The 57,671-nt window shown below is 59.5% G+C and carries 50 protein-coding genes and 1 pseudogene (2 of these 51 cut by a window edge); 25 read left to right on the plus strand and 26 right to left on the minus strand.

The features are described 5' to 3' along the window. Both ACA059_RS04830 and ACA059_RS04835 read left to right on the plus strand, forming a co-directional pair. Positions 1–903, plus strand: the final stretch of a protein-coding gene (locus ACA059_RS04830; RefSeq protein WP_497632923.1) for a LuxR C-terminal-related transcriptional regulator. It extends 1,662 nt beyond the left edge of the window; only the last 903 of its 2,565 coding nucleotides appear in the window; the start codon falls outside the window, past its left edge; the stop codon is at positions 901–903. A gap of 189 nt (positions 904–1,092) precedes the next feature. Continuing rightward, positions 1,093–3,495 (plus strand): dermonecrotic toxin domain-containing protein, encoded by a 2,403-nt coding sequence (locus ACA059_RS04835; RefSeq protein ID WP_497632924.1) that lies wholly within the window; start codon positions 1,093–1,095, stop codon positions 3,493–3,495. Positions 3,496–3,581: 86 nt separating this feature from the next. On the opposite strand, the gene ACA059_RS04840 is transcribed toward ACA059_RS04835, so the two are convergent. Continuing rightward, complete coding sequence (locus ACA059_RS04840; protein ID WP_497632925.1) at positions 3,582–4,379, minus strand: IclR family transcriptional regulator; 798 nt, start codon at positions 4,377–4,379, stop codon at positions 3,582–3,584. A gap of 164 nt (positions 4,380–4,543) precedes the next feature. Here ACA059_RS04840 and hmgA point away from each other — a divergent pair, with 164 nt between their 5' ends. From hmgA to maiA, 3 genes are read left to right on the plus strand one after another with little or no spacing between them, the layout of a single operon-like run. Further along, the gene (gene hmgA / locus ACA059_RS04845; RefSeq protein WP_497632926.1) at positions 4,544–5,848 is read left to right on the plus strand and encodes a homogentisate 1,2-dioxygenase; all 1,305 of its coding nucleotides are present in this window, start codon (positions 4,544–4,546) and stop codon (positions 5,846–5,848) included. 3 nt (positions 5,849–5,851) lie between these two features. After that, complete coding sequence (fahA, locus tag ACA059_RS04850) at positions 5,852–7,156, plus strand: fumarylacetoacetase (protein ID WP_497632927.1); 1,305 nt, start codon at positions 5,852–5,854, stop codon at positions 7,154–7,156. Positions 7,157–7,168: 12 nt separating this feature from the next. Continuing rightward, the gene (gene maiA, locus ACA059_RS04855; protein WP_497632928.1) at positions 7,169–7,804 is read left to right on the plus strand and encodes a maleylacetoacetate isomerase; all 636 of its coding nucleotides are present in this window, start codon (positions 7,169–7,171) and stop codon (positions 7,802–7,804) included. 108 nt (positions 7,805–7,912) lie between these two features. On the opposite strand, the gene ACA059_RS04860 is transcribed toward maiA, so the two are convergent. Next, positions 7,913–8,716 carry a SirB1 family protein gene (locus tag ACA059_RS04860; RefSeq protein WP_497632929.1) on the minus strand — a complete coding sequence of 268 codons (804 nt, stop codon included), beginning with the start codon at positions 8,714–8,716 and terminating at the stop codon, positions 7,913–7,915. A gap of 183 nt (positions 8,717–8,899) precedes the next feature. On the opposite strand from ACA059_RS04860, the gene ACA059_RS04865 reads away from it, so the two are divergent. The 4 genes from ACA059_RS04865 to ACA059_RS04880 all read left to right on the plus strand — a co-directional run bounded on the left by ACA059_RS04865 (position 8,900) and on the right by ACA059_RS04880 (position 13,234). Next, positions 8,900–9,919, plus strand: a complete 1,020-nt coding sequence (locus tag ACA059_RS04865; RefSeq protein ID WP_497632930.1) for a Glu/Leu/Phe/Val dehydrogenase family protein — start codon at positions 8,900–8,902, stop codon at positions 9,917–9,919. A gap of 115 nt (positions 9,920–10,034) precedes the next feature. Then, positions 10,035–11,129: a pyruvate dehydrogenase (acetyl-transferring) E1 component subunit alpha gene (gene pdhA / locus ACA059_RS04870; RefSeq protein ID WP_497632931.1), complete on the plus strand. Its 1,095-nt coding sequence runs from the start codon at positions 10,035–10,037 to the stop codon at positions 11,127–11,129. Next, positions 11,122–12,108 carry an alpha-ketoacid dehydrogenase subunit beta gene (locus ACA059_RS04875; RefSeq protein ID WP_123365325.1) on the plus strand — a complete coding sequence of 329 codons (987 nt, stop codon included), beginning with the start codon at positions 11,122–11,124 and terminating at the stop codon, positions 12,106–12,108. The genes pdhA and ACA059_RS04875 overlap by 8 nt, the downstream gene beginning before the upstream one ends. A 16-nt stretch (positions 12,109–12,124) precedes the next feature. Beyond that, positions 12,125–13,234 (plus strand): dihydrolipoamide acetyltransferase family protein, encoded by a 1,110-nt coding sequence (locus ACA059_RS04880; RefSeq protein ID WP_497632932.1) that lies wholly within the window; start codon positions 12,125–12,127, stop codon positions 13,232–13,234. Between the two features lie 162 nt (positions 13,235–13,396). Here ACA059_RS04880 and ACA059_RS04885 read toward each other — a convergent pair. Then, positions 13,397–13,651 (minus strand): annotated as a pseudogene (locus ACA059_RS04885) (YebG family protein); the annotation flags it as partial. A 291-nt stretch (positions 13,652–13,942) separates the two neighbouring features. Here ACA059_RS04885 and ACA059_RS04890 point away from each other — a divergent pair. Then, the gene (locus ACA059_RS04890; protein ID WP_497632933.1) at positions 13,943–14,443 is read left to right on the plus strand and encodes a phosphate-starvation-inducible protein PsiE; all 501 of its coding nucleotides are present in this window, start codon (positions 13,943–13,945) and stop codon (positions 14,441–14,443) included. On the opposite strand, the gene ACA059_RS04895 is transcribed toward ACA059_RS04890, so the two are convergent. Next, positions 14,440–14,757, minus strand: coding sequence for a DUF3509 domain-containing protein (locus ACA059_RS04895; protein ID WP_497632934.1), 318 nt, complete (start codon positions 14,755–14,757; stop codon positions 14,440–14,442). The genes ACA059_RS04890 and ACA059_RS04895 overlap by 4 nt on opposite strands. Before the next feature lie 23 nt (positions 14,758–14,780). Between ACA059_RS04895 and ACA059_RS04900 the strand changes: the two genes are divergently transcribed. After that, positions 14,781–15,002 carry a hypothetical protein gene (locus ACA059_RS04900; RefSeq protein WP_497632935.1) on the plus strand — a complete coding sequence of 74 codons (222 nt, stop codon included), beginning with the start codon at positions 14,781–14,783 and terminating at the stop codon, positions 15,000–15,002. A gap of 54 nt (positions 15,003–15,056) precedes the next feature. On the opposite strand, the gene ACA059_RS04905 is transcribed toward ACA059_RS04900, so the two are convergent. After that, positions 15,057–16,358, minus strand: a complete 1,302-nt coding sequence (locus tag ACA059_RS04905; RefSeq protein ID WP_192410188.1) for a serine/threonine transporter — start codon at positions 16,356–16,358, stop codon at positions 15,057–15,059. A gap of 59 nt (positions 16,359–16,417) precedes the next feature. Then, positions 16,418–17,794, minus strand: a complete 1,377-nt coding sequence (locus ACA059_RS04910; RefSeq protein WP_497632936.1) for an L-serine ammonia-lyase — start codon at positions 17,792–17,794, stop codon at positions 16,418–16,420. Positions 17,795–17,929: 135 nt separating this feature from the next. Between ACA059_RS04910 and ACA059_RS04915 the strand changes: the two genes are divergently transcribed. From ACA059_RS04915 to ACA059_RS04950, 8 genes are all read left to right on the plus strand, one after another. Beyond that, positions 17,930–18,877, plus strand: coding sequence for a LysR substrate-binding domain-containing protein (locus ACA059_RS04915; protein ID WP_497632937.1), 948 nt, complete (start codon positions 17,930–17,932; stop codon positions 18,875–18,877). 213 nt (positions 18,878–19,090) lie between these two features. Next, positions 19,091–19,498, plus strand: a complete 408-nt coding sequence (locus ACA059_RS04920; RefSeq protein WP_008150614.1) for an HPF/RaiA family ribosome-associated protein — start codon at positions 19,091–19,093, stop codon at positions 19,496–19,498. Between the two features lie 209 nt (positions 19,499–19,707). Continuing rightward, a complete protein-coding gene (locus ACA059_RS04925; protein WP_095129394.1) occupies positions 19,708–20,013 on the plus strand; it encodes a DUF3649 domain-containing protein in 306 nt (101 codons plus the stop codon). Next, entirely contained in the window at positions 20,010–21,590 is a 1,581-nt protein-coding gene (locus tag ACA059_RS04930) for a PepSY-associated TM helix domain-containing protein (RefSeq protein WP_497632938.1), read from the plus strand. The genes ACA059_RS04925 and ACA059_RS04930 overlap by 4 nt, the downstream gene beginning before the upstream one ends. Then, a complete protein-coding gene (locus ACA059_RS04935; protein ID WP_497632939.1) occupies positions 21,591–21,917 on the plus strand; it encodes a DUF3325 domain-containing protein in 327 nt (108 codons plus the stop codon). Positions 21,918–21,921: 4 nt separating this feature from the next. Beyond that, positions 21,922–22,485, plus strand: coding sequence for an RNA polymerase sigma factor (locus ACA059_RS04940; protein ID WP_008150603.1), 564 nt, complete (start codon positions 21,922–21,924; stop codon positions 22,483–22,485). Continuing rightward, positions 22,482–23,471, plus strand: coding sequence for a FecR family protein (locus ACA059_RS04945; RefSeq protein ID WP_497632940.1), 990 nt, complete (start codon positions 22,482–22,484; stop codon positions 23,469–23,471). The genes ACA059_RS04940 and ACA059_RS04945 overlap by 4 nt, the downstream gene beginning before the upstream one ends. 197 nt (positions 23,472–23,668) lie before the next feature. Next, positions 23,669–26,098, plus strand: a complete 2,430-nt coding sequence (locus ACA059_RS04950) for a TonB-dependent siderophore receptor (protein ID WP_497632941.1) — start codon at positions 23,669–23,671, stop codon at positions 26,096–26,098. Between the two features lie 117 nt (positions 26,099–26,215). On the opposite strand, the gene ACA059_RS04955 is transcribed toward ACA059_RS04950, so the two are convergent. Further along, entirely contained in the window at positions 26,216–27,091 is an 876-nt protein-coding gene (locus tag ACA059_RS04955) for a helix-turn-helix domain-containing protein (protein WP_497632942.1), read from the minus strand. A gap of 138 nt (positions 27,092–27,229) precedes the next feature. Between ACA059_RS04955 and ACA059_RS04960 the strand changes: the two genes are divergently transcribed. Continuing rightward, positions 27,230–28,132, plus strand: coding sequence for a DMT family transporter (locus ACA059_RS04960; protein ID WP_497632943.1), 903 nt, complete (start codon positions 27,230–27,232; stop codon positions 28,130–28,132). A 27-nt stretch (positions 28,133–28,159) separates the two neighbouring features. Here ACA059_RS04960 and ACA059_RS04965 read toward each other — a convergent pair whose 3' ends face one another. The 3 genes from ACA059_RS04965 to ACA059_RS04975 form a co-directional block, all read right to left on the minus strand. Then, positions 28,160–28,669, minus strand: coding sequence for a DUF2165 family protein (locus ACA059_RS04965; protein WP_497632944.1), 510 nt, complete (start codon positions 28,667–28,669; stop codon positions 28,160–28,162). Positions 28,670–28,809: 140 nt separating this feature from the next. Beyond that, a complete protein-coding gene (locus ACA059_RS04970) occupies positions 28,810–29,784 on the minus strand; it encodes a 2-hydroxyacid dehydrogenase (RefSeq protein WP_497632945.1) in 975 nt (324 codons plus the stop codon). A 169-nt stretch (positions 29,785–29,953) separates the two neighbouring features. Continuing rightward, complete coding sequence (locus ACA059_RS04975) at positions 29,954–30,922, minus strand: LysR family transcriptional regulator (protein ID WP_497632946.1); 969 nt, start codon at positions 30,920–30,922, stop codon at positions 29,954–29,956. Positions 30,923–31,206: 284 nt separating this feature from the next. On the opposite strand from ACA059_RS04975, the gene ACA059_RS04980 reads away from it, so the two are divergent. The 4 genes from ACA059_RS04980 (at position 31,207) to ACA059_RS04995 (ending at position 36,220) form a co-directional block, all read left to right on the plus strand. Beyond that, entirely contained in the window at positions 31,207–32,718 is a 1,512-nt protein-coding gene (locus ACA059_RS04980) for an efflux transporter outer membrane subunit (protein ID WP_497632947.1), read from the plus strand. A gap of 219 nt (positions 32,719–32,937) precedes the next feature. Continuing rightward, on the plus strand, positions 32,938–35,142 hold the full coding sequence (locus ACA059_RS04985; protein ID WP_497632948.1) for an FUSC family protein: 2,205 nt from the start codon (positions 32,938–32,940) through the stop codon (positions 35,140–35,142). Next, positions 35,132–35,332 carry a DUF1656 domain-containing protein gene (locus tag ACA059_RS04990; protein WP_007896379.1) on the plus strand — a complete coding sequence of 67 codons (201 nt, stop codon included), beginning with the start codon at positions 35,132–35,134 and terminating at the stop codon, positions 35,330–35,332. The genes ACA059_RS04985 and ACA059_RS04990 overlap by 11 nt, the downstream gene beginning before the upstream one ends. A gap of 39 nt (positions 35,333–35,371) precedes the next feature. Further along, positions 35,372–36,220, plus strand: a complete 849-nt coding sequence (locus ACA059_RS04995; RefSeq protein ID WP_008153497.1) for an efflux RND transporter periplasmic adaptor subunit — start codon at positions 35,372–35,374, stop codon at positions 36,218–36,220. A 127-nt stretch (positions 36,221–36,347) separates the two neighbouring features. On the opposite strand, the gene ACA059_RS05000 is transcribed toward ACA059_RS04995, so the two are convergent. The 16 genes from ACA059_RS05000 to yaaA form a co-directional block, all read right to left on the minus strand. Further along, complete coding sequence (locus ACA059_RS05000; protein WP_497632949.1) at positions 36,348–36,746, minus strand: DUF4440 domain-containing protein; 399 nt, start codon at positions 36,744–36,746, stop codon at positions 36,348–36,350. After that, positions 36,743–37,570: an SDR family oxidoreductase gene (locus ACA059_RS05005; protein WP_497632950.1), complete on the minus strand. Its 828-nt coding sequence runs from the start codon at positions 37,568–37,570 to the stop codon at positions 36,743–36,745. The genes ACA059_RS05000 and ACA059_RS05005 overlap by 4 nt, the downstream gene beginning before the upstream one ends. 34 nt (positions 37,571–37,604) lie before the next feature. Next, a complete protein-coding gene (locus tag ACA059_RS05010) occupies positions 37,605–38,069 on the minus strand; it encodes a multidrug transporter (protein ID WP_497632951.1) in 465 nt (154 codons plus the stop codon). A gap of 168 nt (positions 38,070–38,237) precedes the next feature. After that, on the minus strand, positions 38,238–39,689 hold the full coding sequence (locus ACA059_RS05015; RefSeq protein WP_497632952.1) for a mannose-1-phosphate guanylyltransferase/mannose-6-phosphate isomerase: 1,452 nt from the start codon (positions 39,687–39,689) through the stop codon (positions 38,238–38,240). A 242-nt stretch (positions 39,690–39,931) separates the two neighbouring features. Beyond that, positions 39,932–40,585 (minus strand): alginate O-acetyltransferase AlgF, encoded by a 654-nt coding sequence (locus ACA059_RS05020; RefSeq protein ID WP_129438307.1) that lies wholly within the window; start codon positions 40,583–40,585, stop codon positions 39,932–39,934. A 17-nt stretch (positions 40,586–40,602) separates the two neighbouring features. Next, a complete protein-coding gene (locus ACA059_RS05025; RefSeq protein ID WP_497632953.1) occupies positions 40,603–41,778 on the minus strand; it encodes an alginate O-acetyltransferase in 1,176 nt (391 codons plus the stop codon). A gap of 11 nt (positions 41,779–41,789) precedes the next feature. Further along, on the minus strand, positions 41,790–43,355 hold the full coding sequence (locus ACA059_RS05030; protein WP_497632954.1) for an MBOAT family O-acyltransferase: 1,566 nt from the start codon (positions 43,353–43,355) through the stop codon (positions 41,790–41,792). 213 nt (positions 43,356–43,568) lie between these two features. Then, positions 43,569–44,702, minus strand: a complete 1,134-nt coding sequence (locus tag ACA059_RS05035; RefSeq protein WP_497632955.1) for a mannuronate-specific alginate lyase — start codon at positions 44,700–44,702, stop codon at positions 43,569–43,571. An 11-nt stretch (positions 44,703–44,713) separates the two neighbouring features. Next, positions 44,714–46,162, minus strand: a complete 1,449-nt coding sequence (locus ACA059_RS05040; RefSeq protein WP_497632956.1) for an alginate O-acetyltransferase — start codon at positions 46,160–46,162, stop codon at positions 44,714–44,716. Positions 46,163–46,172: 10 nt separating this feature from the next. Continuing rightward, positions 46,173–47,762 carry a mannuronan 5-epimerase AlgG gene (algG, locus tag ACA059_RS05045; protein WP_497632957.1) on the minus strand — a complete coding sequence of 530 codons (1,590 nt, stop codon included), beginning with the start codon at positions 47,760–47,762 and terminating at the stop codon, positions 46,173–46,175. 26 nt (positions 47,763–47,788) lie between these two features. After that, positions 47,789–49,276: an alginate export family protein gene (locus ACA059_RS05050; protein ID WP_497632958.1), complete on the minus strand. Its 1,488-nt coding sequence runs from the start codon at positions 49,274–49,276 to the stop codon at positions 47,789–47,791. Next, positions 49,273–50,679, minus strand: coding sequence for an alginate biosynthesis TPR repeat lipoprotein AlgK (gene algK / locus ACA059_RS05055; RefSeq protein WP_497632959.1), 1,407 nt, complete (start codon positions 50,677–50,679; stop codon positions 49,273–49,275). The genes ACA059_RS05050 and algK overlap by 4 nt, the downstream gene beginning before the upstream one ends. Positions 50,680–50,691: 12 nt before the next feature. Beyond that, positions 50,692–51,861 carry a PilZ domain-containing protein gene (locus tag ACA059_RS05060; RefSeq protein ID WP_497632960.1) on the minus strand — a complete coding sequence of 390 codons (1,170 nt, stop codon included), beginning with the start codon at positions 51,859–51,861 and terminating at the stop codon, positions 50,692–50,694. Positions 51,862–51,896: 35 nt separating this feature from the next. Further along, positions 51,897–53,378 carry a mannuronan synthase gene (alg8, locus tag ACA059_RS05065; RefSeq protein WP_497632961.1) on the minus strand — a complete coding sequence of 494 codons (1,482 nt, stop codon included), beginning with the start codon at positions 53,376–53,378 and terminating at the stop codon, positions 51,897–51,899. Positions 53,379–53,588: 210 nt separating this feature from the next. Further along, complete coding sequence (locus ACA059_RS05070) at positions 53,589–54,905, minus strand: nucleotide sugar dehydrogenase (protein WP_497632962.1); 1,317 nt, start codon at positions 54,903–54,905, stop codon at positions 53,589–53,591. Between the two features lie 807 nt (positions 54,906–55,712). Beyond that, a complete protein-coding gene (gene yaaA / locus ACA059_RS05075; RefSeq protein WP_497632963.1) occupies positions 55,713–56,492 on the minus strand; it encodes a peroxide stress protein YaaA in 780 nt (259 codons plus the stop codon). A 232-nt stretch (positions 56,493–56,724) separates the two neighbouring features. Between yaaA and ACA059_RS05080 the strand changes: the two genes are divergently transcribed. Then, positions 56,725–57,671: the 5' portion of a polysaccharide deacetylase family protein gene (locus tag ACA059_RS05080; protein WP_497632964.1), read on the plus strand. It continues 178 nt past the right edge of the window; the window shows 947 of its 1,125 coding nt (coding positions 1–947); its start codon is at positions 56,725–56,727; its stop codon lies beyond the right edge, outside the window.

Below are 57,671 nucleotides of genomic sequence, written 5' to 3' on the forward strand. Positions count from 1 at the left end.
CGACGTGGGCGACTGGCGTTAACCATGGGCCAGGATGAACACGCACGCGAGTGCTTTCAGCGCGGTCTCGAGTTGTGTCTGCGCAGTCACGACAAGCGTGTGTTATATGGATTTCTTGGTCTCGCGCAACTGGCGGCCAATCAGGGTGATTACACCCAGGCGTTTGTCCAATTGCGCGATGCTGAACGGCTGATGCAGCAGCGACAAATTCCGGATACCGTCTATCGTGGCGTCCTGTTGCAAGTCAGCAGTCAGTTCTGGTTGCAGCAGGGGCGACCGCAACTGGCCCATGAGGCACTGACGCGGGTACTGCGTCATTATTGTGGGCCGCAGGCTCGCCAGGCTCGCCAGGCTCCCCCGGCAACACTGGAGCTTATTCCGCGGATTGAGTATCTGTTGATTCTGGCCGAGGTTTATCTGCAACAGCTCAGCAACGCCGCAGCGTTGCTTCAAACTCTGATCGACAATGCGCACGCCAACGGTATGTACGCCCTCGAAGCGGAATTGCATCTGGCGCGGGCCGAAGTGATCTGGCTTCAGGGTGAATCGCATCTGGCCACTGCAACTTTGCAAGAAGGGGAGCAAATGATCAGCCGTTGCCAAGGGCGGCAAGCGTGGCGCGAGTTGCAATTGCGACAACCCCAGTGGCTGCGTACCTCTGCAGCGGAGGTGTCGATCACCGAACTGTCTGTTGAGGCTCACAGTTCCAGTCCCCTCAGTAAACGGGAACTTGAAGTTTTGCAGTTGATCGCACAGGGCAACTCCAATCAACAGATTGCCGATGTATTGTTCATCTCGTTACATACAGTAAAAACTCACGCCCGTAGAATTAATGGAAAGTTGGGGGTTGAACGCAGAACGCAAGCTGTGGCCAAGGCTAAGTTGTTAGGTATGTGCTCGTAAAGGTTCCTGTATTTGATTTTGTTTATATGTACTTGCTCTTGTTTGTTTTTGTTTCCGGTAATAAGTTGTTCGCGTTTATAATATTTTGTGTTTTTTGATCTGTGTTGTTTTGCATTGTTCTGGAGTAAGTTTTCGCTAAATGCTTTGACGCCAAGTCAGGCATAAACGTGGTAACTAAGGATGATGAATATGAACAGTTTATTTAATGCAAAGGCGTTGATTGCCAACGCAAGACCTTCGTGGCTGGACGGAATAACTCAGGATGATCGCGAGCGCTATTTAATGCAGGAAGCAAGGCTGGTTGCGAGAGAAAGTGAGTTGAAAGAACAGTTGGGGCACTTCAGCTCGCTCAAAGACTTTGCCCATAGTATTGCCAATCAGCTCATTAAACGGGACTTTGACCAGGACCTGGATGCCGATGAAATTGTGTGTAATGCCCGTTATACATTCCAGGTGGGAGGGCGGAAGATCGAGCAGGAAGATACTCGCACCCTGACCGAGCAGTTAATCTACGGCCTTTACGAGGAGGGGCAAAGGGCCAAACTCGTATTCAAGGGTGACGGACTTCCCGCCGAGCTGAATCAGCAATGGTTTGAAAAGATCATGACCTCCGATGCCCGGGCTGTTTACGGTGCCGAGTTTCGTTCTCTGTATCAGCGTCAAGAAGTCATGCAAGCCTTGAAGGAAGTCATGAGCCAGCGCTTGTTGCTGAGTGCGTTGGCTGCTCGTCATCAGGGGCACATCAACGACAAGAACTTCGCACGGATTGTCTCCGCCTTGAACGGCGACCAGCTATTCATCATTGATGGCGTGCGCCTCATCGACAACACGCGTGCGCTTCAGCAGTTGATTCTGGTCGCAAGACGCGATGGTCGGGACGGTTTCCTGCTGTATGCGCCTGGCTCGCCAGGTGGACAGGACTGGTACGAATGCCAGGATTTGCAGCGAGTAGGTATGCTGGTTGGCGGATGGACAAAAGACAGCAAAGGTCGGGACTACCTGACCTGGCAGGCCCACGCTTGGGATCGAGAAGCCATTGCCACCTATCTGAAACAGGTCGAACGTCTGCCGAGTACCTGGAAGGGAGTGAGCCCGGTTGGATGGAATTACAAAAGCGATGCAGTACTGAACGGCTTCATTGAAAACATTCGCACCTGGCGAGTGAACGAGGAAGAGTCCCGGACACCTTACGAATATCGCACGGCTTCTGACGCTCAACGCCAGAACTTTGCCCGCACTCGGTGCGAACTCAAGGCCTTGCAGGTCATTGCCACACGTGAGGGCGGATTCATTCCCTACGGCAAGTTCTGCTTCGATCTGATTAAACAGAGTATCGAACAAGTGCTGGCTGAAAGGGGGGAGCGGGCAACGGTCAATCCTGATCGCATCTTTGTATCCGTCAGTCCGCAATTGGGTATGACGCTGACCGAACTGATCAGCACCGAAACGCATTTTTACGCCGATGAAAAACAAACGCCTTGGAGCTATCCGCGATTTACCCTGGAACATGATCATCCGCCGATCAGCAAACTTGATATCCGGGATATTGCCGGCTGGTCGCGTACGCTGCGCCCGGGCGAAAAGTACATCGAAATGCTGCGTTCGAAGCATTTGAATAGAAGCCATCCCGAGGGTGCGCTTAAACGAATGGTTCACCTGGAAGTCCAGCGCCGCCAAATGAAAGTGGGGGTGATGCAGGAACGTTTTAACGGTCGTTTGACTTCCGAGCAGTATCGGCACCTGATGAATGTGATTGAAGCCCTGGAAAAAATTGACACACGACCGATTCTCATGGGTGAAAATCCGAGAGATCTTCGCTTCAGCGCAATGTTCAAGTTGCATTTGCGAGACAAACTGGTGGTCGGCGTATTCGTTTTCCGATTGGTCATTGGTGATCGGATTGAGGAGTTCCTGTATACGCCTGACGCACCTGACGGCCGACTGATTCGTCCGCATTCGGAATTTGTATCCGACGTCAAGAAACTCAAATTCGGCAACTATTTCTATGACCGGGTTCGTTATAAGGATCAGCGGGTGGTGGGTACGTACATCACCGATCTGGAACAGCTTGGCAACTTCAATGAGGCCCCGGTTCTGCCACGCAACAGTCGCGTCAGAGACTTGGGCAGCAGTTATGACGATCTGATTAATCGCACGATTTACGATGTCGATGAAAAGACCGAAAGCCTTGACGAAGTCATCTTCAAGCTGGTGTTCGGCGCGGTGCAGGCTGCGGCCGCCGTTGTCAGCGTGGTGATTCCGCCGGTGGGCATTGCAATGAGTGTGGTGTTGTTCACCAAAAGTGTGGCGGATGGTGCCGAAGCCTATAACGACGGGGATCGCGCCTCTGCGGCAACGCATTTTCTGGATGCACTGATCGAACTGGCGTCGCTGGGTAAAGCCGGTTACAGCAAGACCCAGCCAACCAAGTTGCAGCAGGACTTTATCGGATTGTTGGGCGATATGTATTCGGTTCAGAAGTTTTACACCCAGGCGACCGGGCACCAGAAATTGCCTTTACAGGCGCTCGAGGTCATTCAAGCTATTCTTGATGATCCACAAGCCCTCGACAGCAAAACTCGTCTGCTGTAACGGCTGAGACAAAAGGGATAAGTACCTTGTATTCATCGATCAGGAAATTGGCGTAATACGTTGAATTCCATTGTGCTGCACAAATCTCATGTCAATGAATCCGGGATCGGCTGATAGCCCATCCGCCAACTAACGGCCCGCGTCGCCGCCAGCAATCGCTGCGCCGCCGGGCCGTTTTCGTCGGCGTGAAACAACGACGCCGGGCCAACAATCGTCATCACCGCCGCAACATGCCCGACAGCATTGAACACCGGCGCCGACAACGCATCGACCCCCGGCATCAGCAAACCATGCACATGATGCAGACCGCGTTCGCGGATCTGTTCGCACAGCGCCGTATAGGCCTGATCATCCGCCAGCGCATGTGAAGCGCTGCCTTGCAGTTCCTGCTCGCGCAACTCCACGGTTTCACGCTTCGGCAGATAGGCACCGAACACAAGCCCTGTTGAAGAACTGAGCAACGGCAACACCGAACCCAATTGCGTCACCACCGTCACCGCGCGCACCGCCGGTTCGATATGCACCACGGTCGCGCCTTGATTGCCCCACACCGCCAGGAAGCAGGTTTCGTTCAACTCATCGCGCAATTCAGCCAGGGGCAGGGCGCCGACTTTCAGCACGTCCATACTGTTGAGTGCGGCGAGACCGACGCGCAAGGCCTCGCGGCCCAGACCGTAGTGGTTGGTAGCAGCATTCTGTTCAGCAAAACCGCTGGCAATCAGCGCCTGCAAATAGCGGTGAACCTTGCTCGCCGGCATCTGCACGTGTTCGGCCAAGCGTGACAACGAGGTGGATGGCGATAACTCGGCCAAGGCCTTGAGGATGTCGGTGCCGACCTCGGCCGAGCGGACTTTCTGTTTATCGTTGCTGCGCGGCGTTTCCATGGAGGCGGTCTGATCCCGGGACGAATGGGCGTCTTTATAGCTTGACGGTCAATACCAATCAAATTACGTTAAGCGTAATCGAATTACGATAAAAATAACCCGGGCGTGCCGAGACCTCTTGAATGGAGCGACGGGCCATGCCTACTCCCTGTTCAGGAGGCTCCATGAACCTCGATTCAACGGCGCCAGCGCTGGCTTATCAGTCCGGCTTCGGCAACGAGTTCAGCAGCGAAGCGTTGCCCGGCGCACTGCCCGTCGGCCAGAATTCCCCGCAAAAAGCCCCGTACGGTCTCTACACCGAATTGTTCTCCGGCACGGCGTTCACCATGTCTCGCAGCGAAGCGCGGCGCACCTGGATGTACCGCATTCAGCCGTCGGCCAATCACCCGGCGTTCGTCAAACTGGATCGGCAACTGGCCGGCGGCCCGTTGGGTGAAGTGACCCCGAATCGCCTGCGCTGGAACCCGTTGGACATCCCGACCGAGCCGACCGATTTCATCGACGGCCTGGTGAGCATGGCCGCCAACTCGGGCGCGGAAAAACCGGCCGGAATCAGCATCTACAGTTACCGCGCCAACCGCTCCATGGAGCGCGTGTTTTTCAACGCCGACGGCGAACTGTTGCTGGTGCCGGAACTGGGGCGTTTGCGCATCGCAACGGAATTGGGCGTGCTGGAACTGGAGCCGCTGGAAATCGCTGTGCTGCCGCGCGGTCTGAAATTTCGCGTTGAACTGCTCGACCCGCAAGCTCGCGGCTACATTGCCGAGAACCACGGCGCGCCGCTGCGTCTGCCCGACCTCGGGCCGATCGGCAGCAATGGTCTGGCCAACGCGCGGGACTTCCTGTCGCCGGTCGCGCATTACGAAAACCTCAAACAACCGACCACGCTGGTGCAGAAATTCCTCGGCCAGTTGTGGGGCTGCGAGCTCGATCATTCGCCGCTGAACGTGGTTGCCTGGCACGGCAATAACGTGCCGTACAAATATGACCTGCGTCGTTTCAACACCATCGGCACGGTCAGCTTCGATCACCCGGATCCGTCGATCTTCACCGTCCTGACGTCGCCAACCAGCGTCCACGGTCTGGCCAATCTCGACTTCGTGATCTTCCCACCGCGCTGGATGGTCGCCGAGAAAACCTTCCGTCCACCGTGGTTCCACCGCAACCTGATGAACGAATTCATGGGCCTGATCAAGGGCGAGTACGATGCCAAGGCCGAAGGCTTCGTGCCCGGCGGTGCGTCCTTGCACAGTTGCATGAGCGCCCACGGCCCGGATGGCGAAACCTGCACCAAGGCGATCAACGCCGAACTCGCGCCAGCGAAAATCGACAACACCATGGCCTTCATGTTCGAGACCAGCCAGGTGCTGCGTCCGAGCCGTTTCGCCCTGGATTGCCCGCAACTGCAAAACAACTACGATGCCTGCTGGGCCACGCTGCCCGCCACTTTCGACCCGACCCGGAGATAACCCATGACTCAGACTTCCATCACTCGTAGCTGGGTTGCCTCCGCCAACGGCCATGCTGATTTCCCATTGCAAAACCTGCCGCTGGGCGTGTTCAGCGTGAAGGGGTCGGCACCGCGCAGTGGCGTGGCCATTGGCGAACATATCTTTGATCTGGAAGCTGCACTGGACGCCGGCCTGTTCGATGGCGTCGCAAAAACTGCAGTCGAAGCCACCCGTGGCGGTCAGCTGAACGCGTTCTTCGAACTGGGTCGTGACGCTCGCGTTGCCCTGCGCGAACGCCTGCTGGAACTGTTCAAAGAAGGCAGCACCCTGCACGGCAAGATCGAAGCCCAAGGCGCAAAACTGCTGCCGCTGGCGGCGAATTGCGAGATGCACCTGCCAGCGAAAATCAACGACTACACCGACTTCTACGTCGGCATCGAGCACGCGCAGAACGTCGGCAAACTGTTCCGTCCGGACAACCCGTTGCTGCCGAACTACAAGTACGTACCGATCGGCTACCACGGCCGCGCCTCGACCATTCGCCCGTCGGGCACCGATGTTCGCCGTCCGAAAGGCCAGACACTGCCAGCCGGCCAAACCGAGCCGACGTTTGGCCCATGCGCACGTCTGGACTATGAGCTGGAGCTGGGCATTTGGATCGGTCAAGGCAACGAGATGGGCGACTCGATCGCCATCGGTGACGCTGCCGATCACATCGCCGGTTTCTGCCTGCTCAACGACTGGTCGGCGCGAGATATCCAGGCCTGGGAATACCAGCCGCTGGGGCCGTTCCTGTCGAAGAGTTTCATCACCAGCATCTCGCCGTGGGTGGTGACTGCCGAAGCGCTGGAGCCGTTCCGTCGTGCTCAGCCGGCACGTCCGGAAGGCGATCCACAGCCGCTGCCGTACCTGTTCGACAAGCGCGATCAAGCGGCGGGTGCCTTCGACATCGAACTGGAAGTGTTGCTGCTCACCGAAGGCCTGCGCGAGCAAAAACTGCCGGCCCACCGCCTGACTCTGAGCAATACCAAACACATGTACTGGACCGTGGCGCAAATGGTCGCGCACCACAGCGTCAACGGCTGCCAGTTGCAGGCCGGTGACCTGTTCGGTTCGGGCACGTTGTCGGGGCCTGAGAACGGTCAGTTCGGCAGCCTGCTGGAAATCACCGAGGGCGGTAAAAAGCCGATCGAACTCGCGTCCGGCGAGGTGCGCAAGTTCCTTGAGGACGGCGACGAAATCATCCTGCGCGCCCGTTGCAGCCGCGAGGGTTTTGCCTCCATCGGTTTCGGCGAATGCCGCGGCAAAGTGCTGTCGGCGCGCTAAGAGGATCGGGTCATGGAACTCTATACCTACTACCGTTCGACTTCGTCCTATCGGGTGCGCATTGCGTTGGCGCTTAAGGGGCTGGACTACCAGGCGCTGCCGATCAACCTGATCGCGCCGCCAGGTGGCGAACATCGACAGCCGCCGTATCTCGGCATCAACCCGCAAGGCCGGGTGCCGGCCTTGCGCACCGACGAAGGCGAACTGCTGATCCAGTCGCCGGCGATCATCGAATACCTGGAGGAACGTTATCCACAGGTGCCGCTGCTCTCCAAAGACTTCGCGGCTCGCGCCCATGAGCGTGGCGTGGCGGCAGTGATTGGTTGCGATGTGCATCCGCTGCACAACGTCAGCGTACTCAACAAGCTGCGGCAGTTGGGCCACGATGAACCGCAAGTGGTGGAGTGGATCGGGCACTGGATCAGCCAAGGGTTGGCGACGGTGGAACAGTTGATCGGCGATGAGGGTTATTGCTTTGGTCCGACGCCTGGGCTGGCGGATGTTTACCTGATTCCGCAGCTGTACGCGGCCGAGCGCTTCAGCCTTTCACTTGAGGTGTATCCGCGGATTCGCCGAGTGGCGGCGTTGGCGGCGCAGCATCCCGCCTTCATCAAGGCGCATCCGGCGGGCCAGCCAGATACCCCTTAAAAACATCAGATCAAAAGATCGCAGCCTCGTTTCACTCGACAGCTCCTACAGGAAATCGCGACCCCCTGTAGGAGCTGTCGAGTGAAACGAGGCTGCGATCCTTTGCTTTTAATGGACGATAGAGTTTGGCGGCAGGTGCCCTAATCGTTCAGTCAGGCGAATCCGCTGGATCGGGTCGTCACTGAGCAGCAGTGCATGCTCGAGGTCGAAGCGCTCGGCATTCGGGCAATCCAGCCGTTGATAGAGGCTGGCCCGGGCGAGGTAGTCGGAGGCGCTGGCGTTGCCCAGTTCCAGCACTCGTTCGGCGTCGATCAGAGCGCCGATGTAGTCATCGTTAGAAAGGTGTAACTGACGCAGGTTGCGCGACAGCCGCTGTAGCATTTGCACCGGCTCGGCGGTGAGCAAATGCTCGGCGCCAAGCTTCATGTTCGGGCCGTACTGGCGTTGCAGCAGTTCCCGGCAATCGTTGGGGTACAACCGACGTCCGCCGCATGGGTCGAGCAGGTGATCGGCGCCCGGTACCCGCAGCAGGAAATGCCCGGGGAAGTTGACTCCAACCATGGGAATTTCCAGCCCTTTGGCCAGTTCCAGGGCAATCAATCCCAGACTCAGCGGCTGCCCGCGTCTGCGTTCCAGCACTTTATTGACCAGCGCGACTTGCGGACGCAATGGCGTGGAGTCGTCCTGAGCGAATCCCAGGTCATTCATACGCCGTAACAACGGCTGGGCCAACTCGCTCACCGGCAACATCGGCAAGCCATAACTGACCCGTTGTTGCAGGTCCTTGAAATCTTGCAGCACCGCCTCCGGATTTACCTCAGTGTCGTGTTCGGCGGCAATCCACAGCGCCGCCTCGAACAGCGCGGGCGGTGAACGTTGCAGACAGTCGAAAAAACGTTGGCGGGGGGTCATCAAAATCTCCGGCTAATGCCTCGTTTTAGCCCCGTCTCCGCCATTCGTCCAGTGCCGGACATAGGCGGTTGCAGGTTATGTCCGAAAGTCTGCATGGTGGCGTCGCTTATTCCGGTGCGCTTCTGCAATTTTCGGGCGCAAGCCTATACTGGCGACTACAAGAAGTGATTCGGGAGCCCGACGATGTTCGCTCTCATGCAAAGCACTCGCCTTGAATCCCTGCATCTGAGCGTCGACTCGGTCACCGGGTTGAAGGCGGTCATTGCCATTCATAACAGCCGTCTGGGGCCTGCCCTGGGCGGGTGTCGTTACCTTGCCTATCCGAGCGACGAGTCCGCCGTCGAGGATGCGGTGCGCCTCGCCCAAGGCATGAGTTACAAGGCGGCGCTGGCCGGCCTGGCTCAGGGCGGCGGCGTGGCGGTGATTGTTCGCCCGGTCCATGTGGAAAACCGCGCCGCGCTATTCGAAGCCTTCGGGCGTTGCATCAATCAGCTCGACGGCCGCTACATCACCGCCATCGACAGTGGCACCTCCGTGGCGGACATGGATTGCATCGCCCAACAAACCCAACACGTCACCAGCACCACCTCGGCGGGCGACCCTGCACCGCACGCGGCGATGGGCGTGTTCACCGGTATTCGTGCGACCGCCATGGCCCGGCTGGGCAGCGATAACCTCGAAGGCCTGCGAGTGGCGATTCAAGGGCTCGGCAACGTTGGCTATGCCCTCGCCGAACAACTGCACGCCGCCGGTGCCGAGCTGCTGGTCAGTGACATCGATCACGGCAAGGTCCAACTGGCGATGGAGCAACTTGGCGCTCACCCGATCGCCAACGACGCGCTGCTCAGCACCCCTTGTGACATTCTCGCGCCCTGCGGCCTCGGTGGCGTGCTCAATAGCCACAGCGTGACGCAACTGCGTTGCGCGGCGGTGGCCGGCTCGGCGAACAACCAATTGACCCATCTGGAAGTCGCCGATCAACTGGAGCGGCGGGGCATTCTGTATGCGCCGGACTATGTGATCAATTCCGGCGGGCTGATCTACGTTTCGCTCAAGCACCGCGGCGAAGCGCTCACGACCATCACCGCACACCTGTCGAAAATCAGCTCCCGGCTGACCGAAGTCTTCGCCCATGCCCAAGCGGAAAAACGCTCGCCGGCCCGAGTGGCTGACGAGTTGGCGGAGAAAGTGCTGTATCGATGAGGTTGAACCGATGAAGGAGTGAGGGCCTATCCGGCAGACTTGCTCCCAAGGCCTGGTGCCACAAGCGTCAGGCTTGACTGACGCACGCTGACGCGGCGTGCCAGGAGCCCCTGTGATGCCTCACAAGGTTGAGCTGCCTTACACCCGATTTTTATCCCCTGACGGCCAATTGCTCGGCGAACTTCCTGCCTGGGCCGACGATTTCAATTTGCTGACGCGCCTTTATCGGCAGATGGTCCTGACCCGCCTTTTCGATCAGAAAGCCGTCGCCCTGCAACGCACAGGGCGCATCGGCACTTATGCGCCGACGTTGGGCCAGGAAGCCATTGGCGTCGCCGTTGGCAGCGTGATGCACGCCGAAGACGTGCTGATTCCGTATTACCGTGACACCGCCGTGCAGTTGGTGCGTGGGGTGCGAATGGAAGAAATCCTCCTGTACTGGGGTGGCGACGAGCGCGGCAGCGACTTTGCCGAACCGGCGGCGGCCCAGGACTTTCCGATCTGTGTGCCGATTGCCACCCAGGCCTTGCATGCCTGCGGCGTCGCCAGCGCGTTCAAAATCCGCGGTGAGCATCGGGTCGCCGTCACCACTTGCGGCGACGGCGCCACCAGCAAGGGCGATTTCCTCGAAGCCCTCAACGTCGCCGGTGCCTGGCAGTTGCCGGTGGTGTTCGTGGTCAATAACAACCAATGGGCGATTTCGGTGCCACGACGGATTCAGTGCGGCGCTCCGACCCTGGCACAGAAAGCGATCGGCGCAGGGTTCCACGGAGAGCAGGTCGACGGCAATGACATGCTCGCGGTTTACGACCGAGTACAAGTGGCCCTCGAAAGGGCGCGTCACGGTAAAGGCCCGGTGTTGCTGGAATGCCTGAGCTATCGCCTCGGCGACCACACCACCGCCGACGATGCCACGCGCTACCGGCCGGCAGACGAGGTCAAGCAAGCCTGGCTCGAAGAGCCGGTCAAACGCCTGCAACGTTTCATGGTCGGGCAGGGCGTGTGGGACGAAGGTCGCGAACAGGCGCTGATCAGCGAGTGTCAGGGGCTGGTGCAGCGCGCTGTGGATAACTTCGAGGCGGCGGGTATTCAGGCGCCCGAATCGGTCATGGATCACGTCTACGCCCATTGGCCGGCGTCCCTCGCCGGGCAGCGCGAAGAGTTGCTCGAAAGGGCGGCGCGCCGCGCGGGAGATTCGAGCCATGAGTAACGGCAAAGTCACGTTGCTGGAAGCGGTGAATCTCGCGCTGCATCGGGCGATGAGCGAAGACGAGAACGTCATCGTCCTCGGTGAGGATGTCGGAGTGAACGGCGGCGTGTTTCGCGCCACCCAAGGGCTGCGCGACAGCTTTGGCTTCAAGCGAGTCATCGACTCGCCGCTGGCCGAAACCATGCTTGGCGGACTGGTGGTCGGCATGGCCGCTCAGGGCCTGAAACCGGTGGTGGAAATCCAGTTCATGGGTTTCATCTACGCGGCCATGGAGCACCTGGTGTCCCACGCCAGTCGAATGCGTAATCGCACACGCGGGCGGATCACGTGCCCGATGGTGATGCGCACGCCGATGGGCGCCGGGATTCGCGCGCCGGAACATCACAGCGAAAGCACTGAAGCATTGTTCGCGCACATTCCAGGGCTGCGGGTGGTGATCCCGTCATCGCCCGCCCGGGCCTATGGCTTGTTGCTGGCGGCCATCGATGACCCGGACCCGGTGGTGTTTCTCGAACCGACCCGGCTCTATCGCATGAACCCGCAAACGCTGGTGGATGACGGTAAACGCCTGCCGCTGGACAGCTGTTTCACCCTGCGCGAAGGCAGCGACATCACGTTGATCAGCTGGGGCGCCAGCGTGATGGAAACCCTGCAAGCCGCCACCGCATTGGCCGAGCGGGGCGTCTCGGCGGAAGTGATCGATGTCGCGAGTATCAAGCCGCTGGACCTCGACACGATGGAAGCCTCGGTGCGCAAGACCGGTCGTTGTGTGATCGTTCATGAAGCGCCGCGTTCCTGTGGCGTCGGTGCGGAAATCGCCGCGAGCCTCTACGAACGGGTGTTGCTGGAATTGCAGGCACCGATTCAGCGAGTCACTGCGCCGGACATTCCGCCGCCGCTGTATCGACTGGAATCGCTGTACATGCCCAACGTCGAGGACATTCTTCACGCCTGTGACACGGTATTGAATTTCGCCTGAACCCAAGGAGGCTGCGATGAAATATTTCAAACTGCCGGATCTGGGCGAAGGTTTGCAGGAGGCGGAAATCGTCCGCTGGCACGTCGCGGTCGGCGATGCCGTCAAGGCCGATCAACTGCTGGTGTCGGTGGAAACCGCCAAAGCCTTGGTGGATATTCCCGCGCCATACGACGGCGTTGTGGCAAAACTCTACGGCGGCGAGGGTGACATCATTCACGTCGGTGAACCCCTGCTCGGTTACGAAGGCGAAGCCGATGCGGGCACCGTAGTGGGGCGACTCGAAGGTGGCGGCAGCAGTCAGGAGGACTCGTTTTTCATCGGGGCGGCCCCCTCGACCCGAGAGCACCTGGCGACTCGCGCCACGCCGGCCGTGCGGCAACTGGCCCGGCAACTCGGCGTGGAGTTGAGCGGGGTGACGGGCTCTGGCCACGGGGGGCTGATCACCCGTACGGATGTGGAAAACGCGGCTCACACTGAACGCGAGCGTTTCGGCGGTGAGAAGCTGCGCGGTGTGCGGCGCAGCATGGCGCTGAACATGGCCCGATCCCATGCCGAAGTCGTGCCAGTGACGATTTTCGGTGACGCCGACCTGCATCGCTGGGGGCAGGCCCGCGAACCGCTGATTCGTCTCGCCAAAGCGATGGCGGCTGCTTGCGCCGTGGAGCCGGTGCTCAATAGTGCCTTCGATGGCAAAAGCCTGTCGCTCAATCAACACGAACGGCTCGATCTGGGCATCGCCGTGGACACCCCGGACGGCTTGTTCGTGCCAGTGCTGCGCGATGTCGGTCATCGCACTTCGGCTGATTTGAAGGAAGGCGTCATGCGATTAAGGGCCGATGTGCAGGCGCGATCGATTCCGCCCAAGGAAATGATGGGCGCGACCCTGACGTTGTCGAATTTCGGCACCTTGTTCGGTCGCTACGCCAACCCGGTGGTGGTGCCGCCGCAAGTGGCGATCCTCGCCGCTGGCGCGATTCGTGATGAACCGGTGGCGGTTGAAGGCGCGGTGGTGGTGCATCCGGTCCTGCCGCTGTCCCTGACTTTCGATCATCGCGTGGTGACGGGAGGCGAGGCGGCACGTTTCTTCAAGGCGCTGGTCGAGGCGCTGGAACAACCCGAAGCTTAGGTTTTTCTCAGGCATGAAAAAGGCCCTGAGTCTTTTGACTCAGGGCCTATTCAATTCGGGCGTTGCTTACTTGGCAGCCTTGGGGGCTTTAGCTGGCTTGGTCGGCTCAGCGACTTCAACAGGTGCAGGCGCCTCAACGGGGGCAGCCTTTTCAACGACTTCAGCAGGCGCATTGAGCAATTCGGACAACGCGTCCGGCTGACTCTTGAACGCCTTGGCGAACACATCGCGGTTCTTCGCCATGTAGATCCCGGCTTCTTCCACTTGCTGCTCGGTCAGGGACGGAACGGCTTTTTGCAACACTTCAGCCAGCAATTCGGCCAGTTCGAGCATTTTGTCATGACGGTCAGCTTCGGCTTTATCCATGAACAAGCGCTCCAGATCTCGGCTGCTGCGGTATACCACTTCGACGGCCATTCACCACCTCACATGCCTTCACATTAAGTTGTCTTATTCGACTACTGTATTTATATACAGCGAAAAGGATAAGCGAATCCCTGCGCTTTGGGTAGTGGCTTTTTAATGTAGACCGAAATCAGGGTTTGTCAGCCCGATCAGCACCCACCGGGTGCGACCAAACGCCACGGAGCGCGTTTTAGAGCACCTCGCCATCATGTGGCAGGCGCCTCTGGCCTTTTTTCTGCATGCAGAACAACCGTCACGTCAAACCCGCATCATCCGCTCGAACCGAGCTAAGGAAGAATCATCGTGAAAATCAATTGGGCCGAGAACCTGCGGCAGAACGTGCACCAACTGGCCGAGTCTCTGGGCAACCTGTTCGTCGAGACCTTCCACTACCTGGCGCTGTTCGCCATTGGTGCCGTCACCGCGTGGGCGGCGGTGATGGAATTTCTGGGGATGATCGAAGCAGGGCACATCAAGATCGATGACATCTTGCTGCTGTTCATCTACCTGGAACTGGGGGCGATGGTCGGGATTTACTTCAAGACCAACCATATGCCGGTGCGTTTCCTGATCTACGTGGCGATCACAGCGTTGACGCGGCTGCTGATCTCCAACGTCTCGCACCACAATCCGCCGGATATCGGCATCATCTACCTGTGCGGCGGGATTCTGCTGCTGGCGTTTGCGATTCTGGTGGTGCGTTACGCTTCGTCGCAATTCCCTTCGGTGAAGATCGAACACCCGCAACGCAAGATTGGTGCGGGTTCCGGTGAGCATCCCGAAGTGGAGAAGGGCGAGATTTAAAGCCGCATGGCTGGCCGGCTGTGGCCCTTGACGCGGGGCGGCGGCAGGTTGCAATTGTCGCCGTCGGTCATGGCTTCGAGGATGGCCACGGCGCTGTGGCCCTGTTCGATGGCGATGCCGAATTGAATGCTTTGCACCAGGCGTTTGATGCGCTGGGGGTCATTGCGTTGTTCGGCGCTGATCATCCGTTTGGCGACCACGTGACCGCTGTTGGACAGGGTCAGCATGATGCTGCCATCCAGACCCTGAATGCTCAGGTTGATCTGATAATCCGGTGCAAAAGCATCGGTAATGAGCTGAAAAGGGTTGTCCATGATGCGCTACCGCCTGATTGAACGTGCAGTTGTTGACCCGCCATGATCGGGTTGGTTCGCAATACCGGACCATCGGCCATTCCATAGCCATATCGCCATCATCTGTTTTGGTAGGAGCTGCCGAAGGCTGCGATCTTTTGATTTTTGACGTAAGTGAAGGCGCTGAAGATCAAAAGATCGCAGCCTTCGGCAGCTCCTACGTAGAACTTAGCAAGGGGCATGCCGGAAAAATTGTCGAACAATAGACACGGCAAAAAAGAGGCGGGCTCTGTGGCCCGCCTTCTTTTTACCTGCCCGTTTCAGGGCATGAATGAGTAGATGATCGCAGACAGTGCAATCAAACCGATCAACACCACGAACACGTTCGAGGCCTGACCCGAATACTGGCGCAAGGCCGGCACGCGACGGATGGCGTACATCGGCATCAGGAACAGCAGGCACGCGATGATTGGCCCGCCGAGGGTTTCGATCATGCCGAGGATGCTCGGGTTGAACGTCGCCACGGCCCAGCAGCTGAGGATCATGAACAGCGCGGTCACGCGGTTCAGCCAACTGGCAGACATCACCCGGCCACGGCCGCGCAGGCTTTTCACGATCAGCCCCTGAAAGCCTTCGCTGGCGCCGATGTAATGGCCGAGGAAGGACTTGGTGATCGCCACCAGCGCAATCAGCGGCGCAGCGTAAGCGATGACCGGCGTCTGGAAGTGATTGGCCAGGTACGACAGGATCGAGATGTTCTGCGCCTTGGCAGCCGCCAAATCAGCCGGGGACAGGGCCAGCACGCAGCTGAAGCAGAAGAACATCACCGTCACCACCATCATCGCGTGGGCGATGGCGAGGATGCCGCTGCTTTTGCGTTCGGCCTGTTCGCCGTAACGCTGTTTCTGATCGACGGAGAAGGCGGAGATGATCGGCGAATGGTTGAACGAAAACACCATCACCGGGATCGCCAGCCACAACGTCTTGAAGAACAGTGGCATCGGCATGCCTTCACTGGCGGTGGCGAAGAATGCACCGTTCCAGTTCGGGATCAGGCTCAAACCGAGCAGCAGCAACGCCGCAACGAACGGATAAACCAGCACGCTCATGCATTTGACGATGACGCCCTGACCGCAACGGACGATCGCCATCAGACCGAGGATCAGCACCAGCGACAGAATTGCCCGCGGTGGCGGGGCGATGTGCAACTGATGCTCCATGAAGCTGCTCAAGGTGTTGGTCAGCGCCACGCTGTACACCAGCAGAATCGGGAAGATCGCAAAGAAATACAGCAGCGTGATCAGCTTGCCGGCACCGATGCCGAAGTGTTCTTCCACCACTTCGGTGATGTCCCCGGAGCGCCCGGACAACACGAAGCGGGTCAGGCCGCGGTGGGCGAAGAAGGTCATCGGGAAGGCTAGCACTGCCAGAATCAGCAGCGGCCAGAAACCGCCTACGCCGGCGTTGATCGGCAGGAACAGCGTGCCGGCGCCGATGGCCGTGCCATAAAGGCCAAGCATCCAGGTGGTGTCGTGTTTACTCCAGCCTTTGTGGGTTATTTCGCTATTGCGTGTCAGGTCTACAGCAGGATTATCGGCAGCAGGTGTACGTACATCGGTCATCGTTTGGCCTCGTTATTGTTCTTGCTCGGGCTCACGTGCGGACGGTCAAGGAATGCTCCTCAGCACTCCACCCAGCTAACAGCCAGGCCGCCCCGTGAAGTCTCTTTGTATTTGTCATGCATGTCGGCGCCGGTATCGCGCATGGTGCGGATCACCCGGTCCAGGGAAATGAAGTGTTTGCCGTCGCCGCGCAGGGCCATTTGCGTAGCGTTGATCGCCTTCACGGCGGCAATGGCGTTGCGCTCGATGCACGGCACTTGCACCAGGCCGCCGACCGGGTCGCAGGTCAGACCGAGGTTGTGTTCCAGGCCGATTTCGGCGGCGTTTTCCAGTTGCTCGGGTGTGGCGCCGAGCACGTCCGCCAGACCGGCGGCGGCCATGGCGCAGGCGGAGCCGACTTCGCCCTGGCAGCCAACTTCGGCGCCGGAGATAGAGGCGTTTTTCTTGCAGAGGATTCCTACGGCCGCAGCGCCCAAAAAGAACGCCACCACGTCATCGTCCGACGCGTCCGGGTTGAATTTCATGTAGTAATGCAGCACCGCCGGAATGATCCCCGCCGCGCCGTTGGTCGGCGCCGTGACCATGCGCCCGCCCGCTGCGTTTTCTTCGTTCACGGCGAGGGCAAATAGGTTGACCCACTCCATGGCCGACAGCGTGGAGGTGATGACATTCGGCTTGCCGATTTCCAGCAGGCTGCGGTGCAATTTCGCCGCGCGACGGGGAACATTCAGACCGCCGGGCAGGATGCCTTCATGGCGCAGCCCTTGCTCGACGCATTCGCGCATCACCGACCAGATTTGCAGTAGGCCCTGACGGATTTCGGCTTCGCTGCGCCAGGCCAATTCATTGGCCATCATCAATTCGGAAACGCGCAGACCGTGCAGGTTGCAGAGCTTGAGCAGTTCGGCGGCGCTGGAAAAATCGTACGGCAGCACCACATCGCTGGCTGGCGCGATGCCGGACTCGGCTTCGGCCGCTTCGATGATAAAACCGCCACCGATCGAGTAGTACGTTTGCTCCCACAACTCACCGGTTTCGCCGAAGGCTGTCAGGGACATCGCATTGGGGTGGTAGGGCAGGCTCTCGTCGAGCAGCAGGAGGTCGCGTTGCCAGTTGAAGGCGATGGTGGTTTTGCCTGCCAGAGACAGTTCGCCGGTTTCGCGCAGGGTCTGGATTCGGCTGTCGATGGACGTGGGATCGATGCTGTCCGGCCACTCGCCCATCAGGCCCATGACGCAGGCGCGGTCGGTGGCGTGACCGACGCCGGTCGCCGACAGCGAGCCATAAAGTCGGATTTCTACTCGCCGTACGTCGGCCAGCAATTGTTGGTCAATCAGGGCTTGGGCGAAGGTCGCGGCGGCGCGCATCGGGCCGACGGTGTGGGAACTGGACGGACCGATACCGACTTTGAAGAGATCGAAAACACTGATAGCCATGCTAAAGCCTATACAAGCAATGGAAGAGAAATCGCTGCCATTTTTGTAGGACAAGCGCAATGTCGGCGATACTGCCTACCTCGGTCCTACGTGACCAACGAAACTTCCTAAGAAAGCCTTTAGCAGGACTAAACAATGAGTCGCCAATTGCACGCCCAGACTTACGTCTGGCTGCACGTGTTTTCCTGTGCCGCGCGGCACTTGTCGTTCACCCGATGCGCCGAAGAACTGCACATCACGCCGGGTGCGGTCAGTCAGCAAATTCGACAGCTGGAAGAGCGACTGGGCTTTCGCCTGTTTCATCGTCGCGCTCGCGGCGTGGAATTGAGCGCTGAAGGCCAGCGACTGGCCATCACGGTCAACGAGGCTTACGGCAGCATCGATGCGGAATTGCGACGACTGGACGCCGGAATGATCAGCGGCATTCTGCGGGTGCGCTCGATTCCATCGTTCCTGAGCAAATGGCTGACCCCCCGTCTGCCGCGGTTGCAGCAGCGATTCCCGGACATTCAATTGCGCCTGGTGGCCGAGGACAGCAGCGTGCCATTACACGAAGGCGACTTCGATTTGGCCATCGACCTGAATGACGGCAGCTATCCCGGTTTGTTATCGACAACCTTGCTCGACGAGCAGATTTTCCCCGTCTGTGCCCCAAGCCTGCTGCGCGGCCGGCCGCCGCTGCATGGCCCGGCGGACCTGATGCATTTCCCGTTGCTGCACGACATTACCGCCTGGCGCGGCAGTTACGAGTACGCGGAATGGGAGTTCTACCTCAACGCCATCGGCTTCGAAGGCGCGGACGTGCGGCGCGGGCACACTTTCAATCGCAATCACCTGACCATAGAAGCGGCGATTGCCGGGATGGGCGTGGCGATTGCGCGACGAACCTTGCTGAACGATGAGTTGGAGCGGGGGACGTTGATCGTGCCGTTTGGCCTGGCGGTGCCCAATCACAAGCGTTACGTGCTGCTCTATGCGCCTGGGGCCCTGAGCCATCCGGGCGTGCGTGCGGTGCATGACTGGCTGGTGGAGGAGGCGGGGATATTTCGAAGCCTGCATCCGCTGACGGAGCGGCAGATGTGAGCAATTGTGACAAAAGAGTCAGGCGACCCAACTCCCGACCTTAACAGCGCTTTTGCTCCTTGTCCGGCTTTTTTTGCGTATGAAAAATTATCTTTTTTTAGGGGTTGAATTGTTCTGCGAGCAGACCGATTGTGTAAGTAAGAGGTCACGGTGATGACGCCCAAGGGCCAGCCGATGTGCCTCTCGCGAGCTAGCTGAAATAAGGGATGAACTATGCAAATCCAAGTCAACAGCGATAACCATATTCAAAGCAGCATCCGACTGGAGGAGTGGGTACGTACTACCATTGAGAGCACGCTCGAACGTTATGAAGAGGACCTGACACGCGTCGAGGTTCATCTGCGGGACGAGAACGGCGACAAGCCCGGTCCCCATGACATGCGCTGTCAGCTGGAAGCGCGGCCAAAAGGCCACCAACCGATTTCTGTCACCCACAAAGCCGCAAACCTGGAACTGGCGATCGACGGTGCGGCCGAAAAACTTGAACATGCGCTGGAACACCTGTTCGGCAAACTGCGGGGCAAACCACGTGCCGCTGTCGTGCCGTTCGAGAGAGTCGCAGCCGATGCGCTGCTGGAAGACGAATTTCTTGAGAACGAACAGGCTGCGCAAAACGGTTGAAGCCTGATTAATTTTTTACCTTTCCACTACTGAAAACGGGCCTGCTTATGCAGGCCCGTTCTTGTTTGTGCGCGTGGGAACGATCATTTGGGCTGCCGTAACAGCGATCCCATCGGATCTGTTTTGCGTATGAGAATATTTATCATTAGTATTGCGACCTTGTTGGCTCCGTGACATTCACGAGGCCTCACCCGTTTCAAGGTCGAAACATGAAAGGCAAAATCACCGCGCTCCCCGTTTCCTACCGCCTGGCCGTCACTTCCCGAGTGCTGGCCGCCGTATTGGGGGGGTACCTCGTCGCGGCATTGGCCAGTGTCAGCCTGACAATGTGGCTACCCATGGCTCGCGGCGAAGCGGTGGTCACCGGGATGATGACCTCGTTTCTGGTGTATCTGGTCGCCGTACTCTGGTGCTTTGCCTGTCGCAGTGCTTGGCAAGCCTGGTTCGGATTGATCGTGCCGAGCGTGGTTTTGGCGGCGGTGTCGGGGCTGGCGTACTGGATGGGCCACTCATGAAAGAGGGCTTTCGACAGGCCATGGCCTGGCTGCACACCTGGGCCGGGTTGATCTTCGGCTGGCTGCTGTTCGCGATTTTCCTGACCGGCACGCTCGCCTATTTCAAGGATGAGATCAGCCACTGGATGCAGCCGGAAATTCCCGCCCGTTCGGTGTCCTCCGAAGCCAGTCTGACCCTGGCCCAGCACTACCTTGAGCAGCACGCCGCTGGCGCCTCGCGATGGCTCATCGATTTACCGGATGCTCGCGAACCCGGGCTGTCGGTGAGGTGGCAGCAAGCACCGGCCAAGCCCGGCACGCGCGGTCAATTCACCGAAAAACGCCTCGATCCGCAAACCGGTGCAGAAGTGCAGGGCCGGGACACACGCGGTGGCGAGTTCTTTTACCGCTTCCACTTTCAGTTGCAAATGCCCTATCCGTGGGGTCGCTGGCTGTCGACCATCGCAGCGATGGTGATGTTCGTCGCGTTGATCAGCGGGATCATCACCCACAAGAAAATCTTCAAGGACTTCTTCACCTTCCGCCCGCGCAAGGGCCAGCGCTCCTGGCTCGACGGGCATAACGCGGTGGGCGTTCTGGTGTTGCCATTTCATTTGATGATCACCTACAGCAGCCTGGTGATTTTCATGTCAATGGTGATGCCGGCGAGCATCCTTGCCTCGTACAAAGGTGATGTCGAGGCGTTTTACGATGAGGTGTTTCCGGCGTCCAATACGCCTGAAATGGCAGGCAAACCGGGTCAGTTGGCACCGTTGGCACCGCTGCTGGAACGGGCCAGCGAGCTGTGGTCGGGCGGGCGAACCGGGTGGCTGACGGTGAACAATCCGGGCGATGCGAATGCCTCGGTCATTCTTGCGCGTGACGGCGCCGACCGAGTGGTCCACGACTTTGGCAGCGCGTTGACATTCAACGGCGTGACCGGGCAGCTACTCAGCGCAACTCCGAAGCAAGCACTGCCCATGGCGATTGCCGGCAGTTTCTACGGCTTGCACATGGGCCATTTCGCCGGTCCGGTGTTGCGCTGGCTGTACTTCATTTGCGGTTTGGCGGGCACCGCGATGATCGGTACCGGGCTGGTGATCTGGCTCGGTAAGCGTCAGCTCAAACATGCGAAGAGCGGTGTGATGCCGTTTGAGTTGCGACTGGTGGAAGTCCTGAACATCGCCAGCATGTCGGGATTGATGGTCGCGGTGGCGGCGTTCTTCTGGGCCAATCGATTGTTGCCGGTCGGAATGGCCGGGCGGGCGGATTGGGAAGTGAACGGCTTCTTCATCGTCTGGGGCTTGAGCGTGTTGCACGCCATGGTCCGCCGTGGTCGCGCCGCGTGGGTTGAACAGTTGGCGCTGGCGGCGTTGCTGTTCTGTGCGGTGCCGCTGCTGAACCCGCTGACCACGCCTTATCACTTGGGCGTCACCCTGGTGCAGGGTGATTGGGCCATGGCCGGTTTCGATCTGACGTGCCTGGGCAGTGGTCTGTTTTTCGCGTGGGCTGCGTGGATAATGCAGCGCGCGGGGCAGGCTGGAATCGTCACCCGACCGCGGGCGAAATCGATAATGCTTGAGCAAGAGGCGCACTGAATGTTCTTGGCCTTGTTGCTGTGCTACGGCGGTTTCACCGCGCTGTGTTTATCGATGGATCGGCATCACGCCGAACTGTTGGGGCGCAAGCCCTCGGCTCGTCGCCGCCAGGGGATGAAACTCAGTGGCTGGCTGTTGCTGGCGTTATCGCTGTGGGCTGCGGTGTCCTCGACGGGGTGGGGGCTTGGATTGGTGGAGTGGTTTGCGGTGTTGATGCTCAGCGCTCTGATGCTGGTGCTGTTGATGCCGTATCGCCCGCGCCTGGCCCTGGTGTTGGCCGGGTTGAGCGTGCTCGCCAGTCCCGTCGCCGTGTTTGCAAAGGGCTGACCTGATGATCACCAGCCCCCCGGAATCCCATGACGACGAACATCGCGGTGCGCGTGCGCATTTCCTGCAGGTGTTCCTTTCCCAGCGTTCGCAAATGGAAGCGCTGGTGAGTCGTCGTGTCGGGTGTCGGGCGACGGCTGCGGATCTGGTGCAGGACTTGTTCCTGCGTTTCTGGCGGAGGCCGCTGGTGCAGGTTGAAGAGCTCAGCACTTACCTGTTGCGCTGCGCCGGCAACATTGCCATCGACCATTTGCGCAGCGAAGGCACGCGGGTGCGGGTCAACGAGGGCTGGATGCCGGATCAACCCGACAGCCACGGCAGCGAACCGCAAGCGGCGTTGGAGGCGGGCAACGACTTGCGTCACGTCGAAGCGGCGTTGCGTGCGCTGCCTGAGCGCACGCGGCAGATTTTTTTGCTCAACCGTATTCACGGGCGCAAATACGCCGAGATCGCGAAGGCCATGGGTTTGTCCCAAAGCGCCGTGGAAAAACATATGATGCGCGCCCTCGAGGCTTGCAAGGCCAGCCTTCGGGAACCCGAACCGCGCACGCCAGGGAAAGCACTGTGAACAACACCGAACGCGTCACCCCGACGCCTGCTCAGGAACAGGCGGCCTTCGCCTGGCTGAGTCTGTTGCATGATCAGCCCAGCAGCGGCGATCAGGCCATCTTCAGCCATTGGTTACAGGCCGACCCCGCCCATGCCGAGGCTTACGCCCAGGCGCAAGTGGTGTGGGAGTTGACCGAAACGCCGGGCCGAACGTTGGCCGATGAAGACGCGTTTGCCTTGCAGGGTTACCTCAACGCCATGAATCGCTCGCGCCGTACCAGCGTTCGGCGTTGGTCCGGTGCGTTGGCGATGGCCGCGTGTCTGGTGCTAACGATCGGCTTCGGCGCTGGCTGGCAACCGTCGCGCTGGGTCGATGATCTGGGCGCGGACTATGTGTCGGCGCCGGGGGAGATTCGCACCGTCACGCTGGCGGATCAGTCGCAAGTCACGCTTGATGCTGACAGCGCGATTGCGGTGGATTTCAGTCGTGGCGAGCGGCACGTTCAGCTGCGGCGCGGCGCCGGATTTTTCAGCGTGACCCACACCGGCGATCCGTTTGTGGTGGACGCTGAAAAAGGCCAGGCGCGGGTGCTGGGGACTCAGTTCGAAGTGCGACTGCAACCGCACGGCGCTCAGGTCACGGTGTTGTCCGGACGGGTTGGTGTGACGGCGGACAAGCACGCCGCGCAACAAATCCTCATCGCTGGCCAGCAAGTGGCGTATGGCGAGGGTTCGGCGGAAAAACTCCACGCAGTCGACAGCGAAGCGCAGTTGGCGTGGCGTCAGGGATGGCTCAATTACTACAAGGCGACACTCGCCGACGTGGTGCAAGACCTTGGGCGTTATTACCCGGGACGGATTGTGCTGCTCAACGATGAACTCGCGGCGCGGCGGGTCAGTGGCAGCTTTCCGAGCAAGGATCCGCAAGCGGTGTTGAGTTCGTTGCAAGGGGTGTTGGGGTTTGAGCAACACAAGGTTTTGGGGCATCTGATTATTTTGCGTTGAAGCAAAGTCAAAAGATCGCAGCCTGCGGCAGCTCCTACATGAGTACGCGATCCTCTGTAGGAGCTGCCGCAGGCTGCGATCTTTTGATTTTTTCAAATATTTTCAACTTTCTGGTGAGGTAAACCCCGACGCCATCCGTGTAGTGACTGAAACTGCGAGTCATTCGCATCCCGTAGGTTCTACACAGGTCATGAGCAATGAAGTCCAGGGCGAAATCGGGTTCGGTCAAACAGTGGTTGGGTACGTGTGCCTTGAGCTTTTCGGCGCTGGCATTGCTGCCGTTGAGTATGGCGGTGGCGGCTGAGGCCGGCAGTGCCCGACAGAATGCGCAGTTCAGCTTCGCAATGGCCGCCAAACCGCTGCCCCAGGCCTTGAGCGACTTCAGCCGGATCACCGGTATCAGCGTGGTCTACACCGATGAGGCGCCGTACGGAATCAACGCTCCAGCGCTCAGCGGGCAGATGAGTGCCGAGCAGGCAATGCAGCGTTTGCTCAGCGGTTCGGGGTTCACCTTTCGTCGCACCGACGGCCACACATGGGTGCTGGAGCCGTTGCCTACCGAGGGTGCCTTGAACCTGGGCGCGACCACCATCACCTCGGTGGCCGATCAATCCATGAGCTATCAGCCACCGCCCACCAGTTCGGTGATGCGCTCATCGGCCTTGCTCCAGGAAATTCCCCAGACCGTCAACGTCATCCCGGCGCAGGTCATTCGCGATCAGGTGCCGCGCAATCTGGATGACGCGCTGGCCAACGTCAGCGGCATTACTCAAGGCAACACACTGGCGAGCACTCAGGATTCGGTGATGACTCGCGGCTTCGGCGACAACCGCAACGGCTCGATCATGCGCGACGGCATGCCGATCGTGCAGGGTCGTGGCATGAATGCGACCGTGGACCGGGTCGAAGTGCTCAAGGGCCCGGCCTCGCTGCTTTATGGCATTCAAGACCCGGGCGGCGTGGTCAACATGGTCAGCAAGAAACCCGAGCTTGAGCAGTACAACGCGTTGACCCTGCGTGGCTCGACCTATGGCGATGGCAAAAATGGCAGCGGCGGCGGTCTCGACAGCACCGGCGCGTTGGGTGATTCCGGGTTGGCCTATCGCATGGTCCTGGACCACGAAGACGAAGATTACTGGCGCAACTTCGGCACTCACCGCGAGACATTGGTAGCACCGTCATTGGCCTGGTTCGGCGAAAGCACCAAGCTGCTGTTCTCCTACGAACACCGCGAGTTTCTGACCCCGTTCGACCGTGGCACGATCATCGACCCGCGTGACAATCATCCGCTGGACATCTCCCGCGAGCGTCGCCTCGACGAGCCCTTCAACAACATGGAAGGCCGCTCGGACCTGTATCACTTCGAGGCCGATCACGAGCTCAACGACAACTGGAAAGCCCACTTCGGCTACAGCTGGAATCGCGAAACCTACGACGCCAGCCAGGTGCGCATCACCGCCATCGACACCAAGAAAGGCACCCTGACCCGCAGCATGGACGGCACTCAGAACGCCATCAGCACCGACCGCTTCACCACCGCCAGCCTTGAAGGCAATGTCCAGCTCGCGGGGATGAAACATGACCTGGTGTTCGGCGTCGATGATGAATACCGCAAGATCTACCGCGAAGACCTGATCCGTCAGAAAAGCCTGAGCACCTTCAGTTACGTCAACCCGGTGTACGGCCGCGAAGTCGCCGGCACCACGGTCAGCCCTGCGGACAGTGCGCAGACCGATGAACTGCGCAGCGATTCGGTATTCCTCCAGGACTCGATCCACCTGACCGATCAATGGATTTTCGTCGCCGGCGCGCGCTTTCAGGAATACGACCAGTACGCCGGTAAAGGTGTGCCGTTCAAGGCCAACACCGACAGCAACGGCCAGAAGTGGGTGCCGCGTGCGGGCCTGGTGTATCGCTACACCGATGAACTGTCGTTCTACGGCAGCTACACCGAGTCGTTCAAACCCAACTCGACCATCGCGCCGTTGAGCGGCAGCAGCACCGTGCTGGACGGCAGCGTCGCGCCGGAAGAAGCCAAGTCCTGGGAAATCGGCGCCAAGCTCGACATGCCGGGCCGCGTCACCGGTAACGTCGCGCTGTTCGACATCAAGAAACGCAACGTGCTGGTGGCCAACTCCGAAGGTCCGGTGACGATCTACAGCGCCGCCGGCGAAGTGCGTTCCCGTGGTCTGGAAGTGGACTTGAGCGGTCAGCTGAGTGATCGCTGGAGCATGATCGGCAGCTATGCCTACACCGATGCCGAAGTCACCGAAGACCCGACCTACAAAGGCAAAAAACTGCAAAACGTAGCGAAGAATAGCGGCTCGCTGTCGGCGGTTTATGACTTTGGCACTATCGTCGGTGGTGATCAGCTACGGGTCGGCGCCGGGGCGCGGTATGTCGGTGAGCGAGCGGGTAATGCCGTGAACGATTTCGACCTGCCGAGCTACACCGTGGCGGATGCCTTCGCCACTTACGACACCAAAGTCGAAGGGCAGAAGGTCAAGTTCCAGCTCAACGTGAAGAACCTGTTTGACCGCACCTACTACACCTCGGCGGCGAGCCGGTTCTTTGTGTCGATGGGGGATTCGCGGCAGGTGTCGCTTTCAAGCACGCTGGAGTTCTGATCGGAAACCGAGTCATCGTTCATCGCGAGCAGGCTCGCTCCCACAGGGGAATGCATTCCAAATGTGGGAGTGAGCCTGCTCGCGATGGCGGCGTGCCAGACACTGAAGACTTCAGGCCTACCGCAAAAACGCCTGCCGATACTCGCCGGGCGTTCCACCCAATGCCTGACGAAACCGATTGGTGAAGTGACTCGCACTGGCAAACCCACACGCCAACGCAATCTCCCCCAACGGCTGAGAAGTTGAACGCAGCAACGCCCGCGCCCGGCTCAGTCGCCGCGACAGCACATACTGATGCGGCGGCAACCCAAAGCTCTCGCGAAACATCCGCGCAAAGTGGTATTCGGATAACGCACACAACGCCGCCAACTGCCCCAGGCTGATCGCCTCGGCCAATTGGTTGTCGATGAACTCCACCAACTGCCGCCGCTGATGCGCTGCCAATCCGCCTTTCAGCCGCAAGCCCTCACGCATTCCAACCTGGCCGAGCAGTACGTGGCTGAGCATTTCATGGGCCAGGCTGCTGGTGAGCACGCGTTCGCCGGGCTCGTCCCAGTTGAGTGTGAGCATTTGCCGAAAGCGCCGGGCTTGCGCCGGGTCGTCCAGAAAGGTGGCTTCGCGCAGCTGCAGCTCGCGAGGTTCGCGGTCCAGCAACGTAACGCAGCCGAGGGCGAATTGTTCGGGGCTGAAATACACGTGGGCCAGGCGAATGTCGCCGTTGATCACCCAACCCGATTGATGCTCGGCCGGCAGGATGCACAGCTTGTCGGGGCCGCCCTTAGTGCCGGGCTGGTCGCGGCGAAAGGTACCGGTGCCGCCGGCGATGTAACAGGACAGGGTGTGATGACTCGGCGCTTCGTAATCCTGGGCGTCGTGATGGTTGCTCCACAAGGCTGCAGCCATGCCGTCACCGAGCTCGGCGCTGTGCTCGAGGCGAGCATTGGGCGAGCGGTTGAGGGCTTGAAAGACTTGCAGGGTTTCCAGTGCAGGCATGATGGCTTCTCTCCGACGCCTTGCATCCTACTCCGTAGCCGTTCGGCTGCCAGCCTGTGGCCCGACAAAAGCGCAAGTTTATGCAAGTGCGAAAGGCCTTGGCGCAGGACACTGAAGGCCTATTCAGGAGTCTTTGCCATGAACCTTTCGTTGTATCTGCTGACCGTGCTGATCTGGGGCACCACCTGGATTGCCTTGAAATGGCAATTGGGCGTGGTGGCGATTCCGGTGTCGATCGTCTATCGCTTCGGCCTCGCAGCGTTGGTGCTGTTCGTGATGCTGCTGCTGAGTCGCCGCCTGCAAGTGATGAACCGTCGCGGGCACCTGATCTGTCTGGCGCAGGGGTTGTGCCTGTTCTGCATCAATTTCATGTGTTTTCTGACTGCCAGCCAGTGGATACCCAGTGGTCTGGTCGCGGTGGTGTTTTCTACCGCCACGTTGTGGAACGCACTCAATGCACGCGTGTTCTTCGGCCAGAAAGTCGCTCGCAATGTGCTGATGGGCGGTGCGCTCGGGCTGCTTGGGCTTGGCCTGTTGTTCTGGCCTGAGGTGGCGGGCCATACCGCCAGCCCTGAGACCTTGCTCGGGTTGGGCCTGGCATTGCTCGGCACCCTGTGCTTCTCGGCGGGCAACATGCTGTCGAGCCTGCAACAGAAAGCCGGGCTCAAACCGCTGACCACCAACGCCTGGGGCATGGCCTATGGCGCGGCCATGCTGTCGGCGTGGTGCCTGGTCAAAGGCATTCCGTTCGACATGGAATGGAATGCGCGCTACATCGGCTCTCTGCTGTACCTGGTGATTCCGGGTTCGGTGATCGGTTTCACGGCCTACCTGACGTTGGTCGGGCGGATGGGGCCGGAACGCGCAGCCTATTGCACCGTACTGTTCCCCGTCGTGGCGCTGAACGTGTCGGCGTTTGCCGAAGGCTACCAATGGACCGCGCCCGCATTGATGGGCTTGGTACTGGTGATGCTGGGCAATGTGCTGGTGTTTCGTAAGCCCAGGGCGTCGATGGTGCAAGGGAACGGCAAGCTGGCGTGAAGGTTTGGCTAATCGAGCGCTGAAACTTCAGCGTTCGATTTTGAGCACGATGTAAATCAGCAGTGGAAACATGAAGTCCACGATGTGTCGAGCCCAATCCTTGGCGTTCCAGATTGCAGATTCATCCATGTTGAACCATTCGGTGCCGATCACTTGCAGGCAGATGTAATAGACAAAAAGGCCAATCAATAATCCGATGATCGCAAACTTCTTCGCTTCGTGAAAAACGGCTGCAGGTGTATTGATGTTTCGATAAAGATGGTAAGCGCCCAGCAAGCAGAAAGCCGTGTAAATAACTTCCAGAGTGATGATGAACCAATAAATTCGGTGGTGGAGCATGGGCGAAGTGATTGCTCTGTAGCTCAGGTTCAGGTTTTCTCGGGTGGTGTCCATGCTGAGAATGTGGCCGACGTATTCGTAATTGGAGGGGTAGTCGGTAAAGTTGCTGAATATCACCATCAAGCCAAAGAAGCTTATATAGGCCATGAGTATTACTTTGCTGTACCTAATCAGTTTGTCGGTCGTAAGGTGGTTCAATGTAGGTGCTCTCCATAACTAAGGTCCGTAAGTTGGACTAAGTAATGGGGAGTCTATAGTGAGTATCTTTTTTTTAGCGGTTAACTGAATTTCAAGGTGTGTAGGTCACGGGCAGGCGGTTAAACACCTGCCCGTTTTAGTTAGCCTTTCCAGACGTGTGGGTTCACCAGATCTTGCGGTCGCTCACCCAGCAAAGCGCTGCGCAGGTTGGCCAAGGCACGGTTGGCCATGGCTTCGCGGGTTTCATGAGTCGCCGAGCCGATGTGCGGCAATGTCACCGCGTTTTTCAGCTGGAACAGGGGGGACTCGGCCAGCGGTTCTTTCTCGTAAACGTCCAGCCCGGCACCGCGAATCCGGTTGTTTTGCAGGGCTTCGATCAAGGCGGGTTCGTCCACCACCGGGCCGCGGGCAATGTTCACCAGAATCGCGCTCGGCTTCATCAACGCCAGTTCGCGATGGCTGATCAGGTGTCTGGTTTTTTCACTGAGCGGCACCACCAGGCAGACAAAATCGGCTTCGGCCAGCAGTTGATCAAGGCTGCGGAACTGTGCGCCGAGCTCTTGCTCCAGCTCGGTCTTGCGGCTGTTGCCGCTGTAGAGGATCGGCATGTTGAAACCCAGCCGCCCGCGACGGGCAATGGCCGCGCCGATGTTGCCCATGCCGACGATGCCCAGGGTTTTGCCGTGTACATCGCAGCCGAACAACGGCGCACCAACGGTGGCTTGCCATTGGCCAGCCTTGGTCCAGGCGTCCAGTTCGGCCACGCGGCGGGCGCTGCTCATCAGCAGGGCGAAGGCCAGGTCGGCGGTGCTTTCGGTGAGGACGTCGGGGGTGTTGGTGAGCATGATCCCGCGTTCGTTGAAATAGGCGACATCGTAGTTGTCGTAGCCGACCGAGACGCTGGAAACGACTTCCAGTTTGGCGGCGTTTTCCAGCTGTGCGCGACCGAGTTTGCGACCGACGCCGATCAGGCCGTGGGCGTGGGGCAGGGCTTCGTTGAATTGGGCGTTGATGTCGCCGTTTTTCGGGTTTGGCACGATAACGTCGAAGTCTTGCTTCAGGCGTTCGACCATTTCGGGAGTGACGCGGCTGAAGGCGAGGACGGTCTTTTTCATGGGAGGAAGGCTCTCGGGCGCAGGTGAATGCCAAGCACGCTAACATTCTTCCTCGCTGTTGTGCGAGTGCCCGGATTGCCGGGTGTACTTCGTCCTACTGTGGGAGCGAGCTTGCTCCCACAGGGCTCAGCGGTGTGGCACAGACCCGGCGCTTCGCGGTTCTGCGACATCAATTCGCCACCCGAACCCCACCCATACTCCCACTCAACTCATACGCCACCAATTCCGCCTGATGCGCCGCCAAAATCTCCGGCAACGACCCGCGCAAATACTCGACCCACGTCTTGATCTTCGCATCCAGGTACTGCCGCGACGGATAGATCGCATACAGATTCAATTCCTGCGAGCGGTACTTGGGCATCACCCGCACCAGACTCCCATTACGCAACCCTTCAATCGCCGCATACACCGGCAACACGCCAACCCCCATGCCGCTGATGATTGCCGTCTTCATCGCATCGGCGGAGTTCACCAGAAACGGTGAGCTATTAATCGTCACCATTTCCTGGCCTTCCGGGCCGTCGAAGGTCCATTTCTCCAGCGGAATCACCGGGCTCACCAAACGCAGGCACGCGTGGTTCAGCAAATCGCTGGGCTTCTGCGCGCAGCCGTTGGCTTTCACATACGCGGGCGAGGCGCAAACGATGCTGTAGGTGATGCCCAAGCGCTGGGAGACGAAGCCCGAGTCCGGCAGTTCGCTGGCCAGCACGATGGACACGTCGTAGCCCTCGTCCAGCAGGTCCGGGACACGGTTGGCCATGGTCAGGTCGAAGGTGACGTCGGGGTGGGTCTTGCGGTAGCGGGCGATGGCGTCGATCACGAAGTGCTGACCGATGCCGGTCATGGTGTGCACTTTGAGCTGCCCGGCCGGACGGGCATGGGCGTCGCTGGCTTCGGCTTCGGCTTCTTCGACGTAGGCCAGGATCTGCTCGCAACGCAATAGATAGCGCTTGCCGGCTTCGGTCAGGGCGATGCGTCGGGTGGTGCGGTTGAGCAGGCGGGTTTGCAGGTGGGCTTCCAGGTTGGAGACCGCGCGCGAGACGTTGGCCGTCGTGGTGTCGAGTTGCACGGCGGCGGCGGTGAAGCTGCCGGCCTCGGCCACGTAACTGAAGGCGCGCATGTTTTGCAAAGTGTCCATGGGGTGCTCTCGGAGGCGATGGCAAATTGTGACACGAAGTTTCAGGGTCTGAGACCCCGACTAACGGATTATCGCGTTAACGGTAACAAAGATTCACAGGATTCCCAGCTTATCGCCAACAAAGCCCACCCCTAGAATTGCGCCCACCTCTGGTAGGAGCTGTCGAGTGAAACGAGGCTGCGATCTTTTGCTCTTCGCTTTTAAAAGCAACATCAAAAGATCGCAGCCTCGTTTCACTCGACAGCTCCTACAGGGGATCTATCTCATCTCAGGAATTTGCAGCAGTGCCGCGTCGCATCAACAGAGCGCTTCAGACGCTCAGTGTTTTGGCTTTAACCCTGGCAATCAGCGGCTGCATCGGTACCGGAGGTATTGCCCCACAGGGCAAGGCGTTGGAGGCCAATTCATTGACCACCGACGAAGCCATCCAGAACGCCGCACAGGACGCTCACTGGCCCACCGCGCAATGGTGGCAGGCCTATGGCGACCCGCAATTGAACCGCTGGATCGACCTCGCCCTGCAAGGCAGCCCGACCATGGCCATGGCGGCGGCGCGAGTGCGTCAGGCCAAATCCATGGCCGGGGTTGCCGAGTCCGCCGAGTCGCTGCAGATCAATGGCGAATCCACCCTCAAACGCCACAACTGGCCGACCGATCAGTTCTACGGGCCGGGCGAGTTGGCTAATACCACCACCTGGGACAACAACGCCGCGCTGGGCTTCAGCTACGCCCTCGACCTTTGGGGGCGCGAAAGCAACGCCACCGAGCGCGCCGTCGACATGGCGCACATGAGCGCCGCCGAAGCGCGTCTGGCCCAGCTCGAATTGCAGAACAACATCGTGCGCGCCTACATCGAGCTGTCGTTGCATTACGCGCAACGGGACATCGTCGCGGCGACCTTGAAACAGCAGCAGCAAATTCTCGACCTCGCGCAGAAGCGTCTGAACGGCGGCATCGGCACCCAATTCGAAGTCAGTCAGGCTGAAACGCCGCTGCCGGAAACCCACCGCCAGATCGATGCCCTGGACGAAGAAATCGCCCTGAGTCGCAATCAACTCGCAGCCCTGGCAGGTTTTGGTCCGGGGGAGGGCACGCAGTTGCAGCGACCAACGTTGTCGTTGGGCGCGGCGCTGAAGTTACCGTCGACCTTGCCCGCGCAACTGCTCGGCCAACGCCCGGACGTGGTCGCCAGTCGTTGGCAAGTGGCGGCCCAGGCGCGCGGCATAGATGTCGCTCACGCCGGTTTCTACCCCAACGTCGATCTGGTCGGCAGCCTCGGCTACATGGCCACCGGCGGCGGGGCGCTGGAGTTTCTGACCGGCAAGAAGCTCAACTACAGCGTTGGCCCGGCGATCTCGTTGCCGATCTTCGACGGTGGCCGCTTGCGCTCGGAGCTGGGTGAAGCCGCGGCCGGGTATGACATCGCCGTGGCCAAATACAACCAGACGCTGGTCAACGCGCTGAAAAAAATCTCCGACCAGTTGATCCGCCGCGAATCCATGGACAAGCAGCAAACCTTCGCCGCCGAGTCGGTGGCCACAGCCCAGAAGACTTACGACATCGCGATGATCGCCTACCAGCGCGGGCTCACCGACTACCTCAACGTGCTCAACGCCCAGACGCTGTTGTTCAAACAGCAGCAGGTTCAGCAGCAGGTACAGGCCGCACGCCTCAGTGCTCACGCTGAACTGGTGACGGCACTCGGCGGCGGACTGGGCGCGGGTAACGACGTGCCGAAAGACAGCCAGACGCAGGCGCCGAAAACCCCGGCCATGCTTAAGAGTCTCTCGAATTGAACACGATGTTTCAGGCTCATCCGCATTTGTGGCGAGGGAGCTTTGTGGCGAGGGGATTTATCCCCGTTCGGCTGCGCAGCAGTCGCAAAACCGATGAGTGCGGTGTGCCTGAAAAAACGCGATGGCAGGTTTTGGGGCTGCTGCGCAACCCAACGGGGATAAATCCCCTCGCCACAGGATTTCGCTTGACTGAAGTTTCTTCTAAATGAGCAGGATTTCATGACTCCCTTGCCCGCACCTTTGCGCTGGCTGTATTCCCTTGAATGGCGCCGGGGTTTCTTCGACTGGGCGCGCAGCGATGGCGTGACCTGGGTCTACATTTTCAAGGTCTTGTTCGCGGCGTTTCTGACCCTGTGGCTGGCCATGCGCCTGGAGTTGCCGCAGCCGCGCACGGCGATGATTACCGTGTTCATCGTCATGCAGCCGCAAAGCGGCCACGTGTTGGCCAAGAGTTTCTATCGCTTTCTTGGGACATTGGCCGGCTCGGCGGTGATGGTCGCGTTGATTGCCTTGTTTGCGCAGAACACCGAGTTGTTCCTCGGTTCGCTGGCGATCTGGGTGGGCATCTGTTCGGCGGGCGCGGCGCGCTATCGCAACTTCCGCGCCTATGGTTTCGTGCTCGCCGGGTACACCGCCGCGATGGTCGGTTTGCCTGCCTTGGCGCACCCGGACGGCGCGTTTATGGCGGCGGTCTGGCGGGTGCTGGAAATCTCCCTGGGGATCATTTGCTCCACGCTGGTCAGCGCCGCGATCCTGCCGCAATCCGCCAGCGCCGCCATGCGTAACGCCTTGTATCAACGCTTCGGCGTGTTTGCGCTATTCGTCACCGATGGCTTGCGCGGTCGCAGCAAACGGGAGGCTTTCGAGGCGAGCAACGTGCGCTTCATCGCCGAGGCCGTGGGGCTGGAAGGGTTACGCAGTGTCACCGTGTTCGAAGACCCGCACATGCGTCGGCGCAACGGTCGGCTCAGTCGATTGAACAGCGAGTTCATGGGCATCACTACCCGCTTCAACGCCTTGCACCAGTTGCTTGAGCGCTTGCGCAGCAGCGGCGCCGATCATGTGGTTGCGGCGATTAAACCGGGTTTGCAGGACCTCGCCGAACTGCTCGACAGCTTCACCGGCCGCGCCCTGACCAACGCCGATGCGGGACGTCTGGTGATCGCGCTGACCGCCTATAAAGAAGGTTTGCCGGCGCGCGTTCGCCGCTTGCGGGCGACTTTTCAGGAGAGCGATCCGAGCGACGCCGAGCAGCTGGATTTCCATACCGCGTATGAGCTGCTCTATCGCTTCGTCGACGACTTGCACAGTTATGCACAGACCCACGCGTCGCTGGCCGATCACAGCCATGCGCGCGAGCAATGGGATGAGCCGTTCACCCCGCAAACCAACTGGATGGCGTCGGCCGCCTCGGGGATTCGCGCGGCGTTCATTCTGGTGGTTCTGGGCAGCTATTGGGTCGCCACGGCGTGGCCGAGCGGTGCGACGATGACCCTGATTGCCGCCGCTACCGTGGGCCTCTCGGCGGCGACACCGAATCCAAAACGCATGGCCTTTCAGATGGCTTGCGGGACGCTCCTCGGGGCCCTGATCGGTTTCGTCGAGATGTTTTTCATCTTCCCCTGGATCGACGGCTTTCCGTTGCTCTGCGTGATGCTCGCGCCGGTGATCGTGCTCGGTTCGTTCCTCACTTCGCGGCCGCAATACGCCGGTGTCGGTCTCGGCTTGCTGATCTTCTTCAGCACCGGTTCGGTGCCGGACAACCTCACCGTTTACAACCCTTATGCGTTCATCAACGATTACATCGCCATGGTGCTCGGCATGCTGGTGTGCGCGGCGGCCGGGGCGATCATTCTGCCGCCCAACAGCCGCTGGTTGTGGCGTCGACTGGAACAGGATTTGCGCGGGCAAGTGGTGTACGCCATCAGCGGCAAACTCAAGGGTTTGGCGTCGAGTTTCGAAAGCAGTACGCGGGACTTGTTGCATCAGGCCTACGGTCTCGCGGCAGGGCAGCCGCAGGTGCAACGGGACTTGCTGCGCTGGATGTTCGTGGTGCTGGAAGTCGGCCACGCGATCATCGAGTTACGCAAGGAGCAGGCGATCCTGCCGGTGCATCCGGCCTATGCCGAATCCCAGCCGTGGCGTCAGGCGATCCGGGTGATGGGCCGTTCGCTGGTGCGGCTGTTTCTGCAACCGAGCCAGAGCAATCTGGAGCGCGGCCTGATCGCCGTCGATCACGCGATCAGCCGCGTACAAGCCACCGACGAACCTTTCGCGCCGCACTTCGACACCTCGGCCCTGCGCCGGGTGAAGAGCTACCTGCACTTCATCCGCACTTCGTTGCTGGACCTGCAATCACCGCTCGCCGGCTACATAAATGCCAACGCCACCGCCAAGCCCCAAGGACTTGAACATGCCTCGTGAAATCGCCTTCCACGGCGTGTACATGCCGACCATGACCCTGATGTTTTTCATCGCGGCGGCGCTGGCCTGGGCACTCGATCGGTTCCTGTCCGGGTTCGACCTGTACCGCTTCTTCTGGCACCCGGCGCTGCTGCGCCTGAGTCTGTTTACCTGTCTGTTCGGCGCCCTGGCGCTGACTGTTTACCGTTGACTCTCTACCACTGACTCTCTATCACTGAAGAAGGCCCCGATGAAAAAGCTTTTCAGCCTGCTCGCCACTCTATTGGTGCTGGCCCTTGCGATGTGGATCGGTCGGACCCTGTGGGTGCATTACATGGACACCCCGTGGACCCGCGACGGCCGGGTGCGCGCCGACATCATCAACGTCGCCGCCGACGTCACCGGGGAAGTGGTGGACGTGCCGGTGCGCGACAATCAACAGGTGAAGAAGGGCGATTTGCTGATGCGGATCGACCCCGAGCACTACCGCATCGCGGTCAAACAGGCGCAGGCGCTGGTGGCCTCGCGCAAGTCGACGTGGGAGATGCGCAAGGTCAACGCCCACCGCCGCGCCGACATGGACAACCTGGTGATCTCCAGGGAAAACCGCGACGACGCCAGCAACATCGCCGACTCGGCCCTGGCCGATTACCAGCATGCTCAGGCACAGCTCGAAGCCGCCGAACTGAACCTCAAACGCACCGAGGTCAGAGCAGCGGTGGACGGGTACGTGACCAACCTCAATGTGCATCGCGGCGATTACGCGCGCATCGGTGAGGCGAAAATGGCCGTGGTCGACATGAACTCCTTCTGGGTCTACGGCTTCTTCGAAGAAACCAAATTGCCCCACGTGCGGGTCGGTGATAAAGCCGACATGCAACTCATGAGCGGGGAAGTGTTGAAGGGGCATGTGGAAAGCATTTCTCGCGGCATCTACGACCGTGATAACCCGGAGAGTCGCGAACTGATTGCCGATGTGAACCCGACCTTTAACTGGGTGCGCCTGGCGCAGCGGGTGCCGGTGCGGATTCACATTGATGAAGTGCCGGAAGGGGTGCTGTTGGCGGCGGGGATTACTTGTACCGTTGTGGTTAACTAGCCATTAGACCGAGTCGCGGCCTTCGCGAGCAAGCCCGCTCCCACATTAGATCTTCAGTGAACGGAATATGTGTACGACGGAGATCAAGTGTGGGAGCGGGCTTGCTCGCGAAGGCCGCGACTCGGTCTCACTCCTTGCAAAACGTCTCATGCAAATGCCGCCAAATGAGCTGGCCATCGGCCCGCTTCTCAAACACCACCGTCGACCGCCGATCAGAGTGCAACCCCGTCGCATCGGTCTGCTGCTCGCGATAACTCACCGTCGCGCCACCATCGTGCCAGGCGATGCCACGCAATTCGCTGAGCTCAATTCTGAACCCGAGCTTCTTCCCGCCCGCCATCAAAAACAACTCGCTCAACGCCTCAAAATCCAGCACCCGGCCCAATGGCGAGACCATGGAAAACTGTGGCGAAAAACGCGTCAGCAGTTGTTCAAGCGCTGACTTGTCTTGATCTTCGGCCAGCCACTGCTCGATGGCGACGTGGGCCTGGATCACTTCGTCAAAGTATTCGGTGTAGTCGGTCATGGAAGTTGCCCCTTCAGCCCGAACCGCTTCATCAAGCCCGCCTCCAACAGCCCTTTAGGTAACAACCCCGCCAGCAACGGCAACGCCCGACTGCCATTGCCCAGACGAATCAGGCGCGGTGGTTTGCTCTGCTGCACAGCCTTGAGCAAACCGGCAGCAAATTCACTGGCCGGGGTCGGGTTGTCCTGAGAGGCCTTGGCCCGTGCGCGAATGCCTTCACGCAGCGGAAACCACGGCGATTGTTCGGTAATCAGCTGCTCCGCCTCATGGCCGGCATTCTTGGCAAAACTGGAAGCGATTGCGCCCGGCTGGACTTCCATGACCCGTACGCCAAACGGCGCCAGTTCCATGCGCAACGCATCGGTCAAGGCATGCACCGCCGCTTTCGAGGCGCAGTAGGCGCCGGCGAATGGCGTGACCAAAACCCCGGACACGCTGCCAATGTTCACCACCAGACCCTTGGCGCGACGCAGCACCGGGAACAGGGCGCGGGTGACGCCGACGATGGCGAACACATTGGTTTCGAATTGCCGCTGCATGGCTGGCACACCACCGTCGAGCAACGGCCCCATGGCGCCATAACCGGCATTGTTGATCAGCACGTCGAGGCCGCCATGTTGCTGGTTGATGCGCTCGCTCAAGTGTTCGAGTGCTGCACCGTCGTTGACGTCCAGTTGCACGGCGGTGAACCCGGCAGCGGCCAGGGCTGCCACGTCTTCAGCCTTGCGGGCGCTGGCCCAGACGTCGTATCCGGCTTTTTTGAAAACATCAGCGAGGGCGCGGCCAATGCCGCTGGAGCAACCGGTAATCAACACAACGGGCATGGCGCGGTCCTTGTGCAAAAAGAGGAAAGGAAGATCAATCGGAGAAACTACCTTGCAAATGCTCGGCGCGAAACTCCAGTGTTTGCGGGCGATAACCAGGGCGCAACGGCGGCAGGGGCAAACAGTCTTCCCAGTTCGCGCCGGCCTGCAATTCGCCGGGACCGCGATAGCGCGGGGCGGCGTATTGATTGTCGGCCAGGTTGACTGTGTCGCCCGGCGCATACGCTGCGATGCGCCAGCGCAGTTCGGTCAGCGGCACGTCGTTGCCGTTGTTCATTTTCAGTTGCAGTGGGCGATCGACCGGGCACTGTTCTGGCGCGTAAGTGATGCGCAACTCCAGGCGCGCCAGTTGCTTGACCTCGCGGTTGTCCATCCAGATCACCCACGTTGCTACCAGGCCCAGCCCGATGGCGGCGGCCACAGAGACGGGCAGTGCCTTGGTCGGGTAGCGCAGCAAAAGGATCAGCCAGGTGAAGACCAGCAGGACGCCGATGAACATGACGCAAACCTCGGGAGGGGAGAAGGTCATCCTACCTAAGCGTGGGTGCGATTGGCGATGGGCTTTCGAGGTAGAGCGTGGGAACGAGAAATAAAAAGCCCCCACCCAACCCGCTGCGGATAGGGAAACGCAGCGGGTCGGACGGGGGCTTCTTGTGTTACAGATCAATCACTGCGCGATGGTTTTCACCGACACGCCGCGTTCGATCGGGGTAGAGCGACCGTAGATATCTTCAAACCGCTCGATATCGTCTTCGCCCAGGTAGCTACCCGATTGCACTTCGATGATTTCCAGCGAGATCTTGCCCGGATTGCGCAAGCGGTGGACCGAGGCGATCGGGATGTAGGTCGACTGGTTTTCAGTGAGCAGGAACACGTTTTCGTCGCAGGTCACTTCAGCGGTGCCGCTGACCACGATCCAGTGTTCGGCGCGGTGGTGGTGCATCTGCAGCGACAGGCACGCGCCCGGTTTGACCGAGATGCGCTTGACCTGGAAGCGGCCGCCCATGTCCACCGAGTCGTAGGAGCCCCACGGACGATAGACTTCGCAGTGGGTCTGGGTTTCGCTGCGACCCTGCTCGTTGAGGGTGTTGACCATCTGTTTCACGCCTTGGACCTTGTCCTTGTGGGCGATCATCATGGCGTCCTTGGTTTCGACGACCACGATGTTTTCCAGGCCGATCACCGACACCAGTTTGCCGTTGCCGTGGATCATGCAGTTTTTGCTGTCCTGAATGACCACATCGCCTTTGGTGACGTTGCCGTTGGCGTCTTTTTCATTCACTTCCCACAACGACGCCCAGCACCCAACATCGCTCCAGCCCGCGGTCAGCGGTACAACGCAGGCGCGTTGGGTTTTTTCCATCACCGAGTAGTCGATGGAATTGTCCGGGCAGCAAGCGAAGGTGGCGGCGTCGAAATCGACGGTGTCGGCATCTTGTTTGCTGCGCTCAAGGGTCAGCAGGCAGGTGTCGTAGATGTCCGGATCGTGCTTTTTCAACTCTTCCAGAAAGCGGCTGGCACGGAACAGGAACATGCCGCTGTTCCAGAAGTAACCGCCGGACTCGACGAACTCGGTGGCGCGCTTCACGTCCGGTTTTTCGACGAAGTGCGAGACGCGGCTGACGCCTTCGGGCAGCAGCGAATCATTGGTCGACTTGATGTAGCCATAGCCGGTTTCCGGTTTGGTGGCCGGTACGCCGAACAGCACCATTTCGCCGTTTTCTGCAGCGACGGTGGCCAGGGCCAGCGCGCGTTGCAGGGCTTTCTGGTCGTCCAGCACGTGGTCGGCCGGCAGCACCAGCATCAACTCGTCGCGACCTTCGTTGACCAGCATCATCGCGGTCAACGCAACTGCCGGAGCGGTGTTGCGGCCAAACGGTTCCATCAGGATGCGCTGGGTGTCCAGGTTACGGGCACTCAGTTGCTCGTTGACGATGAAACGGTGGTCCTTGTTGCAGACCACGATCGGGGTGTCCATGCCTTCGAACACCAGGCGTTCCAGGGTTTGCTGGAACAGCGTGTGTTCGCCAGTCAGGGCGAGAAATTGCTTAGGGAATTGCTTACGCGAAAGCGGCCAAAGACGTGAGCCACTACCACCTGACAAGATCACCGGAATCATGTTGTTACTCCTTGAAAATCGTATGGGTCAGAGCTACTGCGTTCTGTCGTTTCACTCTTGTTCTTATTCCGTGTCCAAAGGCTGGTTTGATCCCCTGTAGGAGCTGCCGCAGGCTGCGATCTTTTGATCTTTGGTTTTCTCAACATCGATAAAGATCAAAAGATCGCAGCCTGCGGCAGCTCCTACAGGAACCGTGTTTTAACCATCACGGTCCCGTGGGCTTCAGCCTTTCGACAAATCTGTTAGCGCGTCGAAACCGGGCGTTTTACCCAGACTGGCGCCAGGCTGCTGCCGGTGCCAGTGACGTACAGCACGGCGGCTTCACCACGTTCCAGGGCAACCGGTTTCACGTCGCCGACTTTCTTGTCGCCATCGTATAGCGCCAGGCTGACTTTAACCGGGTTGATTTCACGCTCGCCACGGCCCTTGGCGGCCACGGTAGGGACCACTTCGGTCTTGCCGTCAGCGGTTTTCAGGGTCAGGGCCTTGTCGCTGAGGTTCTGCACGCGAACCAGGGATTTCTGCTTGTTCTTGAACGGCGGTTCTTCGATCAGTTGCGGTGCGCCGCTGGCGTTGTTGACCAGGGTGTAATAGTGATCACCGGCCAGTTTCACTGGCAGGGACTGGCTACCGACCTTGGCGCTGTAGTCGCCGCCCGGCATGAAGCTGAAGTCGGTGCTGGACAGCGGCGCGACTTCGGCCAGGTTGGTGGTGCCGACGGTGGCGCTGACTTCAGCGTTACCGGCGTTGTAGACACGTACAAAGCTCGAACCTTTCGGTGCAGTCGGGCCATAGAGTGCGGCGTCGCCAGCGAAGGCGGACATCGACAACACGCTCATGCCAGCAACGAGTGCGAAGGTCTTGGCGAGACGGCGAGGAGTAGTAGTGAAAGTCATGGTAGTACCTCTCTCTTTCAGTTTTGCGCCCGGTCGGGCGTCTCGGATTTAGTGTTTGCTGCTACGTTTTGTTGGCGAGCGCCGGCTTCTTTGAGCTCTGCGACCCACTGCGGGTCGGCGTCACCGATTTCGTTGTTCACAGGCAGATAACGTTCAGGAAACTCCCAGATCAGCACCTGTGGCGGGCTGTTCTTGAAAGCATCACTTTTCAGATAGGTGAGCATCGGCAGAATCGGGCCATGGCCGTCTTCGGCGTAATTGACCACGTCGCTGTTCAGCGCTTGTTTCAGCGCACCGACGAAGTTCCAGTTGGGGTTAGCGCTGTAGCTGGTGCCGATCAGGGCCACCGGCACTTCAGCGTTGGCGAACAGGGCGTCATCACCGGCCGGCTGGTCTTGCGCCGCAACGGTGTTGCGCTTCTGCAACGGCTCAGGCTTGGGCATCAGGTTTTCGAACAGCGGGTCCAGCGGCAGGAACAACCGCAGGTCGCCCTTGTGAGTCACCTTCTCCGCAGGTTCAGTGACGAAGTGTTGCGGCTCGCCGCTCAGCGGGTATTTGTCGGAAATGGATTTCGCCAAGGTCTCGGCAGCGATTTGCGCGCCTTCCGGGGTCCAGTGAGTGTCGGTGCGCAGGAACACTTGCTGACCGTTCAGCTTCGCTTTCAGCATCGGGCCGAACAGGTCGGGAGCGAGGACCTTGTTGGCCGCCACACGAGCGTGGAAGTCCTCATAGAGGTTGGCGTGGATGCTCGAAGGCTTCACTTCACCCAGGTGTTCCGGGTACAGGCGAGTCTTGGCCGGCACGATCGCCATGACCAGTTTCACGCCTTTCGCCTTCAGTTCCTGGCGCACGCCTTCAACCAGCGCGTAGTTGCCTTGCAGGTTCAGCTCTTCGTTGACGATCGGGTTGAATTCCTCATCGCTGTACAACCACTGATCGCGGCCGAGCACGACGCCCGGACGACCTTCGTTGAACAGTTTGAAATCCAGCGCAGCCCAAAGGTTGGTGCCCAAGCGCTTGATCGGAAACTCGTCGTCGTAGTGCGTCTCCACGGCTTTGGTCCAGCGGCCGTTGAGCACCGTCGTTTCGGCAGAGGTGCTGAAGCCGAGGAAACTGCGCGTGGACCACAGGCCCAGGACCAACAGCGTCACCATGAACAGGCTGATGTAGAGGATGCGTAATGAGCGGGTCATAGTCAGATCCCTCAGAACTGGAAGTAAAGGAACGGCGAGAAGCTTTGCGCCGAGAGTTTGAAAATCGAGGCGATGAACAGCACCAGTACCAGCGTGCGCATCACGTAACGAGACCAGTCAGCGGTCCAGTAGGCCGGTTGCACAGCCGCGTCAACGCCGACGGTGTAGCCAGGTTCGTGGATGCTGCCCGGGTTGTCGCCCGGTACGGCTTTGATCATTCCAGGGGTCGCGGCAGCCGGGCCATCGGCCTCGACGTTCACAACAGGCTTGGTCTTCTCAGGCGGCAGGTTGCTGTAGAAGTCACGAATGCCGAAGAACGCCAGGGTCATGTAAGCCACCACCAGGGTCGCCACTTGCAGGCCGGTGAGGCTGGCCGCGTTGAGTTCCGACAGTGACCATTCGCCGAAGCTGAACATCGCGCCGTACATACGACCGGCGACGTGCAGGTTTTCCGAGCGGAAGATTACCCAGCCCATGACCACGAGCAGGAAGGTCAGCGCCCAGCGGATCGGGTTGATGCTGCGCGGCGAGGTGTTCAGGCCGAGGGCTTTTTCGATCGCCAGCCACATGCCGTGCCAGGCGCCCCAGACGATGTACGTGATGTTCGCGCCGTGCCACAGACCACCGAGCAGCATGGTCAGGAACAGGTTGCGATAGGTCATCAGCGTACCTTTACGGTTACCGCCCAGCGTGATGTACAGGTAGTCACGCAACCAGGTGGACAGGCTGATGTGCCAGCGACGCCAGAACTCGGTGATCGACTGGCTGATGTACGGCTGTTTGAAGTTTTCCATGAAGCGGAAACCCATCATCAAGCCCAGGCCGATGGCCATGTCGCTGTAACCGGAGAAGTCGAAATACAGCTGCGCGGTGTAGGCCAGCGCGCCGAGCCAGGCATCGCCCGTGGTCGGGTTTTGCAAGGCGAAGCAATGGTCGGCCACGACCGCCAGGGTGTCGGCGATGAAGACCTTCTTGATGAAGCCCTGCATGAATCGCGTCGCACCTTCGGAGAACTTATCGAGGGTGTGGGTGCGATTGTTGAACTGGTCGGCGAGATCGCGGAAGCGCAACACCGGACCGGCGATCAGGTGCGGGAAGATCGCCACGAAAGCGGCAAAGTCGATCAGGTTACGGGTCGCCGGCGTGTCACCACGGTAGACGTCGATGATGTAGCTGATGGACTCGAAGATGTAGAACGAGATCCCGATCGGCAACAGCACGTGGGTCAGGATGAACGGCGACAGACCAACGGAGGTCATCATCGCGTTGATGCTGTCGACGCCGAAGTTGGCGTACTTGAAGTAGCCGAGAATGCACAGGTCGACGGCCACGCCCAGGAGCAACCAGCGTTGTGCCGGTTTGGTCCGAACGCCTGCGGCGCCGACTTTGAGGCCGATCCAGTAGTTCCACAGGGTGACGGCTGCGAACAGCGCAAGGAAGTCCACACGCCACCAGGCATAGAACACGTAGCTGGCGATCAGCAGCAGCAGGTTGCGATAGCGTATTCCGCTTAAGTAGTACATGCCGAGAAAGATCGGCAAGAACAAAAACAGGAACACGTTGGATGAAAATACCATCCCGGTCTCTCCATGTTTAACCAACAGTCAAGGGCCAACGGCCCCCCCTAACCCCCCACGAAAAAACCGGGGGAATATCACTCAACTCAAATCTTGCACTGACCCTGTGGGAGCGAGCTTGCTCGCGATTGCGGTCCGACATTCAGCATCGATGTAGGCTGACACTCAGTCATCGCGAGCAAGCTCGCTCCCACAGGGGTTTTGCGTATGGCTCTAGGAGCCTTTTTTGCCTTTTTCACTCGCCGGGTCGAAGACCTTGGTCAGGTCACCCCCGAGGCGGAAAGTCTTGAACGGCTGCATCTCGTGCTTTTTCTCAAGCACATCCGGCGAGCAGGTGTAGAGCGTGCAGAACGGTTCGAGCCAGGCGAATTTCGAGTCCTCTTTCAGGTCGGTCATGTCCTGTTCCTTACCGTTCTTCTTCTCGAATTCTTCCGGGTCTTTGACACCCGCGAGCACTCGATCACCCAGACGTTTCAATGCGCCGTTGTTTTCCTGACGCAAGTCCACACCGTTGACCAGCGCAAAACTGGCGATCATCGACAGTGGCGGCAGGGCATAGTTGTGATAGGACAGGGCGCGTTGCTGGCGCTTGAGTTCGTTGGGCAGGAAACCCTGGGCGTCAATTTGATTGGCGCCGACTTTGTATTCCTTCACCGACCAGTCGAACAGGTCGCGGCGGTTGGTGGCGATGGACGTTGCCATCACCGACCAGGCGGACCAGTACGAGTGGTTGTTGGTTTTATCCAGCGGCAGGTTGTCCCAATCGCTGACCACCTGATCAGCCATTTTGCTGAACCAGGCTTCAATCAACTGCGACTCTTGCTGGTGGTTCGCTAACGGATGCGAGTCGGAGAACTTCAGGCGGATATAGGACGACGCCATGCTGCCCAGCGCCCATTTGCGCATGGACTTGCCGGTGTGGTTGAAGTCCTTGGACATCAACGCATCGGCCTTGGCCCAGGCGGTCAACCAATTCAGGGTGCATTCCAGCTGTTCCGGACGACCGTCACGCATGTACTGCATTACGCGCTTGCTGGTGCCGCGCTCAATCTTGGTGATGTCGGCCGTGGTGTCACGGAAGGCTTTTTCCGAAGCCTCGTTCAGGGTCGAACGGGCCTTGTCGGAACCTTCGTATTTGCTGCGAAATTGCAGCGAGCCGGTGTACGGCGTCGGCATCGCATCACAGCCTTCGCTCTTGTCGCCGGTTTTGACTTTTTCAATCGGCGCGAAGTACCCCTGTGGCGGGCGCAGTGGCGCGGCGGCCTGAGTCGCACCGGCAAACATGGCCAGGCTCAACAGGGACGGTGCGATCAATCTTTTCAAAGTTCGGGTTTGCATGCATGTCATAAGAGGTTGCCTCACTGCCCGGCCTGGGCGGTACGCTGCCCCAAGCCAGGGAACACGTTGCGTTTGCAGATTTTCGCTTCGACTTTCTGTGGCGCGGCACCTGCTTCAGGGCCCTGGATTTCGACGGCCAGCAGATTCTGCGAGGCCCAGTCTTCGTCCGTGCGCAACTCAAAGGCGAAACGCCCGTCGGTATCGGAGGTTTCCGGTTTTTCGATCTTGATGTCCTCGTGGCGACCGTTCATGTACCAGAGGGTGGCTTGCAGGACTTTCACCGACGGATCGGCGAAACGGATGTCGACCTGGTGACTGCTGTTTTGCAGGTTCAGGTTCTTGCTGTTGACCATCAATTCGTTCTTGCCCGGTTTCAACGTGGTGCTACCGGTCATCTGTGCATCCTTTCCTTCGCAACCGTTGTCCAGCAGCGCCATCATCTGGCGGTAGATGGTTTCCTGGTCGAGGCGATAGAGCGGCGAGAATTCCCAGATCAGAATCTTCGGCGGCTTGGTCTGGAACTCTTCGCTGCCCAGGTACTGCAGCATCGAACCTTCCAGGCCACCGCCGGGGAACGCCACGTTGAGGATGTCGGCGCCGATGGCCTCTTCGAGGAAACCGGCGAAGTTGTAGTTCTTGCCACTGTGGCTGGTGCCGACCAGGGTGACTTCCGGATTGCCGGAATCACTGAACAGATCGCCATCAGCTGCTTCGCCTTTCGGCTCGGTGGTGAACTGATCCATGTACTGGATCGCGTAGCTAGTGCCACAGAGTTGACCAGCCATGTTGTGTAACGTTCCGGTCTTACCCATGCGACCCGACTTATGGCTCTCGAATTCGCGTTTTGGCACGTCGGCAAAGGCCGGCATGTTCTTGATTTGCTCACCGACGATTTTCGCCGTGCGCTGGGCGCCATACGGCGTCCAGTGTTGGTCGCCCTGGAAGTAGAAATCGTGGGCCGGCAGGGTGTCAGGCAGCGACTCGTTGGTCAGCGGCGACAGGTCCGGCACGGTGTAGCCCATGGCGGAGAAACGCCCGAGCATGGTCTTGTAGTTCCTCAAGGCCTTGTCGAAATCGTACTTGGCCTTGTCTTCCGGATTGAGCTTGTTGCGGTTCACCAGACCACGGGTCGGCTGGTAAACGATGACCAGTTCAATGCCTTTGCTCTTGAACGCATCGTGCAGTTCTTTCATGCGTTTGTAGCCGCCGGGTGTGGTGTCGAACTCGGTGCGCAAGTCTTCTTGCGTACGGAACAACCAGTCGCCCTGGGCCTGCACCAGCGTGGTGAAGTTCTGCTGGTAACGCGTGGTGTAGTTCTTCGCGTCGTGGGCTTCCGGGCACAGGTTGCAGCACGGTTCGGCGTCGAAGCTGGGTGCTTTGACTTCATCGGCACGAGCGCCGGCGCTGGCCGCGAAAATGCCGACGGTCAGGGCCGACAGGCTGAGTAATTTGATCAAGTGTGAGTGCATAAAATTATCCTCAGTCCCGCATTTCGGTCTGGCGTTCGACAGGGTCGATCAGCACGGCTTTCTGCTGGCGTACCAGCAGGTCGAGAATTTCATCCTGGCGCTCGCCGAGAATCCCGTTGAAGCTGATGCCGCTGGATTTGGTCGGGGCGAGCATGGACACGCGATACAACTCGACGCTCAGCGGCGAGTCGATGGACAGCGGGCCGCTGCCGTTGCCGGCCAGTTCGCCGCCAACCACGATCAGGGACACCTGGGCGTCGAACGGATCGAGCTTGATGTCACGGTCGGTGTCGGTCAGGTCCTTGATGTGTCCGTAGACACCGGTCAGGCCGTTGGCCATGGACAGGTTTTCGTAGAGGCGGATGTTCACGCTGTTACGAATCCGGATGCCGTGACGACGGTTGCTGATCACCTTGTTGCCCCACAGCAGATTGTCGCCACTCTCGTAGAGGGTGATGCCGTCGGTGTGGTTCTTGTAGATCTCGTTGTAGGCGATCAGGTTGCTCACGCTGTTACGGTCGATCACCAGGCCCGACAACTTGTTGTCGTAGCTGCGGTTGTTGAAGATGAAGCTGTTGTTGACCTCACGGGAAATAATGATCCCGTGCTTCTTCTTGGTCCCGTACACCGTGTTGTCGGCAATGATCAGACCGTGGGAACGGTCATGCGGGTCAATGCCGTAGACGATGTTGTCTTTGTAGGTGTTGCCCTTGACCACAAAGTCCTGGGTTTCGTAGCAGTAGAAGCCGTACCACATGTCCGAGAACTCGGAGCCGACGATCCAGCCGCTCGGTTCAGGGCGCTTGAGCACCTTGGCCATGTTCGGCGTGTATTGGGAAATACTCACGCCGTAGGACTTACTGTTGGCGTAACCGAAACTGGCGATCTTGCTGTTGGCGATGTAGGTCTCGGTGCCGCCCCAGGACAGCAGGAACGGACGGAATTCCTTCGGCGACTTGAAGGCCGCCGGGCCGTTTGCCTTCTCGCTCCAGCCAGTGATTTTGGTATCGCGCACGAATAGCTGACCGTCGTTGACCAGGAACGAACCGGCCTCTTGGGACAGGCGCAGTTCCTGGGTCTGCTTGTCGATTTCCAGGATGCCTTTCTCACCCACCACAATCGGCAACTTCGCCAGGAACACACCCGGCGAGGTTTCGCTGAAGTACTGCTTGGGTACTTTCTTGGCCAGATCCTTGAGGTTCATGTAGCCGTCGTCGACGAAGATGGCCTGCGGGATGCCGTGCTGACGCACCACCCATTCAGCCATCTTGTTGTCGCCGCCGATGAAGTCCTTCAGGGCGTTTTCCTGCATCATCCGGCGCACGCTGATCTTGCCGGGCTTGGTGCGCACGATTTTCGCGGCGATGGCTTCGGCGGTGTAGCCGGAGGTGTCCGGCAGTTTCGGCTTGGCCAGCTCCAGCGGCGCGGTCGGTGCACTGCTGACGGTGTAGGTCTTGGCCTGTTGCAACCCTTTGGCAATGGTCGCCGGCTGGCCTTTTTGAACGGGCGCGGCCGGCTCCACTGTGGCGAAGGCTGCCGTGCTGGCCAGCAACATCGCGCCGGCCAGCAAGGTTATCGAGCCTCTCTTCGGACTGTTCATGTCAGGAACTCCCTTAGCGGTTCGCATCAGAAGCGCCAGATCACGTCGATAAACGCGCGGTGCATGTACGAGTCGACGCCTTTGCCATACGCATCGCCGGGCTTGAACACACCGCCACGCAAACGCACCAGGGCCGAAGGCTCATCGATCGATTGGCTCAAGGAGGCGGGCAGCAGGCCTTGCTTGAAGTACTTGGTGACGACCACGTCCATTTCCTGGCCGAGGTCCTTGCTACCGTCTTCCAGCGGCAGGGAGGTGCTGGAAAGAATCGCGCCGGTCGCGTCGTCGGTGTTGTTCTCGACGGCGTTGATGCCATTGCTGCCGACCGGCTTGTTACCGTCGACACGCCAGAATTTGTGGTAGATCAGGCTGGCGTCGTATTCGTCGTTGAGCATCCACGAACCGAACAGAGTGGCGGACTGCATGTTTTGCATTTCGCCGCGGAAGGCCTCGCCGAAACGGTGAACACGCGAGCGCGTACCGGTGTAGTTCGAACGGTTGCTTTCCAGGCCGTTCTGTTCGTAATCGGCGCTGGCGCGGGCATACGCTGCACCGACTTGCCATTGCGGATCCAGGCGCAGACGCACGCCCAGGTCAGTGGCCCAGCCGTCGACGTCGCCGCTGGTCTTGGCTTGGGCCGGCGCGGTGCCGTCGGCGTTCAGCGGGTTGACCTTGTCGCGGTCGCCGCTCATGCCGGTGACGCTGCCCCAGTAGTTGACGGTGTTGGTGTTGCGCCAGTTGTAGGCATCGCTGTCGGCGGTAAGGCCGAGCCAGCTGATGTCGCCATTCTGTTTCTTGTCCAGGGAATCGGCGGGAACACCTGGCTGCGCGTAGTCGAGCTTGCCGTCATCGTGGGTGTGATGACCGCGAATGCCGACCCAGTTGCCCGGGGTCCACTGATACGCCGCATCGGCGAAGGCGTGCAGGCGATCCTTGTCTTTTGGGGCCAGCTCGGTGAGGTCGGTGCGGTATTCGCTGAAGCGTTCGGCGACACCGGCGTTGGCGCGCAACAGGGTGGTGTCGAAGGTCCAGTTCAGGGCTTCGATGTTGGTGTCGCGCCATTGACCATCGTCGTTGTGCAGGCGCTGGCGACCGAGCTTGAGCATCTCGCCGGGGTACGGCGTCAGGCCGCTGTAACCGACCCAGAACTCGCGCATCGCCAGGTAGTTTTTCTTGCTCTTGCGGTCACCGTTGTCGGTGGCCTGGGTGCCGTCGCTGTCGGACTGTTGCAGCGTGTCCGTCTCGATGATGTCGGTGGACGTCACGGCCTGACCCATGGCGTAGCCGCTCCACGCACCGCTCTCGCCATAAATCCATGGACGCAAGTCGAGGCCGACGCCGTTGACGTCGCCGCCGCTCTGCGTACCCAGGTCGGTATCGTCTTCGGACTGGGCGGTGACTTTCACGTCAAGGCCGTAGTTCTTGCTTTCAGTCAGGGCCGCCAGGGTCGGACACGACCACAGCAGGGCGAATGACAGGCCAATACCGGCCTTAACGAATGGATTCAACTTCATAGGGATTCCTCGCCGTCTTCTTCTTCCAGGGCATGCAGTTCCAGCGTGTTCTGACTCAAGGCACCACGAACGGCCTGTTCTTGTTTCAACAGGCGTTGGGCCTCGGCGAGCTGGGCAGGCGGCAGTTGGGCTTCGAGTGTTTGCGCAAGCTCGGTGGCTTGCGGGGTGTTCTGGGCCTTGGCCAATTGGCTGAAGACATAAGCATTAAGCGGGTCGGGCCGGGTGCCCTTGCCTTGGGAGAACAGTTGGGCAATGGCGAAGTCGGCGCTGTTCTGGCCGTTACGCGCAGCCTTGAGCAGGTGGTCCAGCGCTTTCTGCGAATAGACCTTGCCCAGGTAACCGCGACGGTAGATCTGGCCGAGGTAGTAATCGGCGGCCACTTCTCTGTCGACGGCTTTCTTGAAGTGTTCTTCGGCGACCTTCGCGTCGGCCGGCACCATTTTGCCTTCGTAGTAGAGCTTGCCCAGCAACAGTTCGGCGCGCGGCTGGTCGGCGGCGCGGCCGTTGTCCAGGTACTTCATCATCGTGTCGACGTCACCCAGTTCCGGGAAGTCGTAGAGCAGTTGCGCCAGGCTGACCCAGGAAGCGGGGTAGCCGGGTGCGATGCCTTCGAGCAGCGACTGGGCGGTTTTCTCGTCGGTCGTGCCCAGGGATGCATCGCCCAGTACGCGGGCCACGCTGTCCACCCGCTGGGCGGAAACCGTGCCGCGAGCCTGAGCGGCTTGCATTTGCTTGATCAGCTCGGCCTGTTTCTCTGGCTGGGCTTTTTTCTGATAGACCGTGGCCAGTTCGACGTAGCAGATGTCGGTGGTGTTCAACGCGGCTTTGCAGATCGTTTCCACTTCGTCCAGGTGCTGGTCGTAAGTGCCCTGGGTGCGATAGAGCAGCACTTGGGCCAGGCCCGCTTCCGGCTTGCCTTCGGCGCGCCATTGGCTGATCTGCTGTTGCGCGTTGACGTTCGGGAAACTGTGCGGGTATTGCAGGTACAGCATGGCGAGCGGGATCAGGGTGTTGCCTTCGCCTGCGGCAGTGGCTTTCTTCAACAGGCCTTCGGCTTCGTACTGTTCGGCCTCGGTTGAGCCGGGTTTGGCCACCAGCAGACGACCCAGGCGAGCCTGGGCCCGCGGCGAAACGCTGGCCGCGGCGCGGTAAGTCGCCTCAGCTTTCTTGATCTGCGCCGGGTCACGGCTGTCGACCTGGATATCGGCGAGGCCAACCTGTGCTTCGCTGTAGCCCAGGTCTGCCAGTTGCTGGTAATTCTGCGCCGCCAGCGTGGTATCACCGCGCTTGAGGGCTTCGTTGGCCAGACGCTGGTCGGGCAGGCCGGCGCATCCGGCCAGGGCGATTGCCATGGCCAGAGTCAGCGGGACTGGCAGGATTCTGAGTGGGCTAGTCACGGGCATGTCCTCTTGTTTTTAACGACCGGCGGCCATGGCTTTGTCGATCAGCCAGTTCAGGTTCGGACCACGAGTGGCGTTGACTTCAACAGGGCGACCGGCGAATTTGCTGTCCAGCGGCTCGTCAGGCTTGATCTGCACGCGGATGTCGGACGACAGGTCGGCGCTTTTCAGGCTGGTGCTGCTGATGATCGTGCCGGAGCGGGTTTTGTCTTCGCCGGCGATCTGGAAGCTCACCGAGCTGCCTGGCAGCACGTCGCCGAACTGGCGATAGGAGAAGCGCGCTTCAACGTTGGCTTCGCTGTTACGCGGCACCAGTTGGAAGATCACGTCGCCCTTGCTGGCGTACTGACCGTCGGCGACCATTTGCTGCGCTACGGTGCAATCGCACGGCGACGTCAGAGTGCCGGTCATTTGCTTGCCGAACAGTTCTTCAACCTTGGCCGGTTGTAATTGGTCTTCGTCCAGGTGGCCCTTGAGTACGTCGAGCATGCTGGTGCTGAACGTCGCCAGCGGCGCGCCCTTGGCCGCAACGCCGTCGGTTTTGATCAGGCTCTGCACCGTGCCGTCGCGCGGCATGGTGATGTTCATGCCCGCCACGCTGACCAGACCGGCCTGGGCGTGGCTGACGAAGTACATGCCGTACACCGACTTGAAGATGAAGCCGAATGCCGTCAGGCCGACGAGGAAAATCGCGAAGCTGAAGGTCACTGCACGCAGACGACCGAACGGGGTCATGCCGTGGCCGCCATCCTTGTTCTTGCGCGCCTTGGTGAAGTTGTCGCGTTGCAGGGTGGCCAGCACCTCACCCATGGTGACGATGTCGCCGGCCAGGTGCGAAGTGATCAGGTGGCGCAGGGTGGAAATATCCTGGGATTCGAGGTTCTGGAACTGGCAACCGGTACGACCGGTTTCGCGGTCGTGGGAGCGCACCAGTAACTCGACATCCATGGCCAGGCCGAGGTTATCGATGACGAACTGCAGGCGAGCCTTGTACACATCGCCGATCTTCAATGGCAGCTGACCGGCGTTGAAAGCCAAGCCGCCAGCGGAGAGATCGATGACCCGAGCTTCTACCGGGGTCCGGTCAGGACCGTAGAAGCGCAGCTTGGCCGGGATTTTTACCCGGGCGTGCTGGCGCTGGGCTTCTGATTCATGCACTACGTTGGCGTTGACGGCGGTATTCATATGGACGATTTCCTAGTTAATTCAGGCGAGTTCGGTCAGACCATCATCAGCAGCACAGCAACAAAAATGCTGCCGGCGGAGAAGGTCATGGTCCGAGACGACCAAGTGTTGAACCAACCTTGAAAGCTGGCGAGATCACGGGTCAGGGAAGTGGGCTGGCGAGTCCAGGACTGTCGGTCGAGGCGGAAGAACACGTAGATCTTCACCAGCGCGCCGACGATCTGGTTGTAATAGAGAATCGCCGGGTAGGCCGGGCCGATCGTGTGACCGGACAAAGACAGCAGCACGGTCAGGATCAGGCGGGTAATGCCGATCCACAGCAGGTAAACCAGGATGAACGCGGCGCCATATTTGAAAGTGGCGATGAGCGCGACGGTCAGGCCCAGCAGCGACGTCCACATCGACACACGCTGGTCGAACAGCACCACCGAAGTAAACAGGCCGAGACGTTTCATCCCCAGGCCCAAGGCGCGGGAGTTCTGCCGCAGGTTGTTGCCGTACCAGCGAAACATCAGTTTGCGACTGGCCTTGATGAAGCTTTTTTCCGGCGGGTGTTCCACGGTGTGAATCGCGGCGTCCGGCACATAAAACGTGTCGTAGCCCAGGCGCATCAAGCTGAACCAGCTCGACTTGTCATCACCGGTGAGGAACTTGAAGCGACCCAGGCGCCAGTGTTGCAGCGAGTCGCTTTCCACGTCGGCGATGAAGTCCGGGTTGGTCACCACAGTGGCGCGGAATACCGACATCCGCCCGGTCATTGTCAGCACACGTTTGGACAGGGCCATCGAGCACATGTTGATGTGGCGCTGGGCGAAGCGCAGTTTGTGCCACTCGCTCATGATGTAGCCGCCGCGCACTTCGCAGAACTCGTTGGTGGTCAGGCCGCCGACATTGCCGAACAGCTGGAACCACGGCACGGTCTTGAGCACGGTGCCCTCGGCGAGCACGGTGTCGCCATCGATCACTGCAACCACTGCGCGGTCGTCCGGCAGGTGGCGGGAGATGGCGCGGAAACCGTAGGCCAGGCCATCGCGCTTGCCGGTGCCGGGAATGCGCACGAAGTCGAGCTTGACGCGAGCCGGCGGATTCATTTTGGTCCAAAGGCTTTTCACCAGCTTCTCATCGGACATTTCCACGATGGAGCAGACCATGGTGGTCGGCAGGCCGCAGTCGATCGCTTCGCGAATCACCGAGGCGTAGACCTGGGCGGTGGTCAGCGCGTCGATACGAAAACTGGTGACCATCAGAAACACGTGGGACGGGTCTGCCGCTTTACCCAGCTTGCGCACTTTGCGCCGCAGGTGCGGGTAGACCACGTACAGAAACAGCATGCCGCGCAGAAAGTGCGTGGCACCCATCGAGTAGCGCCAGATACCGACAATACCGATCAGGAAGATGAAGTCCTTCGACTCGGAGTCGAACGTGGACGCAGGCAACGCCATGGCGATGCCCATCAATAAACTTAGGTAAAACAGCCAACCGGCGACCTGAAGTAGGCCGTGCTTTAGCCTGTGCATAATCTGCATCCGTCTCTATCTCGGGCGAGCCTGTGGGGTGGCCCGATGGGGTTAAGGCAGGCTTACGAAAACTGGCGACATCCGGTCTGGATGACGCCAGAAATCCTGTAGGAGCTGGCGAAGCCTGCGATCTCTTGATCTTTCGCTTGAAACTCAAGTGGACCTGGAAAGATCGCAGTCTCGTTTCACTCGACAGCTCCTACGACCGCATTACCAGCAGATGCCTTCAGTCCGGCCGCTCACGTTGGTGGCTTGGGACATGAAGCCGACCAGGTCGATCACTTGCTTGCCGTGTGGAGCGTTCTGCGCCAGGGCGCGGAATTTCTCGTCACGGTTGCCAAGGATGATCACGTCGGAGTTGTTGATCACGTCGTCGAAATCGGCGTTGAGCAAGGACGAGACGTGAGGGATCTTCGACTCGATGTAATCCTTGTTCGCACCGTGGACACGGGCGTATTCGACGTTGGTGTCGTAGATGCTCAGGTCGTAGCCCTTGCCGATCAGCATTTCCGCCAGATCAACCAGCGGGCTTTCGCGCAGGTCGTCAGTACCGGCCTTAAAGCTCAGACCCAGCAGGGCGACTTTGCGTTTGCCGTGGCTGGTGACGATGTCGAAGGCGTTCTGCACCTGGGACTCGTTACTGCGCATCAGCGAGTTCAGCAGTGGTGCTTCCACGTCCAGGGAACCGGCGCGGTAGGTCAGGGCGCGAACGTCCTTCGGCAGGCAGGAACCGCCGAACGCGAAACCAGGGCGCATGTAGTACTGGGACAGGTTCAGCGTCTTGTCCTGGCAGACCACTTCCATCACTTCGCGACCATCGACGCCGACGGCCTTGGCGATGTTGCCGATCTCGTTGGCGAAGGTCACCTTGGTGGCATGCCACACGTTGCAGGTGTACTTGATCATCTCGGCCACTGCGATGTCCTTGCGGATGATCGGAGCGTCGAGTTCTTCGTACAGCGATTGCAGAACGTCGCCCGAAGCCGTGTCGAACTCGCCGATGACGGTCATTGGAGGCAGGTCGTAATCGGCGATCGCGGTGCTTTCACGCAGGAACTCAGGGTTCACTGCAACGCCGAAGTCGACACCGGCTTTCTTGCCGGAGCAGTCTTCGAGGATCGGGATCACTACGTTTGCCACGGTGCCTGGCAGTACGGTGCTGCGAACTACGATGGTGTGACGGGTGGTCTTGTCACGCAGGACAAAACCGATCTCGCGGCACACAGCTTCGATGTAGTTCAGTTCCAGGTCGCCGTTCTTCTTGCTCGGCGTGCCGACGCAGATCATCGACAGGTCGGTGTCGCGAATCGCCTCGGCGAAGTTGGTCGTGCCGCGCAATTTGCCCGTCTCGATACCCTTCTGCAGAAGCTCGCCCAGACCCGGTTCAACGATCGGCGATTTACCGGCGTTGATCATATCGATTTTGTCTTTGGCAACATCGACGCCAACGACGTCATGGCCCCGTGCAGACAGGCAACCGGCACATACTGCGCCGACGTAACCCAAACCAAATATGCTGATGCGCATCGCAATTACCTCTGTGTTTATCAAGCCATTACATGGCCGGAGTTAATGGTGTTCAGCGGTGATAGTGCACTCGGAAGTGCGCCTTAAAGGCGCCACAATGCCGCGTGCAGGCATATAAGTTCCGAGTGTCTAAATAAGTTCACTCAAGATGTGCGCAACTAGGCTTTTATTGTTATGGCGTGCCCTGTTATGCAGCTGATCTTCTAATCAGAAGACATTCGTGCAAAGGTCTTGCGCGCTCAATGCCAGGCCAGAAGCCCGTAAATCAAGCGGTTGGGTGCTCAGGTGAGCACGTTTATAGGGGCGCAGCCTTGGCCTTGTAGGGGATATTGATGATGCTTATCTCCTGTCCTTCATGTGTTGCCCAAATCAGGGATCAGTAAGCAGAAGTTAATGTGACAACTTTGCTATGTGAATCTCTTCTCTGCGTAAGTTATCTCGTACAAGCTCAGAGAGAATGGTTACCGGTGGTATGAGCGACGCATTTGGACATAGTTCCTGTCCGCCCATCGCGAATTCTGAAATTTCTTGAAATATTGAAAAAGATGGCACTGCTTTCATATTGATAGCAACGCCTGTTTCGCCCTTGATACATAGGGTTATTGTTGGGTTAGATAGTTATGTGCCACTACCGATAAAAAATTTCAGTGCCACTACTGAAAAAATTCAGCAAAGTCGAGTGAAACTAAAGTTAGAAAATCGGGTGATTGATTTTTGGCGTCAGTAAAATGACGAATGAGGCGGGGTATTGTAGGACGATTGGACGTGGCGCACGACCCGTTAATGAGGCGTGCACCAATCGGGTGCTTACTCGGGGGCGTGATCGCGCAGGAACACCAGATTGTCCGGTTTAGACTGCTCGGCGCTGTAGCGATAACCTTGTACGTCGAACTGCTTGAGGGCTTGCGGGTCGTTGATGCGCTCTTCAATGACGAAGCGACTCATCATGCCGCGGGCCTTTTTCGCGTAGAAGCTGATGATCTTGTACTGGCCGTTCTTCAGATCCTTGAATTCGGTATTGATGATGCGTGCGTTCAGGGCGTTGCGTTTGACCGCCGAGAAGTACTCATTGGAGGCCAGGTTCAGCAGCACGTCATCGCCTTGATCGGCCAGGGCTTCGTTCAGCCATTCGCTGATCCGTGTGCCCCAGAAGGCATACAAGTCCTTGCCACGGACATTCGCCAGTTTGGTGCCCATCTCCAGTCGATACGGCTGCATCAGGTCCAGTGGGCGCAGCAGGCCGTACAGGCCGGACAACATGCGCAAGTGCTGCTGGGCATAATCGAAATCGGCTTCGCTGAAGGTTTGAGCATTCAACCCGGTGTAGACGTCGCCCTTGAATGCCAGCAGTGCCTGCTTTGCATTTTCCGGAGTGAACGCGGGCGTCCAACTGCCGAAACGCGCGGCGTTGAGCCCGCCGATCTTGTCGGAGACGTGCATCAACTCGCTAATCTGCGCAGGGGCCAGCTCGCGCAATTGCAGGATCAGCTCCTGGGAATGGTCGAGGTATTGTGGCTGGGTGAAGCGCTGGGTCGCCGGCGGTGTTTCGTAATCGAGGGTCTTGGCGGGGGAAATCACCATCAGCATGAAGTCGTCTCCTTTAATCGTGGGGGCGATTCTAGGGGGTTGTCCGTGTTGACTCCAGCTATGAGCGTCATAGGTGATCGGTGGTGTCATGGAACAAGATCGCAGCCTCGCTTCGCTCGACAGCTCCTACAGTGCGCGTACATCTGTAGGAGCTGTCGAGCGAAGCGAGGCTGCGATCTTTTGATCTTCCCGCGATATAGTGCCGCGCGGGTTTTGTTATGGAGACATCCCATTGCGTATCGTTTTTCTATTCTCGGCCTGGCTGTTGAGCTTCGGTGCCATGGCGGCGCCGGGCGATGTGGCGACGCTTGATCGCAGCACCTGGCCTGAACAGCTCAACAGCCCGACCTTGTTTGATGTGGCATCACGGGCGGAGATCCTCATGTTTTCTCGCGTCCTGTTGGCCAGCGAGTCCCTGGATGAAGTGAGCCTGGCCCAGCGCCTGGGGTTGCGCACGGTCAATCTGGAATCGATCAACAACCTGCGCCAGCGCCTGTGGCAGCGGCTGCTGACCAACTACAACTACGCCCAGCAGAGCTGTGATCAGGATGCCTCCTTCTGTTTCCTGGTCGAAGACATGGACACCCTGCGCCAGCAAGCCGCCAAGTTTCAGGTCAGCGATGAGAGCTACTACATAAAGTGGGCCGAGCCGAGCCGACTGTTCCACGCCCTGTACCTGGACGAGCAATTGCGCAAGGCAGCGCTGTTTCCGCAAACCAGCAGCGAAGTCGATCGTTTTGGCGACTATGAGCGCAACGGCGATCAGATGCATGACCGGCTGTTTTTGCTGACCTTCGACAGTGCCGCCAATGCCTCGCCGGATAACACCGCCTGGGCCACGGAATACCTGCGCAAGTCGAACATGAGTGGCACGTTCTTCGTCCTCGGCAAGGACATCCAGGCCCGTCTGGCCGATCGTTCGGTAGCCAGCCTGCAAGCGACGTACTCGAAGCAGTGCATTGGCGCGCAAGGCTGGGAATTTCGCTCCCACAGCCACTGGCAGGACTGGCAGGACTCGGTGCGACGCAGCGTCGAACTGGTCAAAAGCAAACTGCCCGAGAACTACGTGCCATTGTTTCGGCCGCCCGATGGTCAGCGTCGGTCTGACGCTGAAGGCTTCTTCAAATCCCAGGGCTTGCAGGTGGCGCTGTGGGATATCGATGCCCAGGACGGTGCGGG

The sequence above is a fragment of the Pseudomonas sp. LBUM1647 genome (genome assembly GCF_059716175.1).

Coding starts and splice junctions, on each gene's coding strand:
- ACA059_RS04835 (WP_497632924.1), top strand. CDS start 1,093: ATGAACAGTTTATTTAATGCAAAGGCGTTGATTGCCAACGCAAGACCT.
- ACA059_RS04840 (WP_497632925.1), bottom strand. CDS start 4,379: ATGGAAACGCCGCGCAGCAACGATAAACAGAAAGTCCGCTCGGCCGAG.
- hmgA (WP_497632926.1), top strand. CDS start 4,544: ATGAACCTCGATTCAACGGCGCCAGCGCTGGCTTATCAGTCCGGCTTC.
- fahA (WP_497632927.1), top strand. CDS start 5,852: ATGACTCAGACTTCCATCACTCGTAGCTGGGTTGCCTCCGCCAACGGC.
- maiA (WP_497632928.1), top strand. CDS start 7,169: ATGGAACTCTATACCTACTACCGTTCGACTTCGTCCTATCGGGTGCGC.
- ACA059_RS04860 (WP_497632929.1), bottom strand. CDS start 8,716: ATGACCCCCCGCCAACGTTTTTTCGACTGTCTGCAACGTTCACCGCCC.
- ACA059_RS04865 (WP_497632930.1), top strand. CDS start 8,900: ATGTTCGCTCTCATGCAAAGCACTCGCCTTGAATCCCTGCATCTGAGC.
- pdhA (WP_497632931.1), top strand. CDS start 10,035: ATGCCTCACAAGGTTGAGCTGCCTTACACCCGATTTTTATCCCCTGAC.
- ACA059_RS04875 (WP_123365325.1), top strand. CDS start 11,122: ATGAGTAACGGCAAAGTCACGTTGCTGGAAGCGGTGAATCTCGCGCTG.
- ACA059_RS04880 (WP_497632932.1), top strand. CDS start 12,125: ATGAAATATTTCAAACTGCCGGATCTGGGCGAAGGTTTGCAGGAGGCG.
- ACA059_RS04895 (WP_497632934.1), bottom strand. CDS start 14,757: ATGGACAACCCTTTTCAGCTCATTACCGATGCTTTTGCACCGGATTAT.
- ACA059_RS04905 (WP_192410188.1), bottom strand. CDS start 16,358: ATGACCGATGTACGTACACCTGCTGCCGATAATCCTGCTGTAGACCTG.
- ACA059_RS04910 (WP_497632936.1), bottom strand. CDS start 17,794: ATGGCTATCAGTGTTTTCGATCTCTTCAAAGTCGGTATCGGTCCGTCC.
- ACA059_RS04915 (WP_497632937.1), top strand. CDS start 17,930: ATGAGTCGCCAATTGCACGCCCAGACTTACGTCTGGCTGCACGTGTTT.
- ACA059_RS04920 (WP_008150614.1), top strand. CDS start 19,091: ATGCAAATCCAAGTCAACAGCGATAACCATATTCAAAGCAGCATCCGA.
- ACA059_RS04925 (WP_095129394.1), top strand. CDS start 19,708: ATGAAAGGCAAAATCACCGCGCTCCCCGTTTCCTACCGCCTGGCCGTC.
- ACA059_RS04930 (WP_497632938.1), top strand. CDS start 20,010: ATGAAAGAGGGCTTTCGACAGGCCATGGCCTGGCTGCACACCTGGGCC.
- ACA059_RS04935 (WP_497632939.1), top strand. CDS start 21,591: ATGTTCTTGGCCTTGTTGCTGTGCTACGGCGGTTTCACCGCGCTGTGT.
- ACA059_RS04940 (WP_008150603.1), top strand. CDS start 21,922: ATGATCACCAGCCCCCCGGAATCCCATGACGACGAACATCGCGGTGCG.
- ACA059_RS04950 (WP_497632941.1), top strand. CDS start 23,669: ATGAAGTCCAGGGCGAAATCGGGTTCGGTCAAACAGTGGTTGGGTACG.
- ACA059_RS04955 (WP_497632942.1), bottom strand. CDS start 27,091: ATGCCTGCACTGGAAACCCTGCAAGTCTTTCAAGCCCTCAACCGCTCG.
- ACA059_RS04960 (WP_497632943.1), top strand. CDS start 27,230: ATGAACCTTTCGTTGTATCTGCTGACCGTGCTGATCTGGGGCACCACC.
- ACA059_RS04970 (WP_497632945.1), bottom strand. CDS start 29,784: ATGAAAAAGACCGTCCTCGCCTTCAGCCGCGTCACTCCCGAAATGGTC.
- ACA059_RS04975 (WP_497632946.1), bottom strand. CDS start 30,922: ATGGACACTTTGCAAAACATGCGCGCCTTCAGTTACGTGGCCGAGGCC.
- ACA059_RS04985 (WP_497632948.1), top strand. CDS start 32,938: ATGACTCCCTTGCCCGCACCTTTGCGCTGGCTGTATTCCCTTGAATGG.
- ACA059_RS04990 (WP_007896379.1), top strand. CDS start 35,132: ATGCCTCGTGAAATCGCCTTCCACGGCGTGTACATGCCGACCATGACC.
- ACA059_RS04995 (WP_008153497.1), top strand. CDS start 35,372: ATGAAAAAGCTTTTCAGCCTGCTCGCCACTCTATTGGTGCTGGCCCTT.
- ACA059_RS05000 (WP_497632949.1), bottom strand. CDS start 36,746: ATGACCGACTACACCGAATACTTTGACGAAGTGATCCAGGCCCACGTC.
- ACA059_RS05005 (WP_497632950.1), bottom strand. CDS start 37,570: ATGCCCGTTGTGTTGATTACCGGTTGCTCCAGCGGCATTGGCCGCGCC.
- ACA059_RS05010 (WP_497632951.1), bottom strand. CDS start 38,069: ATGTTCATCGGCGTCCTGCTGGTCTTCACCTGGCTGATCCTTTTGCTG.
- ACA059_RS05015 (WP_497632952.1), bottom strand. CDS start 39,689: ATGATTCCGGTGATCTTGTCAGGTGGTAGTGGCTCACGTCTTTGGCCG.
- ACA059_RS05020 (WP_129438307.1), bottom strand. CDS start 40,585: ATGACTTTCACTACTACTCCTCGCCGTCTCGCCAAGACCTTCGCACTC.
- ACA059_RS05025 (WP_497632953.1), bottom strand. CDS start 41,778: ATGACCCGCTCATTACGCATCCTCTACATCAGCCTGTTCATGGTGACG.
- ACA059_RS05030 (WP_497632954.1), bottom strand. CDS start 43,355: ATGGTATTTTCATCCAACGTGTTCCTGTTTTTGTTCTTGCCGATCTTT.
- ACA059_RS05035 (WP_497632955.1), bottom strand. CDS start 44,702: ATGACATGCATGCAAACCCGAACTTTGAAAAGATTGATCGCACCGTCC.
- ACA059_RS05040 (WP_497632956.1), bottom strand. CDS start 46,162: ATGCACTCACACTTGATCAAATTACTCAGCCTGTCGGCCCTGACCGTC.
- algG (WP_497632957.1), bottom strand. CDS start 47,762: ATGAACAGTCCGAAGAGAGGCTCGATAACCTTGCTGGCCGGCGCGATG.
- ACA059_RS05050 (WP_497632958.1), bottom strand. CDS start 49,276: ATGAAGTTGAATCCATTCGTTAAGGCCGGTATTGGCCTGTCATTCGCC.
- algK (WP_497632959.1), bottom strand. CDS start 50,679: ATGCCCGTGACTAGCCCACTCAGAATCCTGCCAGTCCCGCTGACTCTG.
- ACA059_RS05060 (WP_497632960.1), bottom strand. CDS start 51,861: ATGAATACCGCCGTCAACGCCAACGTAGTGCATGAATCAGAAGCCCAG.
- alg8 (WP_497632961.1), bottom strand. CDS start 53,378: ATGCACAGGCTAAAGCACGGCCTACTTCAGGTCGCCGGTTGGCTGTTT.
- ACA059_RS05070 (WP_497632962.1), bottom strand. CDS start 54,905: ATGCGCATCAGCATATTTGGTTTGGGTTACGTCGGCGCAGTATGTGCC.
- yaaA (WP_497632963.1), bottom strand. CDS start 56,492: ATGCTGATGGTGATTTCCCCCGCCAAGACCCTCGATTACGAAACACCG.